Annotated in this window: 49 protein-coding genes and 3 tRNA genes (2 of these 52 running past the window's edge); 15 read left to right on the forward strand and 37 right to left on the reverse strand. The window is 49.6% G+C overall.

Annotation, left to right across the window (positions count from 1 at the left end; translation table 11 throughout):
- The 5 genes from ASG34_RS10850 to ASG34_RS10870 all read right to left on the reverse strand — a co-directional run.
- On the reverse strand, window positions 1-727 hold the beginning of the coding sequence (locus ASG34_RS10850; RefSeq protein ID WP_235559779.1) for a pilus (MSHA type) biogenesis protein MshL. It extends 1199 nt beyond the left edge of the window; 727 of the gene's 1926 nt are visible here — the first part of the coding sequence; the start codon lies at window positions 725-727; the stop codon falls past the left edge of the window.
- A gap of 127 nt (window positions 728-854) precedes the next feature.
- Window positions 855-1835 carry a GGDEF domain-containing protein gene (locus ASG34_RS10855; RefSeq protein WP_055830411.1) on the reverse strand — a complete coding sequence of 327 codons (981 nt, stop codon included), beginning with the start codon at window positions 1833-1835 and terminating at the stop codon, window positions 855-857.
- 142 nt (window positions 1836-1977) lie between these two features.
- A tRNA-His gene (locus ASG34_RS10860) sits at window positions 1978-2053 on the reverse strand.
- Between the two features lie 16 nt (window positions 2054-2069).
- Window positions 2070-2146, reverse strand: a tRNA-Arg gene (locus ASG34_RS10865).
- Between the two features lie 37 nt (window positions 2147-2183).
- A tRNA-Pro gene (locus ASG34_RS10870) sits at window positions 2184-2260 on the reverse strand.
- 82 nt (window positions 2261-2342) lie between these two features.
- Here ASG34_RS10870 and folD point away from each other — a divergent pair.
- On the forward strand, window positions 2343-3200 hold the full coding sequence (folD, locus tag ASG34_RS10875; protein WP_055830412.1) for a bifunctional methylenetetrahydrofolate dehydrogenase/methenyltetrahydrofolate cyclohydrolase FolD: 858 nt from the start codon (window positions 2343-2345) through the stop codon (window positions 3198-3200).
- A gap of 139 nt (window positions 3201-3339) precedes the next feature.
- Complete coding sequence (gene dksA, locus ASG34_RS10880; protein ID WP_055830414.1) at window positions 3340-3762, forward strand: RNA polymerase-binding protein DksA; 423 nt, start codon at window positions 3340-3342, stop codon at window positions 3760-3762.
- A gap of 145 nt (window positions 3763-3907) precedes the next feature.
- On the opposite strand, the gene ASG34_RS10885 is transcribed toward dksA, so the two are convergent.
- From ASG34_RS10885 to ASG34_RS10920, 8 genes are all read right to left on the reverse strand, one after another.
- Entirely contained in the window at window positions 3908-5029 is a 1122-nt protein-coding gene (locus tag ASG34_RS10885; protein WP_055830416.1) for a deoxyguanosinetriphosphate triphosphohydrolase, read from the reverse strand.
- Window positions 5030-5047: 18 nt separating this feature from the next.
- Entirely contained in the window at window positions 5048-6127 is a 1080-nt protein-coding gene (aroB, locus tag ASG34_RS10890; protein WP_055830418.1) for a 3-dehydroquinate synthase, read from the reverse strand.
- Window positions 6115-6657 carry a shikimate kinase gene (locus ASG34_RS10895; protein WP_055830420.1) on the reverse strand — a complete coding sequence of 181 codons (543 nt, stop codon included), beginning with the start codon at window positions 6655-6657 and terminating at the stop codon, window positions 6115-6117. Before ASG34_RS10895 ends, aroB begins: the two co-directional genes overlap by 13 nt.
- A gap of 80 nt (window positions 6658-6737) precedes the next feature.
- Window positions 6738-8957, reverse strand: a complete 2220-nt coding sequence (gene pilQ, locus ASG34_RS10900) for a type IV pilus secretin family protein (protein ID WP_055830422.1) — start codon at window positions 8955-8957, stop codon at window positions 6738-6740.
- Entirely contained in the window at window positions 8954-9484 is a 531-nt protein-coding gene (locus ASG34_RS10905) for a pilus assembly protein PilP (RefSeq protein ID WP_055830423.1), read from the reverse strand. Before ASG34_RS10905 ends, pilQ begins: the two co-directional genes overlap by 4 nt.
- Window positions 9481-10128 carry a type 4a pilus biogenesis protein PilO gene (locus tag ASG34_RS10910; RefSeq protein WP_055830425.1) on the reverse strand — a complete coding sequence of 216 codons (648 nt, stop codon included), beginning with the start codon at window positions 10126-10128 and terminating at the stop codon, window positions 9481-9483. The genes ASG34_RS10905 and ASG34_RS10910 overlap by 4 nt, the downstream gene beginning before the upstream one ends.
- Before the next feature lie 8 nt (window positions 10129-10136).
- Window positions 10137-10730 (reverse strand): PilN domain-containing protein, encoded by a 594-nt coding sequence (locus tag ASG34_RS10915; RefSeq protein WP_055830427.1) that lies wholly within the window; start codon window positions 10728-10730, stop codon window positions 10137-10139.
- Window positions 10727-11800 carry a pilus assembly protein PilM gene (locus ASG34_RS10920; RefSeq protein WP_055830429.1) on the reverse strand — a complete coding sequence of 358 codons (1074 nt, stop codon included), beginning with the start codon at window positions 11798-11800 and terminating at the stop codon, window positions 10727-10729. Before ASG34_RS10920 ends, ASG34_RS10915 begins: the two co-directional genes overlap by 4 nt.
- Window positions 11801-12008: 208 nt before the next feature.
- Between ASG34_RS10920 and ASG34_RS10925 the strand changes: the two genes are divergently transcribed.
- The gene (locus ASG34_RS10925; RefSeq protein WP_055830431.1) at window positions 12009-14432 is read left to right on the forward strand and encodes a penicillin-binding protein 1A; all 2424 of its coding nucleotides are present in this window, start codon (window positions 12009-12011) and stop codon (window positions 14430-14432) included.
- 24 nt (window positions 14433-14456) lie between these two features.
- Entirely contained in the window at window positions 14457-15113 is a 657-nt protein-coding gene (locus ASG34_RS10930; RefSeq protein WP_055830433.1) for a hypothetical protein, read from the forward strand.
- Between the two features lies 1 nt (window position 15114).
- Here the strand turns inward: ASG34_RS10930 and ASG34_RS10935 are convergent, their stop codons facing one another.
- The 6 genes from ASG34_RS10935 to ASG34_RS10960 all read right to left on the reverse strand — a co-directional run bounded on the left by ASG34_RS10935 (window position 15115) and on the right by ASG34_RS10960 (window position 22783).
- On the reverse strand, window positions 15115-16848 hold the full coding sequence (locus tag ASG34_RS10935; RefSeq protein ID WP_055830435.1) for a TolC family protein: 1734 nt from the start codon (window positions 16846-16848) through the stop codon (window positions 15115-15117).
- Window positions 16845-18152, reverse strand: a complete 1308-nt coding sequence (locus ASG34_RS10940) for an HlyD family secretion protein (RefSeq protein WP_055830437.1) — start codon at window positions 18150-18152, stop codon at window positions 16845-16847. The genes ASG34_RS10935 and ASG34_RS10940 overlap by 4 nt, the downstream gene beginning before the upstream one ends.
- The gene (locus ASG34_RS10945) at window positions 18142-19836 is read right to left on the reverse strand and encodes a peptidase domain-containing ABC transporter (protein WP_055830439.1); all 1695 of its coding nucleotides are present in this window, start codon (window positions 19834-19836) and stop codon (window positions 18142-18144) included. The genes ASG34_RS10940 and ASG34_RS10945 overlap by 11 nt, the downstream gene beginning before the upstream one ends.
- 144 nt (window positions 19837-19980) lie before the next feature.
- Complete coding sequence (locus ASG34_RS10950; RefSeq protein WP_055830441.1) at window positions 19981-21381, reverse strand: ammonium transporter; 1401 nt, start codon at window positions 21379-21381, stop codon at window positions 19981-19983.
- 15 nt (window positions 21382-21396) lie between these two features.
- Complete coding sequence (glnK, locus tag ASG34_RS10955; protein WP_018986930.1) at window positions 21397-21735, reverse strand: P-II family nitrogen regulator; 339 nt, start codon at window positions 21733-21735, stop codon at window positions 21397-21399.
- 76 nt (window positions 21736-21811) lie between these two features.
- On the reverse strand, window positions 21812-22783 hold the full coding sequence (locus ASG34_RS10960; protein WP_055830442.1) for a TorF family putative porin: 972 nt from the start codon (window positions 22781-22783) through the stop codon (window positions 21812-21814).
- Window positions 22784-23037: 254 nt separating this feature from the next.
- Between ASG34_RS10960 and ASG34_RS10965 the strand changes: the two genes are divergently transcribed.
- From ASG34_RS10965 to ASG34_RS10975, 3 genes are read left to right on the forward strand one after another with little or no spacing between them, the layout of a single operon-like run.
- Entirely contained in the window at window positions 23038-23286 is a 249-nt protein-coding gene (locus ASG34_RS10965) for an accessory factor UbiK family protein (RefSeq protein WP_055830445.1), read from the forward strand.
- Between the two features lie 45 nt (window positions 23287-23331).
- A complete protein-coding gene (locus ASG34_RS10970; protein ID WP_055830446.1) occupies window positions 23332-24831 on the forward strand; it encodes a YifB family Mg chelatase-like AAA ATPase in 1500 nt (499 codons plus the stop codon).
- 11 nt (window positions 24832-24842) lie between these two features.
- Window positions 24843-25346: a DUF1993 domain-containing protein gene (locus tag ASG34_RS10975; RefSeq protein WP_055830448.1), complete on the forward strand. Its 504-nt coding sequence runs from the start codon at window positions 24843-24845 to the stop codon at window positions 25344-25346.
- A gap of 4 nt (window positions 25347-25350) precedes the next feature.
- On the opposite strand, the gene ASG34_RS10980 is transcribed toward ASG34_RS10975, so the two are convergent.
- Window positions 25351-25761 (reverse strand): hypothetical protein, encoded by a 411-nt coding sequence (locus ASG34_RS10980; RefSeq protein WP_055830451.1) that lies wholly within the window; start codon window positions 25759-25761, stop codon window positions 25351-25353.
- A gap of 257 nt (window positions 25762-26018) precedes the next feature.
- Here ASG34_RS10980 and ASG34_RS14070 point away from each other — a divergent pair, with 257 nt between their 5' ends.
- Window positions 26019-26174 carry a hypothetical protein gene (locus ASG34_RS14070; RefSeq protein WP_200934447.1) on the forward strand — a complete coding sequence of 52 codons (156 nt, stop codon included), beginning with the start codon at window positions 26019-26021 and terminating at the stop codon, window positions 26172-26174.
- 363 nt (window positions 26175-26537) lie between these two features.
- On the opposite strand, the gene ASG34_RS10985 is transcribed toward ASG34_RS14070, so the two are convergent.
- From ASG34_RS10985 to ASG34_RS11010, 6 genes are read right to left on the reverse strand one after another with little or no spacing between them, the layout of a single operon-like run.
- A complete protein-coding gene (locus ASG34_RS10985) occupies window positions 26538-30593 on the reverse strand; it encodes a pilus assembly protein (protein ID WP_235559780.1) in 4056 nt (1351 codons plus the stop codon).
- A gap of 10 nt (window positions 30594-30603) precedes the next feature.
- The gene (locus ASG34_RS10990) at window positions 30604-31230 is read right to left on the reverse strand and encodes a pilus assembly PilX family protein (RefSeq protein WP_235559781.1); all 627 of its coding nucleotides are present in this window, start codon (window positions 31228-31230) and stop codon (window positions 30604-30606) included.
- Between the two features lie 52 nt (window positions 31231-31282).
- Window positions 31283-32449, reverse strand: a complete 1167-nt coding sequence (locus tag ASG34_RS10995; RefSeq protein ID WP_055830457.1) for a PilW family protein — start codon at window positions 32447-32449, stop codon at window positions 31283-31285.
- The gene (locus ASG34_RS11000) at window positions 32446-32829 is read right to left on the reverse strand and encodes a type IV pilus modification PilV family protein (RefSeq protein WP_088178528.1); all 384 of its coding nucleotides are present in this window, start codon (window positions 32827-32829) and stop codon (window positions 32446-32448) included. Before ASG34_RS11000 ends, ASG34_RS10995 begins: the two co-directional genes overlap by 4 nt.
- Before the next feature lie 20 nt (window positions 32830-32849).
- Window positions 32850-33383 carry a GspH/FimT family pseudopilin gene (locus ASG34_RS11005; protein WP_055830460.1) on the reverse strand — a complete coding sequence of 178 codons (534 nt, stop codon included), beginning with the start codon at window positions 33381-33383 and terminating at the stop codon, window positions 32850-32852.
- A 2-nt stretch (window positions 33384-33385) separates the two neighbouring features.
- Window positions 33386-33799: a type IV pilin protein gene (locus ASG34_RS11010; RefSeq protein WP_156376483.1), complete on the reverse strand. Its 414-nt coding sequence runs from the start codon at window positions 33797-33799 to the stop codon at window positions 33386-33388.
- A 166-nt stretch (window positions 33800-33965) separates the two neighbouring features.
- On the opposite strand from ASG34_RS11010, the gene lptM reads away from it, so the two are divergent.
- Complete coding sequence (gene lptM / locus ASG34_RS14175; protein WP_235559782.1) at window positions 33966-34103, forward strand: LPS translocon maturation chaperone LptM; 138 nt, start codon at window positions 33966-33968, stop codon at window positions 34101-34103.
- Window positions 34100-35344, forward strand: a complete 1245-nt coding sequence (gene lysA / locus ASG34_RS11015; protein ID WP_055830462.1) for a diaminopimelate decarboxylase — start codon at window positions 34100-34102, stop codon at window positions 35342-35344. Before lptM ends, lysA begins: the two co-directional genes overlap by 4 nt.
- 119 nt (window positions 35345-35463) lie before the next feature.
- Here the strand turns inward: lysA and purU are convergent, their stop codons facing one another.
- Window positions 35464-36318, reverse strand: a complete 855-nt coding sequence (gene purU / locus ASG34_RS11020) for a formyltetrahydrofolate deformylase (RefSeq protein ID WP_055830464.1) — start codon at window positions 36316-36318, stop codon at window positions 35464-35466.
- Window positions 36319-36422: 104 nt separating this feature from the next.
- Here purU and ispH point away from each other — a divergent pair, with 104 nt between their 5' ends.
- Complete coding sequence (gene ispH, locus ASG34_RS11025; protein ID WP_055830466.1) at window positions 36423-37394, forward strand: 4-hydroxy-3-methylbut-2-enyl diphosphate reductase; 972 nt, start codon at window positions 36423-36425, stop codon at window positions 37392-37394.
- A gap of 417 nt (window positions 37395-37811) precedes the next feature.
- Here the strand turns inward: ispH and ASG34_RS11030 are convergent, their stop codons facing one another.
- The 3 genes from ASG34_RS11030 to ASG34_RS11040 are packed head-to-tail and all read right to left on the reverse strand — an operon-like array spanning window position 37812 to window position 43442.
- A complete protein-coding gene (locus ASG34_RS11030) occupies window positions 37812-40898 on the reverse strand; it encodes an efflux RND transporter permease subunit (protein ID WP_055830468.1) in 3087 nt (1028 codons plus the stop codon).
- 46 nt (window positions 40899-40944) lie between these two features.
- Complete coding sequence (locus ASG34_RS11035; RefSeq protein WP_235559783.1) at window positions 40945-42111, reverse strand: efflux RND transporter periplasmic adaptor subunit; 1167 nt, start codon at window positions 42109-42111, stop codon at window positions 40945-40947.
- Window positions 42112-42113: 2 nt separating this feature from the next.
- Entirely contained in the window at window positions 42114-43442 is a 1329-nt protein-coding gene (locus ASG34_RS11040; protein ID WP_055830470.1) for a TolC family protein, read from the reverse strand.
- A 148-nt stretch (window positions 43443-43590) separates the two neighbouring features.
- Here ASG34_RS11040 and nudB point away from each other — a divergent pair, with 148 nt between their 5' ends.
- From nudB to ASG34_RS11055, 3 genes are all read left to right on the forward strand, one after another.
- Window positions 43591-44046: a dihydroneopterin triphosphate diphosphatase gene (gene nudB / locus ASG34_RS11045; protein WP_055830472.1), complete on the forward strand. Its 456-nt coding sequence runs from the start codon at window positions 43591-43593 to the stop codon at window positions 44044-44046.
- 110 nt (window positions 44047-44156) lie between these two features.
- Window positions 44157-45254, forward strand: coding sequence for a quinolinate synthase NadA (gene nadA / locus ASG34_RS11050; protein ID WP_055830473.1), 1098 nt, complete (start codon window positions 44157-44159; stop codon window positions 45252-45254).
- The gene (locus ASG34_RS11055; RefSeq protein ID WP_055830475.1) at window positions 45254-45682 is read left to right on the forward strand and encodes an HIT family protein; all 429 of its coding nucleotides are present in this window, start codon (window positions 45254-45256) and stop codon (window positions 45680-45682) included. Before nadA ends, ASG34_RS11055 begins: the two co-directional genes overlap by 1 nt.
- A gap of 915 nt (window positions 45683-46597) precedes the next feature.
- On the opposite strand, the gene ASG34_RS11060 is transcribed toward ASG34_RS11055, so the two are convergent.
- From ASG34_RS11060 to ASG34_RS11075, 4 genes are read right to left on the reverse strand one after another with little or no spacing between them, the layout of a single operon-like run.
- Window positions 46598-49669 carry an efflux RND transporter permease subunit gene (locus ASG34_RS11060; RefSeq protein WP_055830477.1) on the reverse strand — a complete coding sequence of 1024 codons (3072 nt, stop codon included), beginning with the start codon at window positions 49667-49669 and terminating at the stop codon, window positions 46598-46600.
- Between the two features lie 2 nt (window positions 49670-49671).
- Entirely contained in the window at window positions 49672-50832 is a 1161-nt protein-coding gene (locus ASG34_RS11065) for an efflux RND transporter periplasmic adaptor subunit (RefSeq protein ID WP_055830479.1), read from the reverse strand.
- 1 nt (window position 50833) lies between these two features.
- Window positions 50834-52276, reverse strand: coding sequence for an efflux transporter outer membrane subunit (locus ASG34_RS11070; protein WP_055830481.1), 1443 nt, complete (start codon window positions 52274-52276; stop codon window positions 50834-50836).
- Window positions 52263-52925, reverse strand: coding sequence for a TetR/AcrR family transcriptional regulator (locus ASG34_RS11075; protein WP_055830484.1), 663 nt, complete (start codon window positions 52923-52925; stop codon window positions 52263-52265). Before ASG34_RS11075 ends, ASG34_RS11070 begins: the two co-directional genes overlap by 14 nt.
- Window positions 52926-53119: 194 nt before the next feature.
- Here ASG34_RS11075 and ASG34_RS11080 point away from each other — a divergent pair, with 194 nt between their 5' ends.
- The gene (locus ASG34_RS11080) at window positions 53120-53659 is read left to right on the forward strand and encodes a YaeQ family protein (RefSeq protein ID WP_055830903.1); all 540 of its coding nucleotides are present in this window, start codon (window positions 53120-53122) and stop codon (window positions 53657-53659) included.
- 48 nt (window positions 53660-53707) lie between these two features.
- On the opposite strand, the gene ASG34_RS11085 is transcribed toward ASG34_RS11080, so the two are convergent.
- From ASG34_RS11085 to thiC, 3 genes are all read right to left on the reverse strand, one after another.
- Window positions 53708-54223 (reverse strand): hypothetical protein, encoded by a 516-nt coding sequence (locus ASG34_RS11085; protein WP_055830485.1) that lies wholly within the window; start codon window positions 54221-54223, stop codon window positions 53708-53710.
- Between the two features lie 148 nt (window positions 54224-54371).
- Window positions 54372-56027, reverse strand: a complete 1656-nt coding sequence (locus ASG34_RS11090) for a hypothetical protein (RefSeq protein WP_235559784.1) — start codon at window positions 56025-56027, stop codon at window positions 54372-54374.
- Window positions 56028-56191: 164 nt separating this feature from the next.
- Window positions 56192-57671, reverse strand: partial view of a phosphomethylpyrimidine synthase ThiC gene (gene thiC / locus ASG34_RS11095; protein ID WP_055830489.1) — the 3' portion only. It continues 446 nt past the right edge of the window; only the last 1480 of its 1926 coding nucleotides appear in the window; its start codon lies beyond the right edge, outside the window — the gene reads right to left on this strand; its stop codon occupies window positions 56192-56194.

Genomic DNA, 57671 nt, shown 5'->3' on the forward strand with positions numbered 1-57671 from the left:
AAACTTCGTCTCTGGCAATAGTAGCTTTGTCTGTCTCTTCCAGTAAAATCTGTAAATTCTGTACGACACTTTCCCACAGATGATAACGGGATTGTGTTGCTACCGCCGTTCGCGAACTATTGCTATTTCCTGCCCCCGATACTTGTGATTGAGTTGATGCGTTACTATTATTTTGCGCAGAACCGCTTGCCGGCCTGCCTGCGCTATTGATTTCACTGGCAACTCCGATAAAGCCAGTCGTGTCACGCGTCATGTTTACATAATTCAGACGATAGCTCCGTAAAACCGGCATATCCGGTGCGATCAACCAGACGCCATTTCCCCACTCGTAATACATATCGACCTGCCTGGCGATACGCGACAAAATCGCAGGAATAGATTGTTGTATTGCATGTAACGACACTTTGCCCCTTAGACCCGGATGGATATCCATATTCATGTGGCTTTCTCTGGCAAGCGCTTGCAGCACCTCCTGCACCGGCGCTTCTTGTACGACCAGATTAACCAGCAGAGTGGGTGAAGCAGATTTTAAAGGTGGCTTGGTAATAACTTGCGCTTCAACATCCGTTGTTTCAACTTCAGGATAAACGTGAAGCGGAGTTGAATCAGGCAAGTCGGGATTGAGTTCAGGAAGGTGCAGCTCAGAATGGTGTTTAGCTTCTTGCATCCCGCGCGAGACACAGGATATCAAGCAAAAACACATCAGTAGCATGGCAGCAAGGCGCATGCTCTCCCCTTTTAAAATTGATTATTATTAACATATATTAAATATAGTTAATAACAGATGTCAACTTTCAGGGAAGTTTATTAGTGTTTGGGATCTATATGTAAGAAAGCAAAGAAGGACTAAATATTTAGAACAATTCTATATCGCCCTCAATAGTACTGTCCTGGATGTTGCCGCTTTCTACCAGTTTCTCGTAAAAGCAAATCTGGTCACGGCCATGTTCTTTAGCGTAATACAACGCTTCGTCCGCGCGTTCGAGCACCGTATTAGGAAGGATATTGAGCGCCATTTTTGAACACCCGACACTCATGGTAACCTGGCCCACCTGCGGAAATACATGTGCATTCAACGTTTCCCTGAAGCGCTCCATTAAACCAACGATATCATCCTCTTCAGCGCAGGAAAACACACCGACAAACTCTTCACCGCCAAAACGAAATAGTAAATCGCCTTCACGGAAAGTTTCTTGCATCAGCCTTGAAAGCAACAGCAAGACTTCATCCCCAATCAGGTGACCATAGGTATCGTTAATTTTTTTGAAAAAATCGATATCAAAAATCGCCAGGAAATGATGCAGCGGAAATTTGAATTCAGGCTTGTAATCATTGAACAAAATTTTGCTGACGCAATGATCAAAGGTTTTGCGGTTAAGCAAACCGGTCAATGCGTCGCGCTCATTCTCAATAATCAGACTGGCATAGTGGTGGAACATATCCAGACATTGCTTGATCAGGTCAACCGCTTTGCTATCCAGCGTTTCATTCTGTATCAGCAAAATGGCATGCTTGTGTGCGACGCTTTGTTGCAGGGGAAAAATATGCAGCTTTTCGTTATTCGTTTCTATGCATTCATACTGTTGCGCGCCTTTATCCATACATGCCAGCAGTAATGCATAGTTTTCGGATTCCCAGCCCTCAAATGCCAGAGGTTTATCATTGCTTTCAACAGCATCGATAACAGACATCAATTGGCGCCGGGATAACACTTGCATCCTGATCGGTTCACTTTGGGTGGCAAAAACATTTAACCAGTGCTGCATGAGCGATAGCAAGGCTGGATCCAGCGCAAGACTCTCCCTGACCTTGGTAAGATCAGTAAGACTCTGCATAAAATTGCTCAGATTTAGGGGAGTAGTCATGTGTTCGGCGTAGGGATTTACGAACACTTTATCAGCAGCGATGCGCACAGTTATTGGCAAAAAGAGCCAATATTTTCAATTAATTTGGAGTTTAGATTTTGAGGAAAGAAGTTGGGGTGGCTGATGGGGCTCGAACCCACGACAACAGGAATCACAATCCTGGACTCTACCAACTGAGCTACAGCCACCATAGAGACTTTTAATTGGTCTGCCCGACAGGAATCGAACCTGTAACCCCCAGCTTAGAAGGCTGGTGCTCTATCCAGTTGAGCTACGAGCAGATAGGTGTTACATGACGATTGGGCAATCCAGAGAAACTGGTCGGCGTGGAGAGATTCGAACTCCCGACATCCTGCTCCCAAAGCAGGCGCGCTACCAGACTACGCTACACGCCGAAAGCAGGAATATAACCGATTTTCTGAAATCGTGTCAATCTTGATGTGATAAAATTCTATTTTTAACGATGATTTTTTGCTCATGAGCGCACACATTATTGATGGCAAGCAAATTGCCAGTCAACTTTTAGACGATATAAAAAGCAGCATTGACCAACGCCTGAAATCCGGTAAACGTGCGCCTTGTCTGGCGGTTGTACTGGTGGGTGATGATCCCGCTTCTGCTATATATGTGCGCAACAAACAGATTGCCTGTGAAAAAGTGGGCATTGTTTCCAAAGCGCACAAATTACCATCCAGCATTTCACAAACTGAGTTATTCAGCCTGATTCAACAATTGAATCAAGACCCCAGTACAGACGGCATTCTTGTGCAGTCTCCTCTGCCGCATCATATTGATGAAACCGCCATTCTGGCATTGATCGACCCGGCTAAAGATGTGGATGGCTTTCATCCTTACAATATTGGTTTACTGGCTGTGCGTCAGCCGCAATTACGTTCTTGCACACCTTATGGCGTTATTAAAATGCTGCAAGCCAGCGGCATTAACCTCAAAGGGCTGGATGCTGTGGTGGTGGGTGTTTCCAACCACGTAGGCCGCCCGATGGGGCTTGAACTGTTACTGGCAGGCTGCACGGTGACCAGTTGCCACCGTCATACCAAGGACTTGGCTGCACACCTGCTGCGGGCCGATATCGTAGTCGCGGCGGCCGGGAAAGCTGGCTTGATTAAAGGCGAATGGATTAAGCCTGGCGCAATTGTGGTGGATATCGGCATTAACCGTTTACCTGATGGCAAACTTGCCGGCGACGTTGAATTTGAAGTTGCCAAGCAACGGGCTGCGTATATTACTCCAGTGCCTGGTGGTGTGGGCCCGATGACGGTAGCCACGCTGATGGAAAACACACTGAAGGCTCTGGAACTGAGAGAACAGAAGTAACTGGATGCCACGCATCGAGAAAGATACTTTGCAAGCCTATAAAATCGGTGTAAACTCGCGCGATTATTGATTAACGTAATGCAATAAAAAGCGCCCTTGAGGCAAGTAATATCAAGTAGTTTCGTCCTTTGGAACCATCATGGCAGACACCGTTAACAAATCTTTTACCCCTTACCAGCCAGCGGCCGGTGAGGAGTACATGAACAAAAAACAGCAGGAACATTTCAAAAAGATCCTGAATAACTGGAAAGCAGAACTCAGTCACGATATCGACCGCACGGTGCATACCATGCAAGATGAAGTGACCAGCTTTGCCGACCCAAATGACCGTGCCAGCCAGGAATCAGACATGGCTTTAGAGTTGCGTAACCGTGACCGCGAGCGTAAGTTGATCAAGAAGATTGACGAGACATTGCGCAATATCGAGGGTGGTGACTACGGTTATTGCGAGGGCTGTGGGATTGAAATTGGCCTTAAACGCCTGGAAGCACGCCCGACTGCAACATTATGTATTGATTGCAAAACGCTGGATGAAATGCGTGAAAGGCAAGTCGCTAAATAAATAGTGACGAGCAAAAAAGCGAGTGGTTATTGCCCACTCGCTTTTTTATTTGTAGCTTAGCCTTTCAACTTAGGCATTTAAATAGCGTCAAGGCTGCAACAGTTATCTCTGACTAGCCACCTAGCTGGACTTTACCAAGCCAGCTTTACCAATTCTCCTCAACAGAAAAAAGTCGCTTGTGCTCGCGAATGGCATAACGGTCTGTCATGCCGGCAATGTAGTCAGCAACCGCTCGTGCCTGATCCTGTTTGGCCGCAAGCTGATGTTCATCCGGCATTAATTTGGGTGATTGCATAAAAGCGGAAAACAACTCTTCAATAATCCGTCTAGCCTTGGCGCTCATGCGGTTAACTTTGTAATGCTGGTACAAGTGCGTGCGCAAAAATTGCTTAAGTTCCAGATTTTTATCAGCTATCGCTTGACTGAACCCAACCAGATACGGCGCTTTGCGTACCTGGTCAATGGTTGCAGGATTGAGTTTTGTAATCGCCTGCTGGCTTTGTTCACACAAATCCACCACCAGCACATTAATCATGCGACGTACAGTTTCATGGATCAACCGTTTTTCTTCAATTTCGCCATACAGGTGCTTCACTTCTGCCATATTTTCGGCAAACAGCTGGATATCGGATAGCTGCTGCATGGTAATCAGGCCAGAGCGCAGGCCGTCATCCACATCATGATTGTTGTAAGCAATTTCATCGGCAAAATTAGTGACCTGGGCTTCAAGACTGGGAGATTCTTTGCGTAAAAAACGCTCGCCGACATCGCCTAACTGCTTGGCATTTTTCTGGGAACAATGCTTGAGGATGCCTTCCCGCACTTCAAAGGTCAGGTTTAAGCCATCAAAACTGGCGTAACGGTTTTCAAGTAAATCGACTACGCGCAAAGACTGCAAGTTATGCTCAAAACCACCAAAGTCACGCATGCATTCATTGAGCGCATCCTGCCCGGCATGGCCAAATGGGGTATGCCCAAGATCATGCGCCAGCGCAATTGCTTCGGCCAGATCTTCATGCAAGCCTAAAGTGCGAGCAATTCCGCGCGTGAGTTGAGCGACTTCAATACTATGGGTCAGGCGGGTGCGGAACAGATCGCCTTCATGGTTTACGAACACCTGGGTTTTATATTCCAGGCGGCGGAAAGCGGTAGAGTGAATAATGCGGTCACGGTCACGCTGGAATACATTGCGCGTGGGTGACTCTTGCTCAACGACCTTGCGGCCACGCGTTTGTTCGGGATGCGCTGCAAAGCGTGTTAAGGTCATTTTAATCTCTATTGGTAATCAGGCAACCTGTGATAGTGTCTGCTTGAGTTTATCGGCATCATAATCGGCTGTAATCACTGCCTTGCCTATGCCTTGCTGCAGGATAAGCCGAATGCGGCCATCCGATACTTTTTTATCCAGCTGCATCAGCCGCAAATACTCTTCAGCGCCAAAGTCTGGGGCATCGAGCGGCAATTTAGCTGCTTGCAAAATCGCTTTGATACGTTGAACCTCTGTGGCATTCAGCCAGCCCATGCGTTGGGACAAGTCTGCCGCCATCACAGTTCCGGTCGCCACCGCTTCACCATGCAACCACACGCCATAACCCATTGCATTTTCGATGGCATGGCCAAATGTATGGCCCAGATTTAGCAAGGCACGTTCACCTTGCTCATGCTCATCCGCCGCGACCACTTCAGCCTTGTTCTGGCATGAACGATAAATGGCATAGCTAGCGACTGCAGGATCCAATGTCATCAATGCAGACATATTGGTTTCCAGCCAGTCAAAAAAATCGGCATCGCGGATCAGGCCATACTTGATCACTTCAGCCACACCTGCCGATAACTCACGTTGCGGCAATGTTTTTAGCGTATCAATGTCAGCCAATACCAGTTTTGGCTGATAAAACGCGCCTATCATGTTTTTACCCAATGGGTGGTTAATACCGGTTTTACCACCGACACTGGAATCCACCTGTGATAGTAAAGTCGTAGGCACCTGGATAAAGGGTACGCCGCGCAAATAAGTCGCCGCCGCATAGCCGGTCAAATCCCCAATGACGCCACCGCCCAATGCAATTAGCGTGGTATTACGCTCACAGCGGTTTTGCAGCAAATGATCATAAATAATCTGCAGGGTATCGTTATTTTTATATGCCTCGCCATCCGGCAGAATAATTTCAATCACACTCACGCCAGCATCTCTTAAAGGTTGGGCAAGCGCATGCATGTACAAAGGTGCTACGGTGGTATTGCTGACAATCGCCACTTGCTTGCGTTTGAGATGCGGCATAATCAGATCGACCTGCCCTAAAAGGCCGTTGCCGATATGAATGGGGTAGCTACGGTCAGCCAGGCTAACGGTTAGGGTTTGCATGATGACTCCAGCGCGCGCAATGCAGTTTCTATTTTATGAATAATGACGGTCACCGGTTGATGCCCAGTATCGACGATTAGATCGGCAGTCTCGGTGTATAGGGGGTTACGGGCATGAAACAATTGTTCCAGCTTGGCTTTTACATCTACGTTTTGTAACAAAGGGCGATTTTTATCGTTGCGGGTACGCAGATACAGCTCATTGACGTTGGCACGCAGGTAAATCACATAACCATATTTTTTTAGTATGGCACGATTTTCCGGAGCGATAATCGCCCCGCCTCCGGTAGCCAGCACGATATTATCCTGCTGTCCAAACTCTTCCAGCGTGGACGTTTCGCGCTTGCGAAAGCCAGCCTCCCCTTCCAGCTCGAAGATAGTGGGGATTTTAACGCCGGTGCGCTGCTCGATCACGTGGTCGGTATCATAGAAGGTTTTACCCAGACTTTTGGCGATCAACTTGCCAACTGTGGTTTTGCCTGCACCCATTAAACCGATTAAAAAAATATTATTTGGTATACGCTCACCCATAAAAAAGCCCAACCGATCCAGTTGGGCATTTTAAGGCAAAGAGGGTCCGCTGTCAGTAACAGCGGGGTAGCAACAGGTAATTAGTTCAAGGCCAGCGTTTCATCCATGACTTTAGGTGTGATGAAAATCAGCAACTCAGTTTTGTCTTCCTGCTTGGTATTGCGTTTGAACGCGTACCCAACCACTGGCAAATCGCCAAAGAACGGTACTTTGTCAGTAGCCTTACGTGATACTTGCTCGTAGATACCGCCTAGAACCACCGTTTCACCATTGCCTACCAGTACTTGTGTTTGCACGTTCTGGGTATTGATTGCGACACCACCGGGCAGCGTTTCCCCTCTACTATCTTTGCGTACATCCAAATCCATAATAATTTTCTGGTCTGGCGTAATCTGGGGGGTGACTTCGAGGCTCAATTCAGCTTTTTTGAAGCTTACCGCTGTTGCACCACTGCTGGTCGCTGTCTGGTAAGGGATTTCCACGCCTTGAGCAATACGTGCTTTTTGCTGGTTGGCAGTAGTCACGCGCGGGCTCGAAATTACCTTACCGCGCGCATCGGCTTCCAGTGCTGACAACTCAAGATTCAACAGCAAGTTAGCTGACAATTTAAGCAGGCTTAAGGCAATGCCACCATAAGCATTGGTCACTGGCAGGTTAGACATCAAATCAGGCAGGCCATCCGAGCTGGTCAATGTACTGCCATTATTGCTCGCGGTTTGAATACTGCCGTTATGTGTACCTTGCGTCGCCACACCTGTAGTTGAAATTTCGGTGAAGCGGTTGCCTAACGAGCCGCTCACTGTCATATTGGTATTGCTGCCTGGCGTTCCCGTTTGGGTAATCCCGAAACGTGCGCCTAAGGCTTTCGAGAAAGTGTTAGAAGCGATCACCATACGCGATTCAATCATCACCTGTTTCACTGGTACGTCTACCTTGTTAATGATTGCCTGAATCTCTTCCAGTTTTTTTGGGGTGTCCTGGACAAAAATCGTATTGGTACGTACATCAAAAGTGACGCTGCCTCGCTGTGACAGGATGCGGTTCATTCGTCCGGCAGCAGATCCGGTAGAGCTTCCCGTTGAAGCGCCAGCTGCCATACCAGGCCCACCTCCCAGCAACATACTTCTGAAATCAGCCGCTTTCTGATACCTGAGTGAAAAAACTTCAGTCCGCAAGGTCTCAAGCGTTTCCCGCTCGGCATCTGCAGTCAATTGCGCTTTTTCCTTGGCTGCAAATTCTTCTGCCGGGGCAATGGAAATCACACTGCCATTGACGCGCATATCCAGGCCCTTGCTTTGCATAATGACATCCAAAGCCTGGTCCCAAGGCACATCCTTCAAGCCTATCGTTACACTGCCCGAAACCGAGTCACTGACCACAATATTTTTACCTGTGAAGTCAGCAATCACTTTCAGCACATCCCTTACATCCACACGTTGGAAGTTAAGCGACAATTTTTCACCAGCATAGCCCTGTTTAGAGCCCTGGATCAACTTATTAGGGTCTTTTACCAATGGGCGGATATCCACTACCAGCTTGCGATCAGCCTGATAGGCAGACTGCTCCCAATCACCTTGCGGCTCAATCACAATTTGTGCCTGATTATTGTGGCGCAGGGCATCTACATAGAGCACTGGTGTGTTGAAGTTGATTACATTCAGGCGGCGCTGCAACGACTCTGGTAACTCAGTGTTGGTGAAATCAATCACCACTGTTTTACCGGCATTGCGCACATTCACACCTACATGACTGTCGGAGAGGTCTACTACAATGCGTCCTTCACCATTTTTGCCACGTACAAAATCTATATTCTGAACACGATGCTGAGCAAGCGCGACAGGTTCGGAGAAGCGTTTCGCAGCTGCAGTTGCTGGGGCCAACTCGCCGCTTTCTTGAGCAAGTGCAATCACCAATGCACTTTGCTGTAATTGCAACTGATGTTGCACCGGTTTAGACAGATTCAGCACTACCCGGCTTCGATCATTTGCCTGCACTATCTGCACAGTCTTCAGTGCGCCCTGATTAACAGCAACCACATTCTTGCCGGTAGCATTGCTGGTGCGCGGAATATCGAATACGACTCTGGGCGGATTCGATAAGGTAAAGCTCGCCGGTGCGGTGGCCAAAGGCTGTGACATTTGCAGTTGTACATTCAGGCGGCCGCCTGGTAGCGTGGTTACCTCAATGGCTTGCAGTTGATTATTACCCGCAGGCATTTCTGCCGCCATTACCGGTTGCGCTGTCATCACAACGAACAATAGTGCTAGCTTTGTAGCAAAAGAAATATATGTTTTCATCATTGATGTTCCTGCAATTCCAATGTCGTCATTTGCTCGGCCCATTCACCGGTCACCTGGTCCTGAATGGTCTCTTTAATTCTTAATTCATACTTTAACGTCTGTTTGTTTTCTGCCAGCGAAGTGATTAGCCCCAGCTTTTCTCCCATGTATTGCCCAGGCTTAACCTGGTACACCATGTTGTCAGGCGTTTGTATGGCGGCAAATATTTTGTTCTGTTTGCTCAATACACCAACAAACTTGAGGCCTTCTAGCGGATAAGCTTCCAGTGGCTCTTTATGCCGTTTAAGATCAGGCTGCAAAGCACTTTTTACTGTGGCTTTGCGTGGCACAAACGGGTCATGCAAAGCAGCGTCTGCGTTATATTGTTTAGGCGAAAAACCTTGCACTTGCGGCAATGGCTCAATTGGTGCTGAAGCTGACTGACTAGCGTCATTCATGAACTGTGTCAGGTCATCTTCCTGCGCTTTACCGCATCCCGTCAGCAACATGGCCGACATCACCGTTAACAAATATTTATGACGTATCATTTCTTAACCGCCTTGGCATCTTCTTTTGCCTTGCGTGCAGCCACTTCATCCGCATCCAGGTAGCGATAAGTTTTCGCAACAGCTTCCATGACCAGTACCTCTTTATGGGGATGTCTATCATCCTTAGCCATCGGCTGTATTTGTAAATTGTGTAGTGTCACAATCCGCGACAGCTTAGCCACCTCGGTGACAAAAGCACCCAGCTCGTGATACCTGCCCAACACTTTAATATTGATGGGCTTTTCGGCATAAAACTCTGCAAACACCTCCGGCTGAGGCACAAATGCTTCAAAAGATAATCCCTGACTCAACCCAGCCTGGTTGATATCGGTTAACAATCCGTCCATTTCCGACCTATCCGGCAGCTGTTTCAGCAATACGCCAAACGTACGCTGAATCTCCAGGACTTGTTGCTCATAGGCTTTAATCTTGATGGCCTGCATATTTTTCGCCAGGTACTCATCGCGTAAGCCTTGCTCTTTTTCTTTTTCAGCACGCAGTTCTTTAAGATTGGGATTCAGTAAAAACATATAACCCAGTACCAGAATCATCGCAGCCAGTATGCTTAACAGCACCACCTTCATGGGCAATGGCAAGTTGCCGGCATTTTTTAAATCTATATTATTAAAATCCGAAAGTTGCATGATGCGGGCTATCCTTTTGGCGACGCCGGCTTTTGCTCGGCTTGGTTACCAGCGGGTTGATCCTGCTTGAGCGTGATCCTGATAACAAATTCATATATCTTGAGATCCTGCGCAGAATTACTCGCCTGGATCTCCACCAGGTTAGGGTTATGGATAACAGAAGACCCGCTCAGGTTATGCACTAACGAAGCCACACGGCTGTTAGTGTCAGCAGTGCCTTTCAGCTCTATCTCATTCTCAATCTGCTTGATGCTTTTCAGTGTCACGCCTTCCGGCAACAATCTTGCCAGTTCATCCAGTATCTGTACCGCCTGGTTTCGGTCGCTCTGCAATCCTTCAACAATTTGCTTGCGCTCCAGTACATGCTGGATCTGTTCTTTCAAGGTTTTGATGATGACGATTTCCTTATCCAGCCTCACCATCTCATCCTGCAAGCGCTGGTTACGATTCTGCTGGGTGCGGATCTGCGCGTTGATATAACTCCAGCTGACAAACACTACCGCGGCTGCCGCAATCGCGACCAGTGATGCCAGCAGGCCAAACTCGCGCTGGCGTTCGGCACGGCGAATCTGGCGATGCGGTAACAGGTTGATCTTAATCATGCGTCTACACCCCGCAATGCCAGGCCACAGGCAATCATCAATGCAGGGGCGTCGGTTTCGAGTTGTGATGGTTTTACTTTATTCACCAGCGTCATGCCTTGAAACGGATTGGCAACCAGTGTATGTATCTCGGTTTTTTGCTGAATAAGCGCAGCCAGGCCTTCTGTTGCAGAAACACCGCCAGCCAGCAGCAAGTGATCCACTTTGCTGTACTGAGTAGAGTTGGTAAAAAAAGAAACCGCACGTGCTGCCTCACCTGCCAGTGTTTGAAGAAACGGCTGCAATACTTCCTGGTCATACGAATCCGGCAATCCGCCCTGGCGTTTGGCAATTTCACTTTCTTCAGCCGAGAGGCCAAACCGGCGCTGTATCTCTTGTGACAGCATGGCACCACCGAATGCTTGCTCTCTTGAATAAACGGAATGCAATCCAACCATCACGCTGATATGGGTAACATGCGCACCTATATCGAGAATCATGGTGACCGTCTTTTTGTTATGGCCGGGCAATTGCCTGAAAATCTGACGGTAAGCCGTTTCAGTAGCGTAAGCATCCACATCCATAATGCTGACTTTCAGGCCAGCCTCTTCTGCCACTGCCACACGGTCATCAATCTTTTCTTTTTTGGCGGCGGCAATCAGCACTTCCACTTCGTCCGTGCTCTTACCAATCGGCCCCAGTACCTGGAAATCCAGATTCATCTCGTCGAGCGGGAAAGGAATGTATTGATTAGCTTCAGCCTCAACTTGTAATTCGAGGTCTTCATCACTCAAGCCTGCAGGCATAATCACACGTTTAGAAATCACTGCCGATGCGGGCAAAGCCATGACTACCTGTTTCGCACGCGAACCCAGCAATCGCCATGTAGAACGTATGGTGTCTGCCACCTGGGTTAAATCATTGATATTGCCATCGCTGATTACACCTTTAGGCAGGGCAATATTGGCGTAACCATCCAGTCGGAACTGCTGCTTGCCAATCGCCGTTAACTCCACCATCTTGATGGCGGTTGCGCTGACATCCACACCGATAAAACTGGTTTTTTTGCGTTGTAAAAAGCCTAGGCTCAACTGAATCGCCCTTAAATAGAATTAAATGCTTAGAGAGTTATGCATCAACCGTGCCAACCACTCCACTTTTAAATGTGTTAGTGAATTACTGCTATCACCCATCGCGAGACGGGCCCCGACTATTTGCATGATTCCATAATTAACTGCCAATGCATCGGCAAAAAAAGATTACAATTCAGGGGTAATTCTCACGATGGCAACACTAGGCATGAATTCAAAACGCTGGCTACAGTCTTTTCTTTTTATCTCCATCATCGGCAGTTTGATCGTCGCAGCACTACTGGTATTGATGATTAGTATCCTTTACCCTTCGCTGCCGTCGCTTGAAGCGCTGACCGATTACCACCCCAAATTACCGCTACGGATTTACGATGCCGAAAGCAACCTGATTGGTGAGTTTGGCCAGGAAAGGCGCGCGTTTGTGCCGATTGAACAAACACCCAAGGTCATGAAAGATGCCATCCTGGCGATTGAAGACCGACGCTTTTACCAGCACAACGGCATTGACACCACTGGCATTCTGCGGGCGATCCGCAACAATATGACTGGGCGTGGCCATGAAGGCGCCAGTACCATTACCATGCAGGTGGCGAAAAACTTTTTCAGCAGCCCGACAACACCACGCAACATGTGGACCAAAATTAAAGAAGCGCTGCTGGCAATTAAAATTGAAAATGCCATCAGCAAAGATAAAATCCTGGAGCTTTACCTGAACCAGATTTACCTGGGCGAGCGTGCTTATGGATTTGCTGCGGCTTCCAGGACTTATTTTGATAAGGATTTGCGGCAGCTTAATTTAGCTGAAGCCGCCTTGCTGGCAGGTTTGCCCAAAGCGCCAAGCAAGTATGACCCCTACATACACCCGGACTTTGCCATCAGACGCCAGCATGAGGTCCTGCGTGACATGCGCCGCTACAACATGATTTCGCAACACGAATTCGATGAAGCCATGCAGGCACCACTCAAGTTCCAGTCTTCCAAGCGCATGGTGCCAGCCCTGGGCGCAGAATATGTGGCTGAAATCGTCAGGACCAGCCTGTACAAACGTTATGGCGAAAAAGTCTATAGCAGCGGATTCAAGGTTTACACCACCATCCATAAACAACATCAGGAAGCGGCAAATGCAGCCGTTATCCAGGGCATCATCAACTTTGAATTGCGCCATGGGTTCCGCGGCGCAGAAAAAGTAATTCCCCTGCCATCCGGCAAAATGAAGGCTTCGGAAGCCAGGGAATTACTGCGTGATTTTGTCACTTACAACCAGTTTGTGCCCGCCTTGGTCACCAAGGTAGAGCCCAACTTGCTCACTTTGGTCACTCAGCGTGGCACGGTGCTCAAGTTGCAGGACAAAGCCATTTTGCTGGTTAAAAATCATATGCCGCCGGCCAAGCGTACCCCACTTACACTCACCGCAGGTTCAGTCATTCGCGTCTACCAGCAAAACGATAACTGGATGGTGGTGCAGTTACCCGAGGTGGAAAGCGGTTTCATTGCCCTCAATCCGGAAACTGGGCAGGTGAATGCATTGATCGGTGGATTTAGCTTCCAGCGCAATAAATATAACCATGTAACGCAAGGACGTCGCCAACCAGGCTCGAGTTTCAAGCCGTTTATTTATTCTGCTGCGCTAGAAAAGGGGTATTCACCAGCCAGCGTATTTGAAGACGCACCTATCAGCTTTGCCTCGACGGAAACCGGCAGCAACAGTAACTGGGAGCCACGCAACTACGATGAAAAGTACGCAGGGCCTATGCGTCTGCGTGAAGCTTTGGCACAATCAAAGAATACGATTTCTATCCGCCTGATGAATGCCATCGGTGCGCGTTATGCGCAAAACTACCTGCGTAAATTCGGCTTTAATCCGAAGGACCATCCGCCGTATTTATCAACGGCGCTGGGTGCAGGTTCAACCACTTCCTGGCAGCTAGCCGCCGCGTATGCGACATTCGCCAACAGCGGTTACCAGGTGCACCCTTACCTGATTGAAAAAATCACGGATAGTCGCGACAAGGTTGTGATGGCTGTGCAACCCGGCAAGCATATCTCGCAAGAGCGCGTTATAGACCAGCGTAATGCCTTCATCATGACAAGTATGCTGCAAGATGTGGTGCGTGACGGTACGGCACGAGCTGCATTATCCCTGCGCCGCCCTGATATTGCAGGTAAAACCGGCACCACCAATGACCAGTTTGATGCCTGGTTTGCCGGCTATCATCCGAAAGAAGTCGCGATAGCCTGGGTAGGTTATGACAATCCGCGTAACCTGGGGCGTGGTGAAACCGGAGGGCGTGCTGCCTTGCCAATCTGGATCAAGTATATGCAGGCTACACTGAAAGGCGTGCCGATTTATCAGTACAAAGTACCTGAAGGTATACTGCAACTGAAAGTAGATGCTTACACCGGCGCGCAAATCGACGAGGATGACCAGGGTATTTATGAGTACTTCTATGAAGAACACTTGCCACAATCGCAACCGGAAAACCTGCCCGGATTGTTTGACCCGGAGAGCGAGCAAGCCCCGGAACAAGATGAACCTTCATTTCTGGAGCGTTTAATTGGTGAACATTCCGGCGGTGATGAAGACAGAAAAGTACCGGTCAACCCTGCTGCAAAATTATTGAGTCCTAACTAGATACTGATTCGTAAAAGCGCGTTTATGTTTGACGATTTTCCAAGTGACCTGCGCCAGGAAATAGCGCAATCGGCAGCCAGGCTGATGTTTGAAGAAGGCATTAGCGACTATGGGCGCGCCAAGCGCAAAGCCGTGAAACTGCTGGGGATCCAGCAGGATGCCCCGTTGCCGACAAATGCAGAGATTGATACAGCTTTGCGGGAATACCATGCGCTTTATGCCGATGAGGCCGATGCCGCGCATTTGCATGATCTGAGGCAGGCAGCACTGCTGACCATGCAGTTATTGCAAAAGTTTAATCCTCACCTAACCGGCCCTGTACTAGACGGCACTGCCGGACCTTATGCAGATACGGATATCCATGTGTTCGCCGAAAGCGCGAAGGAGCTGGAAATATACTTGCTGAACCAGAATATCCCTTACCACGGCGACGAGCAGCAATACCGGATGTCAGATCGCCCAGGCAAGCAGAAACATGACCTAGTGCGTAAACGTGTGCCTGTGGTGCTCGTAGAAACCCGGTTTGGTACGCAGCGTATCAGTATTTTTGAGGCGGATGATATCCGTTCAGCGCCGCGTAAAAATGGCGAGAAGTCCGGCATAAACCGGATGAATTTATCGCAGTTTAGCGAGATGGTGCGTTCGCAACAGTCATTGAATACACCATTGCCAAATCAATAGCTTATTGCAGGCTTATCTGGCCGTGACCTAATACCGTACCGGTCGCATACGCCACATCGACCAGCGATATCTGATAATCACTGATGGCGCGGATTTCCTTCATTTGCGCCTCACCCAGTCGAGTCAGTGTTTCCAGCACTTCTGTCATGGTCCGCAGTCCCTCATTAAACTGTTTGAGCTCTGCTTCGTAGTTGATTCCCGCGACCAATACCTGCTGGCGTGCCGCGATAATCCGTTGCCAGTTCTGGTCTATCTTATCGAGTGCATCGTGAATCTCGCGCTTGACCGTCAATGTCTGCAGCGTCTTGGTGGTTAAACGCTGCATGCGCTGCGCAATCGCGCGGTCCAGCTTGGCTTTGCGCGCCTCATTGCTTACCGGCATCTCGAACTTTAAGCCTAATGACCAGTCGCGGTAACGGCCATCAAACAAATCCTGGCCGATATCACTGAAGCGCTCACCTGAGCCGGACAAAGCACCATATTGATAATCGAGCGAAAACATCGGCAAAGTCTGGTTTTGCAGATAATCAATTTGAATCAGGTCAGCACTTAACTTGAGTTCCTGATCCAGCAACTCGATACGACTGTCCAGTGCATCGCGGATCAAGTGCGCACGGTCAAATTCGAATTTCACCAGCTTTGGAGGACTGGCGGGCACCCAGGGCGATTGTTTTTCCTGATCATCCGGCAAATCATTCAATAAAAACTGTAATTGTCTATGGGCAAGCTTGAGATTGGTTTCAGCGACAATCAGTGCTTCCATGCGATCTGCCACGCCAATTTCAGCGCGGTTTATTTCGACCGCAGCCGTCAGGCCTTCCTGCACCCGGCGTTTGACCATAGCCATATTCTGGCTGGCATATTCAAACTGGTTTTTCCGGACATCCAGCGCCGCCCAGGCTTCGTATAACTCCCAATAAGCCTTATCCACCATCGCCACAATGCGGATCGTCTGCAAACGGGTGCGCAATTGCACCCCATCCCGATCAAGTTCGGCTATGCGGATACTGGCCTCATTCACATCACGCCCGGCATTGCGCAACAACGGCTGACTAAAGGAAAAACGCAGCGCACTACGGTATTGGTCGCTGGCAAATTTACCCAGACTTTGCCGGTTTTCCAGAGGCGCACTCAGGGTTACGGTACCACCGGTACGCAATGGCACCTTGATGCCCGCCTCCACATCCCAGTATTCTTTTTTCTGGGCATCGAGGTTTAATTTAGCCAATTCACCATCCAGCAACGGATTGTCCGATTTGAAAATCACTTTGTCACCAGACATCGGTGGCGTGTCTTTCTCGGCATATTTGGCATAAGCGAAAATCACCTGGTCAAATTTGGCCTGCTCTTCGCGCAATGCCTGTTTGGCTAGTTCAGGATCCATCCGGGCGACTTTCACCTGCAAGTTGTTTTGCAGTGCACGTTGGCGAATATCGGCAATGGTGACCTGCTGACCTTGCGCTTCGGGCAGCATACTGTCGTCTTCAGGATTATCAAATGGCAGCAAAGCCCGCTTGAGGTCTACCGAGACTGAAGGCCTGCGTTGCTGTAGCTTAACCGCATCATGCAAGGGTTGAGGAGGTTGCTGACTATATTTTTCCAGTGCCCTGCCTTCAGGCTTTTCCAACCGTTGCCGGGTGCGTGTATCACTGACTTCGTCTGCGAAAACCTGATTGCCTACACTGATCATCACCCATAGAATGGCAGAGTGCCAAATGCTGGTCTTATCCCTCATGCTGGTTTAGCCGTCCCAGTGTTCAACGGTGTTAACTCATGCGGGATACGCGGTGGAAAGCCGTTCAACAAACGCCAAAGTTCATAGCCGATAGTGACGCGCTCCAGCAACACCCAACCCTTGGCACTGATACCCTGCCGCAAGAATCTCGGTGACGGCCATTGTGGCGAGCCGGGTTTGTGCACGACCATAATGCGGAAGTGACCACTGCCGTTATCAGTAGGATCAACGAACGAAATTTCACCTTCAAAAGTGCCGACACCGACTTGCGCCCACCCCGGCACCTGAATCGCCGGCCAGCCTTCAAATTCTAGTCTCACTACACTTTTTTTCGTAATCAACGGCGCATCGCGCCCATCTACCCATAGCTCGACTGCTCGCTGCGAGGTGTCTGGCACAATCACCAATAATGGATCCCCTTGCTTGATTATTTGCGATTGTGAATTTACCGGTAAGCGGAAAATAGTGCCGTCGCGCGGAGCTACCACTTTTTGCATGTTTTGGCGTGCCAGCGCAATTTCGGCGTTATGCAGGCTGTTTTCACTGTCAGCCATTTCTCCTTTAATTTTATTGATCGTAGCCTCAGTCGACTCCAGATAGGCCTGGGTATCAGAACGTATCTGCTGGATATCAGCGCCTGAAGAACTTGCTTCAGCCTTGGCTGACTGTAATTGAGCCTGAGCCGCATTCAAATTACGGCCGGCGATGATATGATCACGTTCGGCCAATTCAAGATCACGTTTTGAAACCAGGCCGTCAGCGAATAATCGTTGCAGCCGAGTGAGCTGTGAGCTGGCTGCCTCCAGGGTGGCCTGTGCCGAATTCACCGCTTCCTGGCTGCTACGTATTTTCTGGTTGGCTACATCAAGTTTGTATTGCGCAGCTGATATTTTGGCATCGCGTGCGGAGGTCAGATTCTGCTTCTGTAGCTCATAAGCATTCAGTTCATCCTGTTTTGCCATGAATTTGTTTTGAACATTATCACGCTGGGCTTCCAGGCGCTGCTTGAAATTAGGGTCGGTATCAGTGATTTCCAGCAACAAATCTCCTTCTTTGACCAGCGTACCTTCCTGCACATGCCAGCGATTGATCAATCCACTCACGGGCGCATCAATGGTTTGCACACGTTCCGAAGGAGAATAAGCCGTGACTTTACCCAAGGCCGTCACGTTTTGCTGCCACGGTAAAAACATAAAGATGGTCGGCAATACCAGCAACAGCCAGGCCATGCGCTTGATCCACAGGCGCAAGCGCTCAGGCGTTTCAACGCCGCGTACCAGCGGGGTGGGCAGCTTAATTTGCATGTTCAGCCTCTGACTTGCCGTTGCTACCTGGCTTATTATTGGCAGATTCCAGGGTAATCACCTGCTGGAACTGCTCTGCAATATGCTTGAAGCGAGTAGTCACAATCAGCATCCAGTTTGCCTCGTAGCGTTTCAGCATTGCCAGCACCTGATCCAGTTCGTACTGGGCCAAACCATCAAGCAACCCATCAATAATCATCAAATCCGGTGCGCCGATAATTGCCCTCGCCAGCATTAAACGTTGTAGTTGCGTGTAAGACATGGGGGCGCCATAGTCGGTCAGTTCGGTTTCTATCCCATTCTCAAGCTTACTGATGTCTTCCCATAACCCCAGTATCTGCAATACATCGACAATGACGTCAATCTCAATATCATTTCGGGTCAAGCGCAAATTATCGAGGATAGAACCTTGCTGCCATTCGACCTTGCCCGCCACACCGATACGGTCACGCAAATGATCCAGATCCAGTTGGCGCAGATCAATGCCGTTGTAGGTCAAATGCCCTTGGGCCGGTTGACGCAATCCTGTGATCAGCTCAAGCAAAGTGCTTTTGCCGGTCCCCAATGCCCCAAGAATCGCCAGGCTCTGTCCGCGCCGCAGGGTAAAGTTAAGGTTGTTCACCAGCACCGTTTGCTGCTGGTGCTGATAACATAAATCGACCACCTGCAATTCGCGGTAGCCATTTTCGTTTGATTGATGCTCGCCTGACACTTCTACCGGCAAGGTTTCCAGCACACCGAGCTTGTCTACCGCGGCAAGCAGATCATAAAAGTATTCCAGCTTGGTGATAAAGCGTACAAAAGCTGACAGCACGCCAAAAATGATCAACTCGGCAGCCACAAACTGGCCGAGGTTGATTTGACCCTGGATCACCAGCGTACCACCCAGAACCAGCATGCCAGTACCTATCAGCGCATACATGCTGACAGCGCTGATGAGCTGCGTCATTAACACGCGAAAATGATCAGTCCTTGCGTTAAGGTAATACTCGGCCAGATGCTCGGTAGTTTTAAGGGTACGTTGCCGGGCGCCATAAAATTTGGACAACCACTTGTTTCTGGCAATGTTCTCCAGCCAGGCAGCCATGGTGTATTTGGTTTTGGATTCTTGTATTGCAGTCAGTTCGGCCTGCTTGCCGAGCCAGAAAATCACTGCCCACAGAACGACCAGCATAATGATGACCAAGATGCCAAAATACAGGCTATAAAAAAGTAGCACAATGCTGCCTATCAAGCCTTGCAATAAGGCTGTCAGGCCAATGGTAAGCAGTGTCGCAACGGATTTCTGGACCGTCTGGATATCGAAGTAGCGGTTGACCAGCTCAACTGGGTTGTTTTTATCGTAAACAGATATATGGATTTGCTGGGTGTTGTGCGCTATCAATAAGCTATTACGCACAAAAATCCGCCGCTGGATCAGTTCAACCAGGAAGCTTTCAATGACGTAGATGGCGCCGGAAAGACCGAGCAGGCAGAATAGGATAAACCCGACGACGTAGAGCGGTTGCAATACGCCACCCATAGTCACCAGATTGACCATGGTTTGCACCGCGACAGGGGTCGCGATGCCCAACAGGCCATAGCCCATGGTCAGGTAAACCAATAACAGGATATCCTGTTTTTCAAAACTGATTAACTGGGAAACTCGTTGAAGAGGTGTTAATTCGGACTGTGCTTTTGCCATAATAAAGTTATTGTAATTCAGGCCCAGTGCATTGGTGTGTGACAGTATGGATTAAGTTCCAAAAAAAACGGCTCATGAAGAGCCGTTTTTCCTATCTTGCCTGCAATCCAGGTTCGAAATTAATTACTGCAATCTATCACTATATTAGAGGCTGTACGCACGCTCACCGTGCTCAGTTGTATCCAGGCCTTCGCGCTCGTATTCTTCACTAACACGCAGACCCACTACGACATCAACCACTTTGTACAGAATCACGCTCACAACACCAGTCCAGATCAGCGTTACGACTACAGCGATGATTTGAGTAGTTACTTGACCGCCCATGGTCACGCCTTCAGCGTAGCCTACACCACCCAGACCAGGCGCCATCAGTACGCCAGTGCCTACCGCGCCCCAGATACCAGCCAGGCCGTGCACACCGAATACATCCAGTGAATCGTCGTAACCCAGTGCACCTTTCAGTTTAGTCACACCCCACAGGCTGACAAAGCTGGCAGTGAACCCGAGGATGATAGAACCCATAGGGCCGATGAAACCACATGCCGGTGTAATTGCTACCAGGCCAGCAACAGCACCTGAAGCAGCACCCAACATGCTTGGCTTGCCTCTGAACAGCCACTCAGCAAAGATCCAGCCGATAACCGCTGCAGCTGTTGCCAATTGGGTATTAATCAATACCATACCGGCAGTCGCATCTGCAGCCAGTTCGCTACCTACGTTAAAGCCGAACCAACCCACCCACAGCAATGAAGCACCAATCATGGTCATCACCAGGTTGTGCGGAGGCATCGCTTCTTTACCGTAACCGATACGCTTGCCTAACATCAATGCGCCAACTAATGCAGCCACACCAGCGTTGATATGTACGACAGTACCACCGGCAAAGTCTTTGGCACCCAATTCAGCCAGGTAACCACCACCCCACACCATATGCGCGATTGGGATATAAGCAAATGTCACCCATAAAGCAGTAAATAGCAGCACGGCAGAGAACTTGATGCGCTCAGCAAAACCACCGACGATCAAGCCAGGTGTTAACGCAGCAAAAATCATCTGGAAGGTCAGGAACACATATTCAGGGATCGTGCCGGACAAACTGTCAGTCGTGATGCCAGACAAAAATGCCTTGCTCAAGCCGCCGACAATCATATTGCCCTCAGTGAATGTCAGGCTGTAGCCATAAGCCGCCCACAACACAGAGATCAGCGAGAACACCACAAAAACCTGCATCAATACTGACAACATGTTTTTCTGGCGTACCAAACCACCATAGAACAGTGCCAGGCCAGGAATCGTCATCAGGATCACCAGCACAGTCGCGATAATCATGAATGCGGTATTACCGACATCCAGTGTCGCAGGTGCAGCGGCGGCCTCAGCGGGTGCGGCTTCTGCTGCTGGCGCTTCGGCTGCAGGTGCAGCATCAGGCGTCACTGTTTCCGTCACAGTAACAGTTTCTGTCACAGTTTCTTCAGCATAAGTGACTGGAATTGCTGCCAAACCCATCAGGGCGACCAGCGATAATACAGAAAGAATTTTCTTCATAGCTGAAGCCCTCTCCTATAACGCATCCGGACCGGTTTCACCGGTACGGATACGATAAACTTGTTCCAAATCGAAGACAAATACTTTGCCATCGCCAATCTTGCCAGTCGCCGCCGCTTTCTCGATGGCATCTACCACCTGGTCCAGCATATCGTCTTTAATGGCTACTTCGAGTTTTACTTTTGGTAAAAAGTCCACGACATATTCAGCGCCACGATACAACTCGGTATGCCCCTTTTGGCGTCCAAACCCCTTTACTTCAGTGACGGTGATGCCTTGTACCCCGATGTTGGACAAAGCTTCACGCACTTCATCAAGCTTGAACGGCTTGATTATTGCGGACACAAATTTCATTTGCTTCTCCTGTTGTTAACTCTGGCAGGCACCGTGCCCGCCAGATGTGTTTACAGCACTTATGTTTTTACAACACTTAGAACGTACGAGTCAGAGTAAATACCAAACGACCTTCGTTCAAATCTTTACTTTGGGCACGAGTTGCATCGCCTTTACCGTTAAAGCTTGTACCGCCGTAACCGTTTTCACCCCAGTACTGCCTATTGCTGGCACCTACGTAGTAGATACCACCGTTCCAGCCTTCAGAGGCACCGATTTTAAACGCTTTGCTCAACCCGATTTTGTAGTCAGTGTAATCAGGGCTGGAAGCACCTGAAAAGCTTGTACTTGGACCGTTGATACCACCATCACTTGTAAACGTAGTATCCAGTTTACCATTGACATTCAATTGGCCCACGTGACCCACCAGTGTCAGGTCCCACCATGGCAATGGATAGTTTGCGTTCACTTCAAAGTAAGTACTGCCTTTTGTACTTCCATCCCAGCCGGTTGCGCGCTCAGCACCAAACCAGTCAGTCAATGTTACAGAAAGCTTCGTGCTCAACCAGCCATAAGCCAAACCAAAGTTAACTTCAGCGGTATCCCAGCGGCCACCACGTGGTGTTAATACAGTGTTTGCACCATCTGGTCCAAGAGCAGCAGAGCTTCTGTATTTTTTCCATGAACCACCTGGATACAGGTAACCGATCAAACCAACGCTGTAGCCTAAACCTTCAACGCCAGGTACGGACCCATTATAACCACCGTAGACATCAACTTCAGCCGTTGCATCAGGGAAAGTGTTTGGTGTGACGTTAGAACCCCATGCGCCGACGTAAAAGCCGCTGTCATGCGTAATATCCAGGCCACCTTGTACAGAAGGTTTGTGCCAGTTTTGTGAAATACCACGTGCGTAGTAATCAGACACGAAGCCAATGTTGGCTGTCGCTGCCCAAGGAGATTTTGCTTCTACAGCCGCGGGCGCTTTTTCTTCAGCTTCAGCTGCATAAGAAACTTGTGCGAGTGACAAGGTGCCTAATACTGCTGTAAGTAAAATAGATTGACGCATTTATGAGTCCTCTCTCTATAAAGTCTTGATCGAATTGTTGTAAACGAGAATGAAACAACATTGACCACTAAGCAAGGCATGTGCCAATCAACATAATTATTTAAAATCATATATTTAAGTTATTATTTGAAATTTTAATTTCTTATACTTTCATAACCATTTGATTTTTATAGTTTTTATATAAAAAATAGGCATTAAATTTAGATTTTCTGTTGCTTTACATGCTAAAATTCCACAAAAAGGAGCAATAAACTATGCTATTTTCAAATGATAAAATCAGAGAATTATCTTTTAAAATCAAACAATTAATTGATTCAAGCCCAATTTCAGAGCTTGAAACAAATATTCATGCACTAATTCAGGGCATGCTCACCAAAATGGAACTTGTTTCCCGCGAAGAATTCGATATCCAGACGGCTTTACTCGCCCGTACCCAGCAACAATTACGAGTACTGGAAGAAAAAATAAGTACGTTGGAACAAGCTCACACCTCAGAAAAGTAAAAAATAATTTACAATTGTTAGCATTCCGTTAAGCAGGAGTGCAGCATGAGTCTGGCAGTGTTATATAGTCGCGCTTTAAGCGGGATGGAAGCACCAGAAGTGGTCGTAGAAGTACATTTAGCTAATGGCTTGCCCAGCTTTACCATAGTTGGATTACCGGAAACCGAGGTCAAAGAGAGCAAGGATCGGGTTCGCGCCGCTATCCAGACCGCGCAATTCGAATTTCCGGCCAGAAGGATAACCGTCAACCTGGCCCCTGCAGATTTACCTAAAGAAGGTGGTCGCTATGACTTGCCTATCGCGCTAGGCATTCTGGCCGCCTCCGGCCAGCTTCCCAAAAAGCATTTAGGCAATTATGTGATTGCCGGCGAGCTGGCCCTTACGGGTGCATTGCGTCCGATTCGCGGCGCACTCGCCATGACTTATCAATTACGACAGGATACCGAAAATGTACGGGCGGCGATTCTGCCCCAAGAGAGTGCATACGAAGCAAGTTTGGTCGAAGGCTCAACGATTTATGCCGCCGACAGCCTGCTGGCCGTATGTGCGCACTTGTCTGAAAAACAGGCGTTGTCACAGCAACCCGCCATGGCTCACAGCGAAACACCCATATTGGCGGACTACCGGGAAGTAAAAGGGCAACTGCGCGCCAAGCGGGCGCTGGAGCTGGCGGCCGCCGGGCAACATAGTTTGTTAATGAGCGGCCCGCCCGGCACCGGAAAAAGCATGCTGGCGCACCGGTTTATGAGTATCTTGCCGGCGATGTCTACACAGGAAGCGCTGGAGAGCGCGGCCATCTTGTCACTCAATAGCCAATTCCCCGCTTCAAGCTGGAAACAGCGATCTTTTCGCGCCCCACACCATACTGCCTCAGCAGTCGCACTGGTCGGCGGTGGCAGCGTGCCGCGTCCAGGAGAGATCAGTCTTGCCCATCATGGCGTGTTATTCCTCGATGAACTGCCTGAGTTTGACAGAAAAGTATTGGAGGTTCTGCGCGAGCCCTTAGAAAGCGGCACGATTACTATTTCGCGCGCGGCCAGGCAAGCCACCTTCCCGGCACAGTTTCAGTTACTAGCAGCCATGAACCCCTGCCCTTGCGGCTACTATGGCCACTATAACCAGCGCTGCCGCTGTACGCCTGAACAGATTGCACGTTACAAAAATAAGCTTTCAGGCCCGCTGCTGGATCGTATCGATATGAACATTGAAGTCCCTGCGCTCAAACCGGAAGAGTTAAGCCATAGCCAGGTAGGCGAAGCCAGCGCTAATATACGGGAGCGTGTGATGCTGGCAAGGCAGCGGCAGATGCAGCGCCAAAACAAACCGAATGCCGCGCTGGGGCCACTTGAAATCGAAGCACATTGTCAGCTAAATGATAAAAGCCATGTGTTGCTACAGGCGGCGATGAAGAAATTCTCGCTGTCTGCACGTAGTTATCACCGCATCCTGAAACTAGCGCGCACGATTGCAGATTTAGCTGAGAGCCCCACGATTAGTGATACACATATCGCTGAAGCGTTACAATATCGCCGTTATGACTATTGAAAGCGCTCTCCATGCATTTATATGATGTCAGCATCGCGCCGTTGGTGCGCAACCTGCAAAACCTGAAACACATCCTGCAACAAGGTGAACTGTATGCCGAGCAGAAAAAAGTGGAGCCAGAGGTGATACTCAATAGCCGACTGTCTATCGACATGTATCCGCTGACGCGGCAAGTACAGCTGGTTAGTGATATGAGCAAAGGTGCTGGCGCCAGGCTGGCCGGTCTCGAAATCCCGCAATATGCAGACGATGAAACCAGTTTTGAGATGCTGTATGCGAGAATCGATAAAACAATCAATTTTTTATCGCAGATTCAGCCCACACAGTTAGAAGGCGCAGAGAGTAAAGAAGTGGTGTTGACAATCCGAAAAATAGACCTGACTTTTACCGGGCTAGATTACCTGCAGAAATGGGCGATGCCGAATGTCTATTTTCACATCACCACGGCTTACAACATCTTACGTCACATCGGCGTGCCTTTAGGCAAAACGGATTACCTGGGGCAAAAACGCTAATCTTTCATGAACGCTGGCGCCAGTAACTGGCGCCAGCCCCTGCATCTTTTAACATGGCCTGTCTGCGCAGCGTTTCAAAAGCTTCATCCTGGGAAATGTTTTGCGCATGTGCAATTTCGCTAGCGCGTGCCTTAGCGCTGGAAACCCATGCTGGATTTTGCTGATAGCCTCTATCCTGCATGCAACGATCCAGCACGCGAGATTGCCTGGCAAACTTTTCCTGTTTCTGGAATGGTAGCGCCTCAGGCAACTCAGCCGCCGCCTTACTGGCGATTAAATCGCATTGATTGATTGTTTGCGCCAACTCACCATGTACGACTTCCGGCGCATCTTCATGGATATTTTGCCAGTAAAGCACGCCTGCGCTTATAACCAATATCACAGCCAACAGACCTATCACCTTTAGCGTTTTCATTGTGTAAAGCTCTCATCTTACCCAGTCCATATCGCTTATTTTGCGCGCATTCAATGCTTTATACCAGCCACCAAAAAACAATCTTTTGACACATACATTGCATATTTGCTTCATTAAATTTTCATACAAGGCCATTAAGCTAAGCAACATTAAAGATCAATTGCATTAGCAGCAATGAATGATTTTGCGATTGCTATTAAGATTTGATCTGACATGACGTTATTAACTTATACAGAAGTGCATCTAAAGGAAATATCATGAACAACTGGCAGGAAGAACCACTGACCTATACCGCTAGCATGCCTGAACTGATGACGGCACAGGATATTATGTATCTGGCTGAAGACATTGTTGCTGACAATAATATACTGGCTATTTACAAGCCAGCCGAACTGTCACTCGAAGTCGTTTAACCAACCCTATTTTCTTTGACAGATTGTTGCGATGCAATCTGTGGCACAAAGGCGTTAAGCCTTTTTAAATTTGCTATTGCCGATACCGTTTGTGCCTGCAAAACGGCCATCATTCGCCCAAACAAATCACCTAGCTGTAGGACTCACTCGCATAGACAGCCGAAAGATGTTTGCCTAGAATAAACTTTCCTCAACTATCACGACAGGAGGCAGATATGTTTCAAGGCGCCATTGGAATCTATGCACTGATTGGTATTGTTGTAGTGATTTGTGCGATTTTGTATGTGTTCGCAAAAAATGTGAAGTAACGCATTAGATATAAAAAAGCCCCTGACTGGGGCTTTTTTATTGTGCTTGATACTGTTATTGAATCAGCTCATGCCAGCTTTGCTTGGTGCCGTAGCTGCCGTTTTCTCTTCGTTTAAAAATATTATCAATTACTCCCGGTCCGCCACTCGTTTTACCAAATACCTGTTCATCCATATTGACTTGCCTTGGGGTAGGGTCGTCACTGCCTGTCACCAACACATGCGGCACATTATTCTGATCATAAACCAGGTTAAAACCGACTGCAGGGGTAGTCAGTCGTTCTGACACAAGTCCGCTGGGCAACATACTGCCGCCTTTTTCATAATTGAAATAATTTAAAAACCCGTAACCAGCACCGCTGCAGGCTTCACTATTAGGCACTAAGGTTGACAGCAGCATCACCCCGCTCACGGCTTTGGGATCCAGATTCACACGCTCACCTGCCGGAAAATCCAGATACCAGCCATATCCTGTATTGAAGTTGACAGCTGTGCTCGCGGCAACTGTGCGATCTCCACTCAACACCAGTGGTACCAGCTGACTGCGCCCAATAGCCGTCGTCTGCCCACCATCCTTGAATGTATAGATGGAATTTTGCGGCGTATTGGTCAAATCCGCCACCTCAAGGAATTTTCCGGTCCCAACAATAGCGGCGATATTTTTACCCACCCTGACCATGACAGGTTGGGTTGTCAATTTTTGTGGATTCCCACTGGCATCTCGTAAGGTGGCTATCTTGGTAACGGCGTTGGTATTGATATCAAAGCGCCAGATATTTCCATTCAGATCTCCGGCGTAAGCTTTAACTGCGGTATTGTTTTCAAACAACTGGTCAGCATAAGCGGTGATTTTTGCCAACCCGCTTGGATTAGCGGAACTACCCTCTCCCGTAGCTAGCACTTTCAACACAGTACCACTGCTTGCATCCACAACATACAGATACCCGCCACCATCACCCACAGGACTGTTATTTACAAAACTGCCATCATTCAGTTTACGGGCATATGTCCCATTGTTATAGCCGGAGGTCAACAAAACCACCCAGCGCCCATCCTGCATTTTCGTGATCACCGGATTACCGAATGTATAGCCCAGGTTAATACCCACACCAAAATTTTGCGCGTTAAACTCCCAAAGCAAGGTTGGGGCAGAAGGATTGGTCACATCCAGTGCGAAATAGCCACGACCACCCGCATTCAACCCCGACACAAGAATGGTTCTCCATACAGCACCACTTCCACCACAACCAGAAACGCAGACATCTGCGACGGTTGGACTCCCATTCACATAGTTGGTATGGTAGTTAGCCCCATATTCCTTGTCCGCCAGATTGGCCAGATTGCTGATTACCGGCGTGGGAACAAAGGCCCACAGCTCATCGCCGGTATTGGCATTAAAGGCATGCAACATACCGTCATTAGCGCCTACGAATACTGCAGGTGTTCTATTGGCAACGGCTGCATCACGATAGGCTTTATATCCGGCATCGAGATAGGTCATATTTGAAGCTTTAAAATAAGCAGGACGTGACTGCGATATATCTCCCAGCGTCGCCTGGCGCTCACGGAACAGGCGGTTTGCAGCTACTGAATTTAAACTTGTATCTTCGTAAGTTTTGTTACCCCGCAAATAATCCACCAGCTTGTTGACTTTATTGGCGTCCGAAATTCTAGGATCAGAAGCAGGCAATCCCTGCATCTGGCTTAATGCCAGATAACCATTTGTTAATGCAGTTTTTTGCGAGGCAGTCAAATTATCTCCGGTAAACGAGACCAGTGCATTATTAGCGTTGAAGTAAATTTTCCGGCTATTATTTGCCACTTGAGTCTGCAACCTGCCGGTACAACTACCCGAAATCTGCACATAACAGGACGAACTTTCATTTGTACTCAGTTCCGAACCTAATTTCCCACCCAAACCATCACAACTGGACTGATTTGAACTAGTAGTTTTGCAATAGATAGAGGTACTACCATTCCCGGTAATTCTGGTCTCAACAGCAGGCGATGTACATGAGGTAGCAGAAACGTTTTCCGCGCACCAGACTGCACTTTCAGAGGTCTCCAGCGACTTTACATTCACTGTTCGGGCCTCAAGATTACCCGTCCACTTCACCGTCTGATAACTGGCGACATATTGAAAGTTGTCGCCATCTGTAGGTGCCAGGCTGCTGGCTGCCGCGGCCGCGGCCGCGCCCTGCACGGACTTGATTTCAGAAAGCCCTTTCGCTAGTGACTCCCTTAACAATTTTGGGTTACTTGCACTGTAGTAGGTACCATTAGAATTAACGGCTGCATGCCACAGATCATCAATACGCGTACCGTCTTCAGCCAAAGTAGGGTCAGGCCAATTTTTAGTACCCGGCCTGGAATTGATTTCTTTATAATCGCCTGCGATTTGATTTTTATAGTCGTCGGTATATACCAGCGTCCCATCAATCCCCAGCCCCAAAGTCATAGTGACCATGTTTTGCTTTGGATAATCATTGGTTGTACCGCACACAGACGAACCTAGAGCACCACTACAATTAGTCAGTGTGCTGTCACGAATATCTGTATCGTAAAAATACTTGGCGACATCGGCTAATGTATTAGCTTTTTTGCTGCTGTCAAATTGTGGTGGGGTACTACTACCATCCTGGTCACCAATTTGCGTGGATCCATTCACCCTTGTCGGGGTAGCCGTATCATTCCAGTAACCGTCAGTTGTCAGCAAAGTAAAGTTGGACTGACATGCATACTGCATAGGATCATCGTTACCAAGTGTTTTCTTGCCCGCAAAATGCCTGCCTACACTGGATAACGCAGTCCGCAATGGCGTGCCACCATTAGGTGAAACAGCAAACAGTTTTTGGTACCAGGATTGTTTCTGGCTGGCATTAAACGGGGCGATGGCCAAGTAATTGGAACTAGGATTATTGATGGTTACCAAGCCAACCCGGTAACGCGCATCCAGTGATTTGAAGGCCTGGCTAGCTGCCGTTTTCATGGACTGCATTCGTGTACGGTAATAGGCCCACCAATTCGCGTAATTGGTCATTTCTTCAGTGTAGGTACACGTTGTACCCGCACAATCGCTTCTATCTACACCCTTCACAGATTGGCCGGGTGCAGTATAAGTGTTGATGGCAGTACTGATAGGCACATACACCATACTGCCTGGTATATCTTTCGCTGTGTCTGTTGCTAACTGCGCTGAAAACGTTCCGCCAGTCATTGTGACTTGGATAGGGGATGCCGGATTAATAGGATCTCCAGCTGGTGTTTGAATGGTCAATACGTTATTATTACGCGTAACTATATTCCCATTGACATCACAATTCCCGGATAAACTACCTTGGCAGATACTACCTAGCACCGTGTTTGCAAGCGTATTGTTATTACCCGAGGTAGCTACTGCCTGCGATAAAATTTCTATGTTATTAATTTTAATACTAAGTACTGTCGCTGTACCGGCAGTCCTCGTTAATGCCAAGGTATATGTATCAAAAGGTTTACGTAAAAAAGTATAAGTATTACCATCATTAACTGTGCTGCTAGCATTACGTATTTTCTGGCATCGCATAGAACCCGACAATCCACGTGCACCCGCCGCTGCACTGGTACTGCACCAGCGTATATCCGCCGGATAAATATTACTACCTGTTGGCACCTTTGAAGCAACACAGGCAGTTAGATTTGGTGTAGAGCAATACTCGCCAGCTACAAATGCATAATAAAAAGCCCTACCCCTTAAGTCTGAAGTCCCATTTTTAGTTCTGCCTAACTCATCCACTTCGTTTGCAACAGCACTAAAGTTGGTTTGATTACTCATGCTTACCCCTAAGTAAGTGAGAGGCGGGCTGTAAACCACTCTTGGATCATAATATTGTGTGTTGTAATCAGAGTTATCTCTCAGCCAGTCTGAAGAAGAGTTTGCCCAGTCAGGCGAATAATCCCACCCCATACTGCCTGAGTTATCCAGTACAAACATCAGGTTAGGCTTCACATCAGAGCTGCCGGAGGTCTGCAACGGCATAGTAGCCAGATCCAGGAATTCCGCCTGTACCAGACAGGGAATCATCGCGCCCAACCAAACCAGTTTTTTTATCCAGGAATTATTTTTCATCATGTCACCTGTGCTAGTTGGAGATAAATGACTGCATAAACGTCAGCGTGTTTTTAGGTCCACTGATACGTAACGTGAGGCGATAAATCGGCGAAGTAGCCTGATTCGGGCATGGCGGCTGCTCTGGCCCTCCCGGAATATCTATTGGAGGCCTGCAGGCTGTAGAACTGGCCATCAGGCAGCGTGCCCCATCCATGGCAGCATTCCCGGCGTTAATTTCAGCCTCGTTGAAATTGCACATGCGCTCAATCACATACCTGATTTGATTCCCCTGCCGGTCAACACCATTACGGATCTCCGCGTTGCCGTCTACCTGGTCAGGGACCAAGCGGCTGTTTGTATTATCCCAAGGGGTGGTCGTCAACCGGCTTCCATCGCAAACCGATGCATTCGGTTGTGCATCGAATCTGCTGCAATTAGCGTAGTACCCTAAACCGGGTGAGTGCCGGACACTATTAGCCAAACTGATATTTTGAGTGATACTCTGTGCAACCCCTTCCAGTGCCACATTCGATGTCGCACTGGCTGACTGCCTGAATACCATATTGCCGGATAGCAGCGCATTGGTATCCACACTCCGAATCAATGCAACCGCGGCAATAGACATCACTGCAAGTGCCAGCAAGGCAAAAAAAAGCACGATTCCAGCCTGGGCACGATCTGACCTATGCCCAAAAAAAGTTGGAATAGCTTTACAAGGCATCACGATTCCAAAGAATGTTTCGGAGCGGCACAGTCACCTCAAAAGTGCGATAGCGATATCGCTGCCAATCGGTAATGTGACTCAAATTGACATTGGCCGGCGTAGCGTCATTGGTCCAGATGCACACTCTACTAATGCCGACGGCATTACCGTTACAAGCCTGGCTGACTATATTTCTTTGTATCCCGCCATCCCTGGCGACGACCGCGATACGTATTGCCCGTATTCGGTTTCTGTCCATTAAATCCATCGCTGGGCCAAAAGTACCGGTCGCATCTGTCCATTGATCAACCAGGTTGAGAAAACGCGATCCGGTAGGCGAAGCTGCCCACACAGGATCAGGATGAGGCGTATTGGTTACGCCATACTGCGCTTGCAAGGAGACAATATCACTGACCATCGGAATTGCAGCACTATTCGGAAAAGGATTGGTACCTGGCGTTCCACCCGTCCTGGTAAGTTCCTGATTGGGATTCACAGTGTACTCATACTGGTTCCAAACTCCCAGACAAGAAAACCGCACCCATTCTGCTCCATTCAAATTAGTCACAGGGCGATCCGTAGGTGTGGTATCGATCTCAGTCAATGTATTAATCACTCGGTCAGCATTCAGTCGCTGGATACGGGCCAGGCTGCAATTAGGATTGTCTTGCGTCTGGTGGAATAACACCACATCCCCTTCCTGGCAACCAAGCAAAGGGCCATCCAGCGTCGGCGAGGCCAGGTTACCAACCGCACGCACAGAGGCACCTCCACTGGGTGGATTCCCATAGCGGATGCGGACAATATCCTGTCCGGCACCGCCGTCCACGATAATGATAGGTGATAGATTAACCACTACCCCGCCCTGGTTAATGGAAGTGTTGATAGGGCACAGCAACGGTGACGGGTCTTGGCTATTGTATAAAGGCAGTCCATATCCGGCATTTTGTGCGTCGCGCTGCAAAAAATATAGCGCCAGCACTCCGCTGGACTGCGCATCAGAACCACTGGAAATCATGCGCTTACGCGCTTCAAAACCACTGAACAGATTACCGATCGCCAAAGTCGCAACCAGCCCGATCAGTATGCCGACCAGCAGTTCAACCAGACTCATCCCGGTTTGCCTGGCAAGAGACCTGTGCTGCACAGTGTGTATGTAAGAACCTGTTTTCATTCAGACGTTACATCAAACAAGTAACTGGAAGCATTGACCTGATGTTGCCTGCCGCCCGGCACTTGCCAGCCGACCGTCACAGTGATCATGCTATTTGTAATAGCAGAAAAAGTGAGTGTGCCATTCGGCAATTGTGTCCTGATCCTGGCTCGGTCCACTTGTGCGACGTAGGTGGCGGCATCGCCACCAAAGGCCATCATATTTGCCAGATGTGTCTGTGCAATCAACTGCGCCTCTGCACGGTAGCGGTTATCGCTGCTGTTTTTCTGCATGGCGCCTTGCAGTCCCACCAGGGACAATACACCCATACTGAAAATGACCACGGCAACCAGAGATTCAATCAATACAGAACCATATTGCCGAGATAACAGCTTCGGCATACTTTTTTTGTGAGGACGACTTAACATCTGCGTGTATCTCCCACTGCAGTCACAGCAGGATCACAGACTCTGGCGTGGCCACCCGCTGCCAATATGATCCGCAAAGCCCTTAGCTCATCCTGATCTACCTGATTATTCGATACGTCCACGCGCGAAAGTCCGTTGGCAACAGCAGGGTCGCGCGCGCCAAATCCTGTAAAAACAACGGATGGATTGTCGGCAACGATTGTGATATTTGCAGAAGAACCCTCGGAAGCGCTTTTCTGGCTGATAATAGCCGGACATGCAACAGAGGCCATGTCCGCTGGCATTACCTGGTTAACGCAGCCCAATTGCCATGCCCCATTGGCCTGAAGTGTAAATCTGATCCTGGTATTACGCTTGATCGCTTCCACTCTCGCCTGCTGCAACCCATTTTTGATCGACTCAGTCACCGTGCGGATCTGGGAGTTACCTATAGATGCCTGAAATGCGGGGATGGCGAATACCGAGACCGTCATCAGCACGACGACAGTCACTACCAGTTCTATCAATGAAAAGCCTTGTTGCTGCATGCCTAACAGCTACCAGAAGAACTGGTTAACCAGCAGGAAGCACCTGTCGCACCATCATATCTTGAGGTTTTGAAGTTGTCCTGATTGACTGTGAATTCAAAATTACCCATATTCTGGGCAGCCCGCCCTGTTGCGCGCAAGGTATAGGTGTTGGCTGTTTGATCATCAATGAAATAATCAAAAAATCGGGCATCCTGCGGATTACAGGTAAATCCTACATAAGTGAGGTTATCCTGAAAAAACTGCTCTGCCAGCACGCGGCAATTGGCAAGGTTAGCAGGGGCCTCTACCGCATTGCCACTCCTGATATAGTCCTGGTAACCAGGCACAGCAATACTGGCCAAGATACCCATGATGGCGACCACTATCATGATTTCAATCAGACTGAACCCGTGTTGAATTGCATTGCGCATCATACTGAGACCTCTTTTACGATGTGCTTATCATGCAAACTGCGCCGGCACATGTAAAGTGCTGGCTGACAGATGGCAGCATCCGGCAGACAAACGGTCAGGCATCCCGCCATCAGGCACTTGCGGTTTAGTGCTAAAATGCTGGTCTGTTTAAACCGGACTATGGATTATGCTTTCCTTCTGGACGCGATTTTTAGCGCTTGGCCTGTTGCTGGCACAATTAAGCGCTTGTGGGCTCAAAGGTGATTTATATATCCCCGAGCGCCAGTACCCTCAACCTCAACAACAGACAACTCCTGCCAAGTGACTGCCTTTAATACCCAGAATGGCCTGCTACATGCCGAAAATGTAGCGCTGCGCGATATAGCCGAACACCACCAGACACCGACTTACGTCTATTCCAAAAACGCCTTGACGCAAACTTTTGAGCGTTTCCAGGCCGGCTTGCTCGGTCATGACCACCTCATCTGTTTTGCGGTGAAGGCCAATCCCAGCTTGGCTATCCTGAACCTGTTTGCGCGCATGGGCGCCGGGTTCGACATTGTCTCCGGTGGTGAACTGGCACGTGTCATTGCCGCAGGCGGCGATGCTAAGAAAGTGGTGTTTTCCGGCGTGGGCAAATCACATAGTGAAATCCGTTCCGCGCTGGAAGCCGGTATTCTTTGCTTTAATGTGGAGTCTATCAATGAACTGCACCGTATACAGCAAGTGGCTGCAGAACTGGGCAAAATCGCGCCGATTTCATTGCGCGTGAACCCGAATGTGGATGCCAAAACCCACCCTTATATTTCCACCGGCCTGAAGAACAACAAATTCGGGGTGGCATTTGAAGATGCTTTGAACCTGTATCAACAAGCTGCGGAGAAGCCAAATATCGCTGTGCATGGCGTGGATTGCCATATTGGTTCGCAGATCACTGAATTATCACCTTTCCTGGATGCACTGGATAAAGTGCTAGGTCTTGTGGATGCATTGGCTGAACGTAATATCCATATCCAGCATATTGATGTGGGCGGCGGTGTGGGCATTACTTATAGCGACGAAACCCCTCCCGAGTTTGCCACTTACACTGCAGCCATCATGCAAAAACTGGCAGGCCGTGGCGTGAAAGTGTTATTCGAGCCTGGTCGCGCACTGGTGGGTAACGCAGGTGTATTACTCACCAAGGTTGAGTACTTAAAACCAGGCGAGAGCAAGAATTTTGCGATCGTCGATGCCGCCATGAACGACTTGATGAGACCCGCTTTGTATGATGCGTACCATCACATCACGACAATTGCGGCTTCTTCAGCGCCAGCTCAGACTTATGAGGTGGTGGGCCCGGTATGTGAGAGTGGCGACTTTTTAGGCCATGACCGCACACTGGCGATTGCAGAAGGCGACTATCTGGCGATTCACTCCGCCGGCGCTTATGGCATGAGCATGTCCAGTAATTACAATACACGTGCGCGTGCGGCGGAAGTGCTGGTAGATGGTGACCAGGTACATGTCATTCGCGAACGTGAGCAGATCGCGGACTTATTCAAACTGGAACGTACTTTGCCATAACAACGCATATGCAGTAGCCATAAACAAAAAAACCGAAGCTTGAGACTTCGGTTTTTTATTGGATATTAATTTACGACTGGACTATGCAGATTTCGCCGCTTAGCCATTCAGGATAGGGTTTAGTCGAAAATTACTGTTTTGTTCGCATATAGCAAAATGCGGTGTTCAATATGCCAGCGCACGGCTTTCGAAAGCACAATACGCTCCAGGTCACGACCTTTCTGGATCAGATCTTCCACCTGGTCGCGGTGCGATATCCGCGCCAGATCCTGCTCAATAATCGGCCCTTCATCCAGCACTTCGGTGACGTAATGGCTGGTGGCACCTATCAGCTTCACGCCACGCTCAAACGCGCGGTGGTAAGGACGCGCACCAATAAATGCCGGCAGAAATGAGTGGTGGATATTGATAATTTTTTGCGGATAACGTGCCACAAATTCTGGCGACAGGATTTGCATGTAACGCGCCAGCACAATCAGATCTATCTGGTACTGATCGAACAAGGCAAATTGTTGCGCTTCAATATCCGCCTTGGTTTCCTTGGTCATCGGCAGATAATGGAAATCAATGCCATAAAAAGCCGCCAGCTTTTCAGTATCGCGATGGTTACTGATAATCAGTGGGATATCGCAAGCCAGCTCGCCGCTATGGTGTCTATGCAACAAATCCGCCAGGCAATGGTCGTATTGCGAAACCATGATCGCCATGCGTGTTTTTTGCTCGGAAAGCTTCAATTGCCAGGTCATCGCAAAACGCTGCGCAACCGGGGTAAAGGCTTGCTCAAAATCTGCCACCGCAACATTGAAATTGCTCAGGTCCCACTCCACCCGCATTAAAAACAGATTATTTTCCGCATCCTGATGCTGGTCTGCGTGTAAAATATTGGCATTGTGCTCATACAAAAATTGCGCAATCGCCGCCACAATCCCTTTGGTATCTGGGCAGGTAATCAGCAAGGTAGCAGTGTTTTTCATAACATTTAGCAGTTAACTGGCAACAAAACGCCGATTATACCTGATGCCGCCAGCCCTTGTGACACGCTGTGCAAATGCGGCAACCACCTTTACGGAATTGATTTATGCAAACAAATGATACACCGAATATTGTCCTGGCTAATCCGCGCGGATTCTGCGCCGGGGTAGACCGTGCCATCATCATCGTCGAACAGGCGCTGGAAAAATTCGGTGCGCCCATTTATGTCCGCAATGAAGTCGTCCATAACAAATTCGTGGTCGGCCAGCTGCGTGACAAGGGCGCAATTTTTGTCGATGAACTGGAAAAAATTCCGGCAGGCAATATTGTGATTTTCAGTGCGCATGGTGTTTCGAAAGCGGTTCGCGCAGAGGCAGAGTCCCGTGGCTTAACTGCTTTTGATGCGACTTGCCCTTTAGTGACCAAGGTACACATTGAAGTCGCCAAGATGCGCAAAGATGGTCTTGAGATCATTATGATCGGCCATAAAGGCCACCCGGAAGTCGAAGGCACCATGGGTCAATCTGAGGCTGGTGGTATGTACCTGGTAGAGACACCGGAGGACGTCGCCGCCCTGCAAGTCACTGATGCAGAAAAACTGGCGTATGTGACGCAAACGACGCTATCGGTAGACGATGCCACACAAGTAATCAATGCGCTTAAAACCCGCTTTCCTAGTATTAAAGCGCCTAAAAGCGACGACATTTGCTACGCCACACAAAACCGCCAGGATGCAGTAAAAATCATGGCGAAAGATTGCGACTTGGTCATCATTGTCGGCTCGCCAAACAGCTCCAATTCCAACCGCCTGCGCGAAGTGGCTAAAAACCAGGGCGTGGAAGCCTATATGGTTGACAACGCCACACTGCTGAACCCGGAGTGGTTAAAAGGCAAGAAGAAAGTAGGCATCTCTGCCGGTGCGTCAGCACCTGAAGTGCTGGTGCAGGAAGTCATACAAGCTTTGCATGCGATGGGTGCTGCACAGGTGGAAGAACTACAAGGCGTGGTTGAAAATGTCGTCTTTCAACTACCTAAAAATCTGGTGAATGCAGAAAAGCGTCCTCAAAACAGCGCTTAAGTTGAAACAGCATTTAAAGATTATTTAACCTCAAATTCTTAACCTATTTTCAAAAGCGCTAGCCGACAATCATCCAATTCGAACAGTTGAGCGCATACTCTCAATAAGCAAAAAAAACCCAAGCGCTAGGCTTGGGCTCAAGCAATATCCTCGGGAAAGGATAATCGGGAAAACAATTGCTCGTTGTTGTTATTCAACATCACGACAACATTTACCACTTTGGAGATGACCACTACTAATGAAGATATGCAAAATTAGTAGTACATCTACAGTAGAGCATCAAATATGCCAACCTTACCATCACTGTAAGGCATTGATTAAAAATGAAAAATTATTTCATTGGCAATGATCGAAGATATAAATGGTTGCTTTAAACCACCAATTCGGTTTTAAAAAGCCAATTATAGATTTGTAAACTTAGCGCCTGCGCTCATCTGTAAACATAGGGAATAACAGCGGCAGCAGCAGCAAAGTGAAGAGCGTAGCGGTAATCAAGCCACCAACAATCACCACGGCGAAAGGCCTTTGCGTTTCTGAGCCTATGCCATGTGATAACGCCGCTGGCATCAACCCTATGCCCGCCATCAACGCAGTCATCAAAATCGGGCGCAACCGAGCTACGGCGCCTTCAATCACTGCTTCACTGGCGAGTCTACCTTCACGCATCAGGTGCTTCATCTGCTCAACCATAATCACGCCATTTTGCACGGATATCCCTGCGAGGGCGATGAAGCCTACCGCAGCAGATACAGAAAGATGCAGGCCCGCCACCGCCAGGCCAGCCAAGCCACCCACCAGCGCGAACGGAATCATCAACAAGACCAGCAACGCATTTTTGACCGATTTAAATGCCCAAAATAGCAGGATAAAAATCAACAGCACCGATAACGGCACAATCACCATCAGGCGCTTCATCGCCCGTTGCTGGTTTTCAAATTGCCCACCCCAGGTCATGGTGTAGCCTGGAGGCAGTTTGACTTTATCCTGCACGACTTGCATCGCCTCTTTAACGAAGCTGCCCTGATCGCGGTCCGTGATATTGGCCTTGATTGACACTATCCGTGACCCTGCTTCGCGGCTGACGCGCGACGCACCCTGCTTGATGGTCACCTCGGCCACTTCACTGAGCGGAATGCTGCCAGCCCCATTCGGCAAGGCAATCGGCAACTCGTCAATATCATCGACCGAATCTCGGTAAGAGCGCTCCAGCCGCAACGTTACATCAAAGTGCCGGTCACCATCATAAAAAGTGTTTGCCGCATTGCCTGCCAGCGCGGTCTGCACCGTATTATTAACATCATCCACCAGTAGGCCATAGCGGGCCAGCTGACTACGATTGAGTGTGATATCCAGCTCGGAGTTACCGGAAATTCTCACCGCCGCCACATCAGTTGCGCCACGCACACTATTGATAGCATCCACGACTTCTCCCGCTTTTTGCTCAAGGATAGTCAGGTCACGGCCAAAAATCTTGACCGCAATTTCACCTTTAACGCCCGATAAAGCTTCTTCAACACTATCCTGGATCACCTGGGAAAAATTGGTCGGCACACCTGGAATTTCATGAATACGCCGCGAAATATCCTTGATCAGGCTCTCTTTATCAGCGAAATGCCATTCACTATGCGGCTTCAGATCAGCCAGGATTTCCATATGATAGGGTCCTTTGGGATCGGTTCCATCATCCGGCCGCCCGACATGGGCGACCACCAGCCTGACTTCCTGATAACTATTCAGAATCTTCCTGATATGGCGTTCAATTTCCTTGGTTTTCTCGAGACTGGCAGATGGCGGCAAATCAACCGTCAGCCAGATGTTGCCTTCATCAAGTTTGGGTAAAAACTCAGAACCCAGCATCGGCGCACACAACATCGCCAGTACTAATACCGCTACTGAAACCAGCACCACCAGCTTTCTGGCTTGGGCACTTTTGAGAAGTACTTTGCGATAAGCATCCTGGATACTTTGCATCCAGGCGCTGTGTTTTTCCGCCATATCCTCACGCTTCATGGTGTATGAAAGCAAGGCCGGCACCAGCGTCAGTGTGAGCAGAATCGCCCCCAGTAACGCAAAACTAAGGGTAAAGGCCATGGGTGAAAAGATCTTGCCTTCTACGCGCTGGAAAGTAAAAATCGGCAGGAACGCGGTGATGATAATGGCTTTGGAAAACAATATCGGATGGCCCATATCAATCGCGGTATTTTTCAATGTTTGCATACGCCAGGCGATGCCGGCATGGGCCGGATTTTTGTCGGTTTCCGCCATCGCCAGCCGCACCATCAACGCTTCGACCAATACCACCGCACTATCGATGATAATCCCGAAATCCACTGCGCCCAGCGAGATCAGGTTGGCAGACACGCCACGCAGATCCATCACAATAAACGCAAATAATAATGACAGCGGGATCACCGAAGCGACGATCAAAGCCGCGCGCCAGTTGCGCAGGAAAATAATCAGGATGGCGACCACCAGCAAAGCGCCGACAATCAAGTTTTCAGAAACGGTATGTACGGTGTGGTCTACCAGGCCGGTGCGGTCATAGAATGGCACAATCTTCACACCAGGCGGCAGTGTTTGATTGACCTGCTCCACTTTCTCACGCAATGCCTGAATGACCTTGGCAGCATTCTGGCCTTTGGTCATCAGTATAATGCCTTCAATAATGTCATCCTGCTGGTTGAATGACACGATGCCAGAGCGAGGGCGGTCACCAATGGTCACTTCGCCCAGATCACCAATCAGGATAGGTTTGCCATCCCGCGTATCTACTACCGATTGCGCAATGTCATCCACATTGCGGTACAAACCGATGCCGCGCACCACCAGCGACTCATCACCCCTGTGCATCAGCCCGCCACCGGCATTGCTGCTGTTATGGCTAATCGCCTGGTTGATCTGGTCAATACTGACCGCGAATTTTTTAAGTAAATGCGGGTCCAGCTTGATCTGGTACTCCTTCACCGCGCCACCGAAACTGGTGATATCCGCCACACCTGGCACCATGCGCAACTGGGGGATGATTTTCCAGTCCTGTATCGCGCGCACCTCGCGTTGCGGCATATCCTTTGGCGCCTCTACCAGGTAACGATAAATTTCACCTACCGCAGTGGTTAATGGTGCCAGCGTTGGCTGCAAATCATTGGGCAAGCTGACGCCCTGCAAGCGCTCCAGCACTTGCTGCCTGGCAAAATAATCTGCAGTATTTTCGGCAAACGTCAGCGTGACCACAGATAAACCGGTAATGGAAACAGAGCGGATCTGGGTCAACCCAGGCACGCCGCTCATGCCATGTTCAATCGGCAATGAGACCACTCGCTCAACCTCTTCCGGCGCCATGCCGGGTGACTGCGTCACGATGATGACGTGCACATCTTCTACATCCGGGAAAGATTCAATCGGCAGATTCTGTACCGCAAACCAACCGAAAACCATCAGAACCACAGCGCCAATCAGCAAAAAAACGCGCTGTTGTAACGAGAAAGTGATTAACCCTTTTAACATGTTTGGCTTTCGATGATCCGGCGCATGGCAGACCGGTTATGTGTGATTATTTATTAACCGATAAATCTGAATTCAGCAAAATCGCACCGCCGGTGACAACACGCTCACCCGCTTTGAGTCCCTGCTTGACGGTGGCATATTCTCTGCGCTGCACATCCAGTGTGACTACCCGTTTTCTGAAATGTAGCGGCCGCTCTTCCACAAACACATAGCTATACAAACCTTCGGTAATCAGGGCGCTGTTAGGCAGGCGAATGACTTTGTGCTGGCTGTTGTCCAACGGCGTGATACGCGCATACATCTCGGGCTTGAGCTTGCCTTTGCTCTCAATCACGCAGCGAACAGGAATGCGTCGCGTGGTAGTATCCACCATCACGCCTATGGTTTTTACCTCGCCGCTAAACACTTCATCGGGATAGGCATCTACTTGCACGCTGACTTTTTGCCCCTGCGTAATGCGGCTTAAATCTCGCTCCGGCAGATCAATGCTGGCCCACAAATTAGTTGGGTCTGTGACAATAAACAAAGGGTCGGCAGCATCTGGCCTGATTTCACTGCCAGGGTTAATTTTGCGATCTACCACCGTGCCGCTGATAGGCGAGCGCAAAGAGTAAGTATCGTTAGCCGAGGTCGTTACACCCAAATTCTTGAGGCGGGCTGAGGCGCGGGCCGTTTCAGCACGCGCCAGCGAAAAGTCAGCTTGTGAGGTCTCCACTTCTTTTTTGGCAAGCACGCCGCCTTCCATCAACATGCGGTTGCGCTCCAGCACCTGCTGCTTGAGTTGCAAATCAACCTGGGCTTTACGGGCATCCGCCACCGCACCACCGACATCAGGTGAATCCATGACCAGTAGTGCCTGGCCCGCTTTCACCTGGTCACCCACTTGCGCCTTGATTGCCATCGCCCGGCCAGCCACTGGTGAGAAAATCCGTGCTGTACGGTTTTCATCCAGCATAATTTTGCCATTGAGAGGTTCTGTCACCGGCACCGGGATTTCTGTCACCGCTTCTACTTTCAAACTGGCGACCTGCGGCGAGCCGGCAGTCAGCACGATTTCGTTCGCCATGCGTGGTGCAGTCGTATTTTTCTCTGCTGCATGTAGCGGATGCATAGAGCACCACAGCCCGGCCAGTAAAATGAGCCAGCCTGATAACTTCATGGCATGCGTATTGGGGATGAAGGCTAAGCGCATTTGATCAATGGTCTTTTTCATAATTAGGGTGTATTAAAAACTTGATGGGTGGCCGCCCGCCAGGCAAAAAGAGACTTGGCGTAATCGGCTCTCACACTGGCGGACTCCAGTTGCAGCGCACGTAAAATCCGTCTGGCATCCAACAGGTCCATCACGCTCATGGCACCATGCTTGTAGGCAAATTCGGCGGCATCAGATGCTTTTTGCGCCTCCGTTAAAATACTCATGTCAAAGCGACGGTTTTTATCGATGGCCGCCTCCAGGTCAGCTTTCGCACTACGCATTTCAGCCAGCGCAGCCGCTCTCACCTGCTCTTTGGCATCGGTGGCAGAGTTGTAGTCAACCTCAGCCCGGGCAGCTTCACCTTCATAATTGTAATTTGTGAATAAAGGAATACTGACCGTTGCACCCACTGTATCAGGTCCGGAACCTGGTTCCTGACCTGGAAAATGCTGGTAAGCAAGCGACCAGGTCAGATCCCTGGTTTTCAAAGATTCCGCCAGTTTTCGCGCATCTTGTGCCTGTTGCATACGCACCTCAGCCGCCCTGATATCTGAACGCTCCGTCAACCAGGTTTCGCCTTCTTGCACTGCGGATTCTTCACCTGGCAAAGGCCATGGGTCAGCGACAAATAGCGAAGCGGCATCATGGTCTTTACCAATCAGGTACGCCAGCTGCGCCTGCGCTTTTTGTAAAGTGGCTTGCGCCTGTCGCATATCATTTTTTGCGCGCAAGGCATCCACACGGATACGCGCCACATCGGCTGAAGCGACATCCCCCGCTTTCAGGCGAAACTCGGCCGCCTCTAAGGTTTTGTCATATAAATCAACATTCATCTGCTGGATTTGCAAGGTTTCTTGTGCCAGCTTGAGATCGTAGTAAGCAGTGACCATCGCCAAGCCCTGTCGGCGATAAGTCTCTTTTAAATCAAATTCGGAAGCTTTAACGGCACTTTCAGCAACGGAAGTCCGTAACTCGCGTTTGTTGCCGCGCTCGTATAACTGGCTGACCTGAAGCGTGGAGTTGTAGGTTTTGTCCCATAAACCATTATTGCCATTTTGGTTCATATTCCCCTGGCCACGGTTGAGGTTGAGGCTGGAAACGCCGACTGACAAGACCGGGTTAGGACGTTGCCCGGCAATCAGTGTATCTGCCTCTGCAGATTGTACCGAACGCTTGGCGGCCAGCAGCTCGCGGCTGTACCCGGCGAACAACTGCTCAGCTTGTGGAAGTGTTAAATGATCGAGCGGGATATTTTGCAAATCGGGCAGTGCTGCATTCTCTGCATGCAGTGATGGCATCCAAACCGCTAACAATACACAGCAAACAAACCCTGATTGACGCCACCACATTGAAGATTCCCTTTATGCCCGCCGTTATTTTGCAATCATAATACCGCGTATCACTTACGACAATCTTTCAAAAAAGTGTTGTTTGCCATGGCAATGATGACGACAGCAACCGTAGACAATAGCGCCCTGTTTCAGGGACAATGCCCGGATGACCCAGCCTTACAAAACCCCGGTTTCTGCCCTGATTTTGATACACACCCCTGATCTGCAAGTATTACTACTGGAACGCGCGGACAAAGCCGGTTATTGGCAATCAGTCACAGGCAGTATTGAAGGCAATGAAACGCCAAGGGAAGCGGCGATCCGCGAAGTGAAAGAGGAAACCGGGCTGGATGCGCTGGCCTATGATTTCCAGGACTGGCAGGCCAGCAATATTTACGAGATTTACCCGCACTGGCGACATCGCTATGCGCCCGGCGTGATTGAAAATACCGAACATTTATTTGGCTTGTGTTTACCCGCAGCATTGCCGGTCACGCTTGCGCCGGATGAGCATACACACTATGAATGGGTAAACTGGCGCGACGCTGCCAAAAAAGTATTTAGCTGGACCAACGTAGACGCCTTGAAAAAACTGGGTGAGCGCCACCATCTAGTGTTATGAATACCTTATATGATAAGGATTTATCTGATTCGGATTTATCCGATTGGGATAAATCATGATCGGCTGTAAAATACCATTTTTATGAAAGCCGGGCCGATATCTGGAAAAGCATGCAAACTGCCACCATCCAATTTGAGAAATTCCAAACTGCGCAAGACGACGACTGTCAGGCGCGCATCCTGGCTGCGCGAAAAAAACTGGGCAAGCGCCTGGTGATTTTAGGGCACCATTACCAGCATGAAAGCGTATACCGCCATGCCGATTTCTCAGGTGACTCACTAAAACTCTCCAAATATTGTGACAGCCTGGACGCTGAATTTATTGTGTTCCTGGGTGTGCACTTTATGGCCGAAGTGGCGGATATTCTGAGCCGTCCTGAACAAATTGTAGTATTACCTGATCTGGCGGCCGGTTGCTCAATGGCGGATATGGCCAATTTAGCCAAAGTGGAACGCAGCTATCGCGAGCTGAGCAAAGTGCTTAACTTTGATGAAACCATCACACCGGTGACCTACATTAATTCCGCCGCTGACCTGAAAGCGTTTTGTGGCGAGCATGGCGGCATTGTCTGTACCAGCACCAACGCACCAAAAATACTGGAATGGGGTTTCAGCCAACGCGAAAAAATCCTGTTCTTCCCTGACCAGCATCTGGGTCGCTGGAGCGGCTACAAAATGGGCATCCCACTGGAACAAATGCCGGTGTGGGATCCAGACTTGCCGATGGGTGGTTTAACTGAACAGCAAATCAAAGATGCGAAAATCCTGTTGTGGAAAGGTCACTGCTCAGTGCACCAGATGTTCCGCAAACAGAACATCGACCAGTTCCGCGCCCAGCATCCGGATGGAAAAGTGATTTCCCACCCGGAGACCGCTTTTGAAGTATGTATCAACTCTGACTATGTCGGTTCTACCGAATATATCCTGCGCACCGTCAGCGAGGCTGAACCAGGCACTAAATGGCTGGTCGGCACCGAGCTGAACCTGGTCACCCGCCTAGCAGAAGAAATGAAACCCCAAAACAAGCTGGTGCAGTTTATGAGTCATGTGGTGTGTGAGTGCTCCACCATGGCCCGTATCGACCCGCAGCATCTGGCCTGGTGTCTGGAAAACCTTGCAGAAGGCAATGTCGTTAACCAGATCAAAGTACCAGAGCATGAAGCCAAACTGGCTAAGTTGTCATTGGACAGAATGCTGGCGGTCTCCTGATGGCAAACTGTGCGCTTTGCGAACCAACTTCACAAGATGTGTTATGGCAGGATGACTTTTGCCGGGTAGTGCTGCTGAATGATGCTGATTATCCAGCTTACTGTCGTGTGGAATTATTAGCACATGTCAAGGAAATGACTGATCTGCCTCCCGCAGACCGTGCTCGCACCATGAGAGTGGTGTTTGGGGTAGAAGCGGCCCTGCGGGAAACCATGCAGCCAGATAAAATCAATCTAGCCAGTTTGGGTAATAAAACACCGCATATGCATTGGCATGTGATTCCTCGTTTCGAGAGTGACAAGCACTTTCCGAATAGCCACTGGGGAGAGGCAGTAAGGGACTCCCAAGTACAGCCGCTGAGCAAGGCAGTGAGGGATCAGTTGCAAAGAGTGGTGGCGGAGCGGGTGGAATGCGCGCTTGAGAGTTAAGCATTAGTTATTAGTAAATGCCTTTCTTTTTCGTAGTGCTCAGGCTAGAAAGCTTTTGTCTGATGCAGTATTCTTTTTCGCCTCTAGGCGACCCTCTTTCTTATGCTTGTCCATAAGAAAGAAGGCAAAGAACAAGACACCCTAGCTTCCGCTTATATCCTGCGTTGCTCGTCAAAATAAGCGGTCGCGAAACTCGCCCTGACAAGCCACACACTTCGTGGCTTGTTGCGGAGCTCAAACAGTCGCTCGCTTCCTCCTTATTTTGATTGCGCTACTCGGCGCGTCAGATAGGGGCCCGTTTAAAACCACCACGACGAGACTTCAGTTAACTGCACTGGATTGAGGGCACTCAGTAATTGAGTAACCTAAGAACAACCCGCCAACTATCTTTCTGCTTTGTTTTTGATTTGGTTTTTTTCGCTGGTCGAGCGGGATACGATGTGAGAAAGACTCACCTAAATAACCGCGTAATGCTTTTCCAGGGTCCCCTATCTGACGCGCCGAGTAGCGCAGTCAGCATGGGAGTCTTCGGCCAGCGTCTGTTCGAGTTCCGCAACAAGCCACGAAGTGTGTGGCTTGTCAGGGCGAGTTTCGTTGGCCGCCCACGCTGATGAGCAACGCAGGATAAAAGCGGAAGCTAGGGTGCCCTTTCTTTTGGTTATTTATTCTTTGGGCAAGCAAAGAAAAGTAACTCGCCTAAAGGCGAAAAGGAACGATTAAGTACCCGAAGAAAAACTAATTAGACCTTCAAACTAGTGCGACATTATTCCCTACTGCAACAAGCTTAGCATTAACCTTGCCTGGATTCTGGCCTACGCCAGAATGACGCACTGATGGAGTGGCTGAACACGTAGCGCATCAGACAGCAGTTGGGAAACTGCTCACTTTCCTCAAGCCTCAACACAAATGCCACAACTAGCTATGTCTCCTCACCAATCTGCCCACTCCCCGCAACCACCCCAACAAATCATCCACATAGGTATACAACACCGGAATCACCAGCAGACTCAACACCGTTGAAGTAATCAACCCGCCTATCACCGTAATCGCCATTGGCGCACGGAAACTCGGATCTGCACTCCACCCAAGTGCAATCGGCATCATGCCAGCCGCCATCGCAATCGTCGTCATCACAATCGGCCGTGCCCGTTTATGGCAGCCATCAATAATTGCATCAAAGCGGCTGACTTTGGATTGCTTGCGCGCCATGATGGTGTATTCCACCAACAGAATAGAGTTTTTAGTTACCACCCCCATTAGCATTAGCAAGCCAATCACGCTAGGCATTGAGAAGCTGTTATGCGTTACCAGCAGTGCAAAGAAAGCACCACCCAGCGATAGCGGTAATGCACCGAGGATGGTGACCGGTTGCAGGAAATCGCCAAACAGCAATACCAGCACCACATAAATGCACATAATGCCGATAATCATCGCACCACCAAAACTGGCAAACAACTCATTCATACGCTTGGCATCGCCAGCCTCAAGCTGTTTCACACTAGGGGGCAAGTTTTGCATGGCAGATAATTGCTGTACCTCTTTCATGACTTCACCAATCTGGCGCTTATTCAACTCAATATCAAAAGTCACATTGCGCATGCGGTCCATGCGATCTATTTGCTGAGGACCACTTCCCATACGCACGGTGGCGACGGTTTCCAAACTCACGCTGCCATTTCTGGCGGGGACGCGTAACTGTGCGATTTCCTGCAGGCTGCTACGTACGCTAGGTCCCAGGCGCACGCGGATTGGCACCTGGCGTTGCGGCAAATTGAGCTTGGGCATGCTGTTGGAGAAGTCCCCAGAAGTGGCCACGCGGATTACTTGCGCAATCGCTTCTACCGTCACGCCCAGCTCAGCCGCTTTATCTACGTCCGGGATAATCTGGACTTCCGGCCGTTGCAGACTGGCGCTGGACGTGATATTGCCCAGACCGTTAATGCTGCGCAGCTGATGCGCCACTTGCTGACTGGCGCTTAATAATGCCACCGGGTCATCACTGGCCAGCGTCACCTGCAAGCGTTCGCCGGTTTCGCCGGAACCTACCGAAATGCGTGCACCTGGCAGGCTTTTCAAACGCTCACGCAAGTCCGCTTCAATTTCGGATTGTTTTTGTTTACGGTCGCTACGTTCCGTCAGGCTGATGATCAGGCTGCCTTTGCGCACATCGGTAGTATTTTCAGCCGCGTGTGGCCCGCCGCCGCCAGTACTGGCTGCGCCCGCAGCACTGAATACGGCTTTCACTTCCGGATGCTGCCTCACAATTCGTTCAGCCTCATCGACCAGGCGCCGGGTTTGCGATAGCGGCGTGCCTGGCTGCAACTCGATATTGATTTTGGTCTGGCTGCTGTCCGAAGAAGGCACAAAGCCTTTGGGCAGTAAGGGCATCAGGCTCATGGAACCAATGATAAACAGCACAAAACCTAACACCACCGTTTTCCGGTGACCCAGACACCAGGTTACCCAGCGCAGATATATGCGCATGGTGGTTGAAGTTTGCTCTTCTTTGACCAGATGTGGTTTGAGCAGGTAGGCCGACATCATGGGTGTAAGCAAGCGCGCCACAATCAGTGAGCAGGTAATGGCAATCGCGGCAGTGATGCCGAACTGTTTGAAGAACTTGCCGGGAATCCCGCTCATGAATGCCGTCGGCAGGAAAATCGCTACCAGCGTAAAGGTGGTGGCAATCACGGCAAACCCGATTTCGTCAGCAGCTTCCATCGCGGCCTGGTAAGGAGTTTTGCCCATGCGCAAATGACGGACAATATTCTCGATTTCCACGATCGCGTCATCCACCAGTATCCCGACTACCAGCGCCAGCGCCAGCAAGGTCAGCAGGTTGAGCGAGAAGCCGAAATATTGCATAAAGGCAAAAGTCGGGATCATGGATAACGGCAATGCCACGGAAGCGATGATGGTCGCGCGCCAGTCACGCAGGAACCACCACACCACCAGCACGGCCAGTAATGCACCTTCATACAATAGCTGCATGGAACCGTTGTAATTATCTTCCACCGGTTTAACCATATTAAACGCTTCAATAATCTTGACCTGCGGATGCAGTTGCCTGAATTTATCCAGCGCTTCACGCACGTGCTTCGCCACCGTGACTTCACTGGTACCTTTGCTGCGCGTGATTTCAAAGCGGACCACTTCCTTGCCATCGTAGCTGGCATAAGTGCTGCGCTCGGCGTAAGTATCCAGCACCTCTGCCACCTGTGACAGTTTGATATGGCGGGCATCACTGATAGGGATATCCAGGTTGCGTACTTCATCGGCACTATGCAATGCGCCCAGCGTTCGTACCGACTGGATATTGTCACCAATATCGCCACGTCCACCTGAAGCATCCTGCTGCACGCGCTTGAGTTGTGCCGACACATCGCTGACATTGACGCCCAGGCCTGACATCAGTGTTGGCTCCAGGTTGACCTGCACTTCGCGGTCTACGCCGCCGGTACGGCTGATCTTGCCGACACCGGTCACTGACAGCATGGCTTTGCTGATCTCGTTATCGACAAACCACGACAACTCACCTTCGTCCATATTATCGGCCGAGACGACATAGCTAAGTATGGCGCTACCGGTGGTGGTGAGCTTGGAAACTGTCGGGGTAGTGACTGCGGCCGGTAACTCTGAGCGCGCACTATCAACTGCATTGCGGACCAGGTTGAGCGCTTCTTCACTATTGGTATCAATGGTGAATTGCACGCTGATGCTGACACCACCGTCGGTGATGACGCTGGACATATGTTCAATGCCACCGATAGTCGCGATCTTGTCTTCAAGCTTGCGCGCAACCTCTGTTTCCAGCTGCGGTGGCGCTGCGCCTTCCAGCGTCGCGCTCACCATAATCACCGGTAGTTCAATATCAGGGAAGTTTTGTTTGCCTAACTGGTTAAGTGACCTGACACCTAAAAAGGTCAGCACTACAAACAGCAGGATTGCCGGAACCGGATTACGGATCGACCAGGCCGAAAAATTCATGCTTAAGCTCCGGCCTTGGCGATAGTCACCACTTTTACAGTGTCGCCATCATTCAGGAAAGCGCCGCCGCTGAGCACCAGTTTTTCTGCGGCATCTACACCACTCAATACTTCAATCTGCTCACCCAGCGTGCGGCCGGTTTTTACCTTGCGTTGCGTGATTCTACTCATGCCATCCGCATTCGCATTACCCAATACAAACACATAGGCAAAACCATCGCGGTATGTCACTGCACTTAAAGGGATCGCCAGGCCTTGTTGCTGGCCGATATCGATTTTTCCTTGCACGTACATCCCAGGCTTGGCGCTATTTTTAGGGATATCGACATACACCAGCGCATTACGCGTATTGTTATCCACCACCGGCGAAATCAGGCGCACCTTGCCGGCCACGGTTTTGCCACCGGGCAGGTTAAGCGTGACGGTCTGCCCGGTATGCAACGCGGCTTGCTGGTCAGCATTGACTTCGCCGCGCCATTCGATACGATTCTGGCGGATCAGCTTGAACAATTCGGTACCGGCAGAAACGACATTACCCAGATTGGCGGACCGTTCAGAAACCACGCCATCATCCGGCGCCACCACTTTAGTCTGGCGAATACGAATACGCTGGTTTTCCAGTTCTGCTTCAGATAATGCCAGATTGGCTTTGGCAGTTTGCAGGGCAATCACATACTCATTAATTTTCTGGGCAGACAATGCGCCACTGTCTTTAATTTCATTGGCGCGGTCGGCATTACTTTTAGCTTCCGCCAGTGCTGCCTTATCTTTTTCTACTGTGGCGAGTTGTTTCTGTAAATCTGCTTTTACGGTTTCATCCGCCAGCAGTACCAGCGGTTGACCCTTGCTGACCTGCGCACCCACATCGACTAACACCTGTTGAATACGCAAACCGGCTATTTCGGCACTCACCAGCGCCTCTTGCCAGGGGTAAATACTGCCATTCAACACCAGCGTCATCGGCCATTGCACTGCCGCCGGGCGGGTCGCCTCTACACTTAATGTTGCTTTGCTTAATCCGTTAGCGCCGTCTTTTGTAGCACGATTGCCTCGTTTTTCCGCCAGTTCAGCCTTATGTGATGGATGCTGGAAAAACCATACACTTATGCCCACCAGCAATGCGGCGATGACCAGAAATATTCCTTTTTTTGAGCGTCTAGCCATGCTATTTACCTTTTCCTGTCGTGTCTTTTGTTGTGTCCTGCTTTGCCTGCTGCTGCACCTCATACCAATCACCACCAAAGGCTTTGTAAAGGGCAATCCACTGTAAAACTCTGTTCTTTTGCTGCGTCACTACATTCAGCTCGGCATTTATTTTCTGGCGGCGCGCATCTTCCAGTGACAGCAAGTCGATACCACCGGATTTCCAGTTCAACTCAGCCGCCTCGAAATAACGTGCATATTGTTGCGCACTGGCCTGCTCGGACTGCGCACGCCGGTTGGCGCTATCGAGATTTACCAGCGCCTGCTCCACTTCCTTCAATGCCTTGCGTACATCCTGTTTGTAAGTCGCCATCAGGCTATCAAAATTGGCGCGCGCTTCGGCCAGGTCGGCACGTAAAGTACCGCCATCAAAAATCGGCAATTTAATTGAAGGCCCATATGACCAGGTGTCAGCGCGGGTGACCGTACCGCCAAAGTTTGTGCGGCGATAACCTATCGAACCGCTCAATGTCAAACTTGGATAAAGTTGTGCTTTGGCTACGCCTGCATTGGCGCTGGCCTCCGCGAGGTTACGCTCATCAATTGCCAGATCCGGGCGTCGTGTCAGCAAGCTTGCCGGCAATGCATTGACTTCAAACATTGCTGGTTGCGGCACGCCTTTGCCTTTGGCGAGTAAAGCTTTAAGCTCCGTTTCCGGGTAGTTGGTTAATTCAACCAAAGCTTTTACCAAACCTTCACATTCTGCCTGCTGACCATCCAGTGTAGATTCACTCGCATGTGTCGCTGCCTCTGCCAGCGCAAGGTCAGACGGGGCAGTAAAGCCGGCCTTGGCAGAAATGCCTGTCAAACGCGCGGTTTCTTTCCGCGAGTTAAATGCGCCTTGCAATGCATTCACCGAAGCCTGGCAGGCACGATAATTCACGTAGTTGTTCGCGACTTCTGCCGCTACCGTCAGGCGTGCATCGTGCCACGCGATTTTTTTCGCTTCCAGTTGTGCTTTGGCTGCTTGTTTAGCTGCCTTGATTTTGCCAAACAGATCGACTTCCCAGCTGGCATCCAGCGTAATCGAATCAATCTCAATCGTAGTGGCAGGGAACGCTCCGCCACCACCACCGCCTTTACTGCGGTTCATACTACCGGTGCTGGTTAAATCAGGAATCCCCTGCGCGCGTGCGGAAAGTACGTTAGCTCGCGCGGTACGGATATTAGCCAGCGCAATTTCCAGCGAAGGGCTTTCTTTTTGTGCCTGTGCCAGTAATTGATCCAGCACCGGGTCTTTGAATTGCGCCCACCAGTTGGTTAATGAACTGACGTTGCCGTTATGTGGTAACGGTGCTTGCCACTCCTGAACCGTGATCGGGTTGGGGCGGATATATTCATCAATGACCGAACATCCGGCCAGCGGCAGTATGCATAGCCAAATCCAATGTTTACTTAACTGCATTGGCTGGCTCCATTCCGTGTAATCCGTGCAAAAACAAATTCACCACAAAAGTGAGGTGCTCTTCGGCATCCCAGTCTGGACCTAGTACACCAAATAAAGCCTTCTGACGCGGTGAGGCAATCAGCAGCTCACAATAAGACTCGGCAGCGCGCTTGAAATCCAGGGTCGGCAACATGTTTTTTGCGGCATAGAAACTAAAGATATCAGACAGCATTTGATGAATCCGCTCCGGCCCCACCGCTTTCATCGCGCGGGCTAATTCCGGTAAATGCGAGGCTTCGGCCACCCCAATTTTAAAGAAGGACAACATGCGCGGTTCCAGTACTCGATTGAGCATAAAGCGGCCAATATCGGTCAGCACCTGCTGCAGCGTCTGGTTAGATAGATTATCGATTTGCACCATGGCAGAGACATCTTTTTCCACCATATGTTTGATCGCTGCAATTAGCAGCGCATATTTATTATCAAAGCGCTCATAAATGGTTCGCGTTGAAACCCCGCACACGTTTGCAATGCGTGCAACGCTGGTTTGTGAAACACCTTCAACCATAAACAGCTCTAATGCCTGCTCCAGCATCAACGCATGGCGTTCGTGCTCGGTGCCCGCTTTGGGGCGGCCAGCTTTAACTTTATGGGGTGAAATGTCCATTGCGGATAAAAATGTAGGATTCTGCATAAATAAAAATAAAACGTTTCATTTTTATTTTAAGCATTTTCTCTAACCACGCAAGTAGTTTGTTGTATCAGCCGTGATACTTGAGTGTCCCGATGATGATTACCGGTGCTTGTCATGCAGGTTTTGCTATACTCGCATCACTTAAATTTAAACGAGATTGCTCAGGCATGGCGCTGAAATCCACCATCTATAAAATAGACCTCAATATTGCGGATATGGATAGGCATTACTATCAACAGCACAACCTTACGCTGGCCAAACATCCCTCGGAAACGGATGAGCGATTAATGGTCCGTTTGTTGGCGTTTGTGCTGTATGCCGATGAAAACCTGGCATTTGGGAATGGACTCAGCGAAGAAGATGAGCCAGATCTGTGGCAAAAAGATTTAACTGGCGCGATTGAACGCTGGATATGCGTTGGGCTGCCGGAAGAGCGCGAAATCCGCAAAGCCTGTGGCAGATCAAGACATGTGGTGCAGGTGTTATATGGCGGCAGGACTGCCGATATGTGGTGGGCACAGAACAGTAAAGCGATACTCAAGCTCGACAATGTCACGGTGATTAACCTGCCTGATACCGAGCAACTGGCGGCAGCTGCGGCTAGAAGCCTCTCGATCAGCGTTACAATCCAGGATCAGCAAATACTAGTGAGTTATGAAGACGGTAGTTTCGAGCTGGAAGTGATACGCTTGAAAGAAGTTGAGTGAGAGAATCATTGAATTGATACTAAAAAGCCAGCACTGCTGGCTTTTTTATTATGGAAACAAATGATGTTCGGCAGGCCATATCCCAGTGTAAATTGCCTCCGGATGACGGCTGGCTAAACGGCGGCGAATCTCACTCAGCCTGCGCAATGGCACTGACACAATCATCAGGACATTACCCTGTTCCATCGCGCTTTTATACGACCTGATACGATAACTGGGCGCCGCTGTTGCCACCGCAGCTGCCCAGGCAGCACAAGCCAACGCGCCTAATATGATGCAGTAGGGGATCACGGTGAGCGAAACTTCGCCAAACCACCACGGCACCATATAAGCCAATACGCCACCAAGCAAACCAAATAAAGCGCCGAACAAAAAACCGCCCATGGCGCTATAAATAACATCGGATTTTTCCATGGCGACTGCTTTAGGCAAATTACCCAATTCCTGCTCTTTTTCGGTATGAAAATGGATGTGGTTTTCGTCAATTCTATCCAGCAGTAACTTATCCATCATGATGTGGGCAGTGTTGACATTCGGCAAAACAAAATAGAGTTTTCGTCTCATTACGTTTCTCCTCATCGATTCACATCATGTTGTGATGTTGGATAAGGTATTAGCCCAAAGATTCACTTTTTAACACATGTGAAAGTGCAACTCACTTTTCGATTCAAACCAAGGAATCACGTACTAACTGCTTAATTTATAGGTATTTTTAATCTTCTAGCCTACCCATCCACACACTCTTAAGCTTGCTCAACTTGTAGCGCAGCCCTGCTCCTTCGTTAGAAAGCGCGTCCAGGAATAGCGATAACCTTCTGGATTTAATCACTGTGTAAAACGTAAGCAGGCTAACCGGGATAAACACCAGTGCAAAATAAGCCACCTTTTCCATCAAATTGCTTTGGGTAAGATCTATCAGGTTCATGCCCAGCAGTCCGCTGGTCATGGTGCCTATCAGGCCCAGAATCGTGACTACTGTGAGTCGCACCACGGTATCGGCCTGGCGTTTGATTTCTTCGCCTTCCAGGTATTCCGCCATATCCATAATGCGGCGGCGGGTTTTTTCAAACAGGCTCACAGAATCCAGCTGTTTCAGCATCAGGGTGAAGAGGTCTTTGGCGACTGCCTGGTCTGACACATTCTCAAACCAGTAGCGGTGCGTAAATCTTAAAAATACTGCCGTTGCATGGCGGATGCGCGCGCGGAATGCCTTGACCGAATCTTCTCGTTGGATATCCAGCCGGCTGATGGCTTGTACCATGCGGTCAGACAGCATCAGCAGGGCCGCTTTCTGGAAATGCGCAATCAGGAACAGCAGGAAATACTGGTTCTGGTAATGACGCTTGATACCGGTTTTCTCATTGGTAAAAACACGGTGCTGATGACTGCCAACCACCACAAAATTTTGCCCGGTGCACATGATGCGCGTGGTGCTCCATGGGTCTACGCGTGACTCATCCCAGTAGCGGTCATAGCAGTTGTTTTTTTCAAACTCCTGCAAAAAGTGTTCGGTAAAGGGCAAAGTTTCTGAATGCCAGGGCTGGCAGACCAGGCCCAGGCGAATCATATCGCCGCGGCTGAGCTGGCTGACATCATCAAAAGACAGGTAAGCCATCAGCGGCATGCGCTGATACTCTATTTCACGATAGCGTAGCGCGCCCTGCTGCCCGGAATAATGCGGCACCAATGGATGCAGCAACGCCAGCCAATGTAAAGACACGCACGGCACGTGGTTTTCTTTTACATAGGCAAGGTAGCGCCCCTTGTCTTCATAATCCGAGCGGGCAATGACAACACCCTGTTTGTCCAGCCATTCAATGCGCTCTGCGCAGTGTCCGCCTTCACCGGTATCATCCCAATAGTTTGGGTAGGTGCGGCCCAGACGGTAAAGAATCTCCATGGCAGATTTTAATGGCAAGTCGTTGCCGGTAACTTCGAACGCCAGCATCGCAACATCGATGTCAAAAAAGAAATAAAGCTCTACATGCGAAACCCGTAGTAGCAGGCTTTCGGGTTCGTCATGCAATTTAATGCGGACATGGCTGATATCGCTGCGGGTAAAAATATGGATAGGCGACTCGCCATAGCCACCGGCTTCGCGACCGTGGCGGCCTTCGCCGTATAAAAAACGCTGCGCAAATGGCAAGAAAGTGACGAACTCCTGATAGCGTGCTTCACTTAAGTGAGGCGAATCCTGTAAAAATTCGTCCTTTATTTCCACCCATTTCGACTCAGGGTCGGCGCTTAAGGTCTTCCACGGGCAATGCATGGCATAGGGATCGCTGTTTTCCGTCATCAGCTGTATCGGCCACAACAATGTTTGCCGGAAGTCTCTTACGATGCTGCTTTGCAGGTTATCTGCCATCATGCAACCCTATATGCGCTGTGTAGACTGTAGACTATATCGCGTAAGCACTGATTTGAATGTTGAGAAAAAGACTAGCTTTGCTCATTAAATAAGCAAATTTAAAGCAATAAAAAACCGGCGGTTAGCCGGTTTTATTTACAGGGTTTGTACAACCTTTTGGGCAATCAAACTTTCTGGTAAACCTCGCTGCCTTTTTTCACGAACTCTATCGCTTTTTCCTGCATACCTTTTTGCAAAGCGGCCTGCTCATCCACGCCCAGTTTATCCGCATAGTCACGTACATCCTGTGTGATCTTCATCGAGCAGAAATGCGGGCCGCACATAGAGCAAAAGTGTGCTTGCTTCGCGCCCTCCTGCGGCAGGGTTTCATCATGGAATTCCTTGGCTTTTTCAGGGTCCAGGCCAAGGTTGAACTGGTCTTCCCAGCGGAATTCAAACCGTGCTTTGGATAAAGCATTGTCACGAATCTGCGCGCCCGGGTGGCCTTTGGCCAAATCGGCAGCATGGGCTGCAATCTTGTAAGTGATAATACCAACACGCACATCCTCTTTGTCCGGCAGGCCTAAATGCTCTTTCGGTGTCACATAACAGAGCATGGCACAGCCATACCAGCCTATCATCGCCGCGCCAATCCCGGAAGTGATGTGGTCGTAGCCTGGGGCGATGTCGGTGGTCAAAGGGCCTAATGTATAGAAAGGGGCTTCGCCACAGTGCTCCAGTTGCAGGTCCATGTTCTCCTTGATCAGGTGCATAGGCACGTGACCGGGGCCTTCGATCATGCATTGAACGTCGTGTTTCCAGGCGATTTGCGTCAGCTCACCCAGCGTTTTCAGCTCGGCAAATTGCGCTTCGTCGTTGGCGTCGTAGATAGAACCAGGACGCAGGCCATCGCCCAGCGAAAACGATACATCGTACTGCTTCATGATCTGGCAGATATCTTCAAAATGCTCATAGAGGAATGACTCTTTATGATGCGCCAGGCACCATTTCGCCATGATAGAACCACCGCGCGATACGATGCCGGTCATACGCTTGGCCGTCATCGGGATATAAGCCAGGCGCACACCAGCATGGATCGTAAAGTAATCAACGCCCTGCTCTGCCTGCTCGATCAAGGTGTCGCGGAAGATTTCCCAGGTCAGGTCCTCAGCCTTGCCGTTCACTTTTTCCAGCGCCTGGTAGATAGGCACGGTACCGATAGGCACTGGTGAATTACGGATAATCCATTCGCGGGTTTCATGGATGTTTTTACCAGTGGACAAATCCATCACAGTGTCACCGCCCCAACGCGTACCCCATACCATTTTTTCCACTTCTTCAGAGATGGAAGAACCCAGTGCGGAATTACCGATATTGGCGTTGATTTTAACCAGGAAATTACGGCCAATGATCATGGGCTCGATTTCGGGGTGGTTGATATTGGAAGGGATAATCGCACGGCCACGTGCCACTTCGTCACGCACGAATTCAGGCGTGATTACTGGTGGAATACTGGCACCGTAATTCTGGCCAGGATGCTGCGTTTGTAGCAATTCGCTCATGTTTTCACGGCGCTGGTTTTCGCGGATGGCGATAAATTCCATCTCCGGCGTGATGATGCCCTTGCGTGCATAGTGCATCTGGCTCACATTCATGCCAGCTTTG

The sequence above is a fragment of the Methylophilus sp. Leaf416 genome, from assembly GCF_001424665.1.
Classification (GTDB): domain Bacteria; phylum Pseudomonadota; class Gammaproteobacteria; order Burkholderiales; family Methylophilaceae; genus Methylophilus.

What these genes read in the sequence shown, in the direction of transcription:
- aroB (WP_055830418.1), bottom strand. Translation starts at nt 6,127, where the DNA reads ATGCAAACCCTAACCGTTAGCCTGGCTGACCGTAGCTACCCCATTCAT.
- glnK (WP_018986930.1), bottom strand. Translation starts at nt 21,735, where the DNA reads ATGAAATTTGTGTCCGCAATAATCAAGCCGTTCAAGCTTGATGAAGTG.
- ASG34_RS10895 (WP_055830420.1), bottom strand. Translation starts at nt 6,657, where the DNA reads ATGGGTGAGCGTATACCAAATAATATTTTTTTAATCGGTTTAATGGGT.
- ASG34_RS11010 (WP_156376483.1), bottom strand. Translation starts at nt 33,799, where the DNA reads ATGATGCGCAATGCAATTCAACACGGGTTCAGTCTGATTGAAATCATG.
- ASG34_RS10930 (WP_055830433.1), top strand. Translation starts at nt 14,457, where the DNA reads ATGTTTGACGATTTTCCAAGTGACCTGCGCCAGGAAATAGCGCAATCG.
- ASG34_RS10970 (WP_055830446.1), top strand. Translation starts at nt 23,332, where the DNA reads ATGAGTCTGGCAGTGTTATATAGTCGCGCTTTAAGCGGGATGGAAGCA.
- ASG34_RS11085 (WP_055830485.1), bottom strand. Translation starts at nt 54,223, where the DNA reads ATGAGACGAAAACTCTATTTTGTTTTGCCGAATGTCAACACTGCCCAC.
- ispH (WP_055830466.1), top strand. Translation starts at nt 36,423, where the DNA reads ATGCAAACAAATGATACACCGAATATTGTCCTGGCTAATCCGCGCGGA.
- ASG34_RS11090 (WP_235559784.1), bottom strand. Translation starts at nt 56,027, where the DNA reads ATGATGGCAGATAACCTGCAAAGCAGCATCGTAAGAGACTTCCGGCAA.
- ASG34_RS11075 (WP_055830484.1), bottom strand. Translation starts at nt 52,925, where the DNA reads ATGGACATTTCACCCCATAAAGTTAAAGCTGGCCGCCCCAAAGCGGGC.
- ASG34_RS10960 (WP_055830442.1), bottom strand. Translation starts at nt 22,783, where the DNA reads ATGCGTCAATCTATTTTACTTACAGCAGTATTAGGCACCTTGTCACTC.
- ASG34_RS11030 (WP_055830468.1), bottom strand. Translation starts at nt 40,898, where the DNA reads ATGTTAAAAGGGTTAATCACTTTCTCGTTACAACAGCGCGTTTTTTTG.
- ASG34_RS10940 (WP_055830437.1), bottom strand. Translation starts at nt 18,152, where the DNA reads ATGCAAATTAAGCTGCCCACCCCGCTGGTACGCGGCGTTGAAACGCCT.
- ASG34_RS10965 (WP_055830445.1), top strand. Translation starts at nt 23,038, where the DNA reads ATGCTATTTTCAAATGATAAAATCAGAGAATTATCTTTTAAAATCAAA.
- dksA (WP_055830414.1), top strand. Translation starts at nt 3,340, where the DNA reads ATGGCAGACACCGTTAACAAATCTTTTACCCCTTACCAGCCAGCGGCC.
- folD (WP_055830412.1), top strand. Translation starts at nt 2,343, where the DNA reads ATGAGCGCACACATTATTGATGGCAAGCAAATTGCCAGTCAACTTTTA.
- lptM (WP_235559782.1), top strand. Translation starts at nt 33,966, where the DNA reads ATGCTTTCCTTCTGGACGCGATTTTTAGCGCTTGGCCTGTTGCTGGCA.
- ASG34_RS10945 (WP_055830439.1), bottom strand. Translation starts at nt 19,836, where the DNA reads ATGGCAAAAGCACAGTCCGAATTAACACCTCTTCAACGAGTTTCCCAG.
- ASG34_RS10885 (WP_055830416.1), bottom strand. Translation starts at nt 5,029, where the DNA reads ATGACCTTAACACGCTTTGCAGCGCATCCCGAACAAACGCGTGGCCGC.
- ASG34_RS10980 (WP_055830451.1), bottom strand. Translation starts at nt 25,761, where the DNA reads ATGAAAACGCTAAAGGTGATAGGTCTGTTGGCTGTGATATTGGTTATA.
- ASG34_RS10905 (WP_055830423.1), bottom strand. Translation starts at nt 9,484, where the DNA reads ATGATACGTCATAAATATTTGTTAACGGTGATGTCGGCCATGTTGCTG.
- ASG34_RS11035 (WP_235559783.1), bottom strand. Translation starts at nt 42,111, where the DNA reads ATGAAAAAGACCATTGATCAAATGCGCTTAGCCTTCATCCCCAATACG.
- ASG34_RS10975 (WP_055830448.1), top strand. Translation starts at nt 24,843, where the DNA reads ATGCATTTATATGATGTCAGCATCGCGCCGTTGGTGCGCAACCTGCAA.
- ASG34_RS10910 (WP_055830425.1), bottom strand. Translation starts at nt 10,128, where the DNA reads ATGCAACTTTCGGATTTTAATAATATAGATTTAAAAAATGCCGGCAAC.
- ASG34_RS11070 (WP_055830481.1), bottom strand. Translation starts at nt 52,276, where the DNA reads ATGCAGTTAAGTAAACATTGGATTTGGCTATGCATACTGCCGCTGGCC.
- pilQ (WP_055830422.1), bottom strand. Translation starts at nt 8,957, where the DNA reads ATGATGAAAACATATATTTCTTTTGCTACAAAGCTAGCACTATTGTTC.
- ASG34_RS11065 (WP_055830479.1), bottom strand. Translation starts at nt 50,832, where the DNA reads ATGGCTAGACGCTCAAAAAAAGGAATATTTCTGGTCATCGCCGCATTG.
- ASG34_RS11060 (WP_055830477.1), bottom strand. Translation starts at nt 49,669, where the DNA reads ATGAATTTTTCGGCCTGGTCGATCCGTAATCCGGTTCCGGCAATCCTG.
- nadA (WP_055830473.1), top strand. Translation starts at nt 44,157, where the DNA reads ATGCAAACTGCCACCATCCAATTTGAGAAATTCCAAACTGCGCAAGAC.
- purU (WP_055830464.1), bottom strand. Translation starts at nt 36,318, where the DNA reads ATGAAAAACACTGCTACCTTGCTGATTACCTGCCCAGATACCAAAGGG.
- ASG34_RS10985 (WP_235559780.1), bottom strand. Translation starts at nt 30,593, where the DNA reads ATGATGAAAAATAATTCCTGGATAAAAAAACTGGTTTGGTTGGGCGCG.
- nudB (WP_055830472.1), top strand. Translation starts at nt 43,591, where the DNA reads ATGACCCAGCCTTACAAAACCCCGGTTTCTGCCCTGATTTTGATACAC.
- ASG34_RS11000 (WP_088178528.1), bottom strand. Translation starts at nt 32,829, where the DNA reads ATGCCGAAGCTGTTATCTCGGCAATATGGTTCTGTATTGATTGAATCT.
- ASG34_RS10995 (WP_055830457.1), bottom strand. Translation starts at nt 32,449, where the DNA reads ATGAAAACAGGTTCTTACATACACACTGTGCAGCACAGGTCTCTTGCC.
- ASG34_RS10915 (WP_055830427.1), bottom strand. Translation starts at nt 10,730, where the DNA reads ATGATTAAGATCAACCTGTTACCGCATCGCCAGATTCGCCGTGCCGAA.
- ASG34_RS11055 (WP_055830475.1), top strand. Translation starts at nt 45,254, where the DNA reads ATGGCAAACTGTGCGCTTTGCGAACCAACTTCACAAGATGTGTTATGG.
- ASG34_RS10935 (WP_055830435.1), bottom strand. Translation starts at nt 16,848, where the DNA reads ATGAGGGATAAGACCAGCATTTGGCACTCTGCCATTCTATGGGTGATG.
- ASG34_RS10925 (WP_055830431.1), top strand. Translation starts at nt 12,009, where the DNA reads ATGAATTCAAAACGCTGGCTACAGTCTTTTCTTTTTATCTCCATCATC.
- ASG34_RS11040 (WP_055830470.1), bottom strand. Translation starts at nt 43,442, where the DNA reads ATGTGGTGGCGTCAATCAGGGTTTGTTTGCTGTGTATTGTTAGCGGTT.
- ASG34_RS11005 (WP_055830460.1), bottom strand. Translation starts at nt 33,383, where the DNA reads ATGCAGCAACAAGGCTTTTCATTGATAGAACTGGTAGTGACTGTCGTC.
- ASG34_RS10855 (WP_055830411.1), bottom strand. Translation starts at nt 1,835, where the DNA reads ATGCAGAGTCTTACTGATCTTACCAAGGTCAGGGAGAGTCTTGCGCTG.
- ASG34_RS10950 (WP_055830441.1), bottom strand. Translation starts at nt 21,381, where the DNA reads ATGAAGAAAATTCTTTCTGTATTATCGCTGGTCGCCCTGATGGGTTTG.
- ASG34_RS14070 (WP_200934447.1), top strand. Translation starts at nt 26,019, where the DNA reads ATGAACAACTGGCAGGAAGAACCACTGACCTATACCGCTAGCATGCCT.
- ASG34_RS11080 (WP_055830903.1), top strand. Translation starts at nt 53,120, where the DNA reads ATGGCGCTGAAATCCACCATCTATAAAATAGACCTCAATATTGCGGAT.